Origin of the sequence: Photorhabdus sp. RM322S (genome assembly GCF_042879395.1) — a bacterium.
GTDB lineage: Bacteria > Pseudomonadota > Gammaproteobacteria > Enterobacterales > Enterobacteriaceae > Photorhabdus > Photorhabdus khanii.
Genome location: NZ_JBHFKW010000017.1, coordinates 57,672 through 107,123 on the forward strand (window position 1 = coordinate 57,672; position 49,452 = coordinate 107,123).

Genomic DNA, 49,452 nt, shown 5'->3' on the forward strand with positions numbered 1-49,452 from the left:
AGCACCCTACATTGGTTAATTATGGTTGGGATCTTACTTGCAAGCCTAATACTCATTTTGCTTTTTGTTCGCCATACACTAAATAAAACCTCTGATGCTTTAATTCAACTTGCGCCGTTTAAGGTAAGATCTTTTACCGCGTCTATTTGGTTATTACTTCTTTCAAGTATTAGTTTTTATGGCGGCCTTTTTGCTTTACCAATTATGTTTATACATGGCTTCCAACAAAGTGAATTACTTGCCAGCATTTGGATAGGCGCTCACGGAGTAGGCGCACTTCTTTCACGCTCTTACATTAAATCATTAAGCGGACGTTTTGGTGTCAGTAATACAGCTCTGATTGGAACAATAATGGCTATATTCGGCACAGTGCCGCTATTTCTGCACAATATCCCATCTCATCCAGAAATCATCATGGTAACAATGTTGCTCAGAGGTGCTGGTATAGGTTTAATTACATTATTAGCTATGTCCCATGCTTATCATGAGTTACCAGACACTCAAGTTCCGGACGCAAGCGTAATTACCAGAATCGGAACCTTATTTGGTGCATCGCTAGGTACAGCGACTGTCGCTGTGCTTTACAGCATTGCTCCAAGTCGTGAGGACTTTTCCCTAATTTTACTTGGGCTGCTATTTATTACTTTCTGTTGTACAATTCCAGCACTCAAACTACGGCGTTAATCCCAGTATAATACGGGTACATAATTCTGTACCCGATTTTTAGACGGACTACCTGATACACTGACACCTTGATGTTCAATGCATATGACGCCGTTATGAAAAATTGCACTTATTAGGGGTTGTTTACCTTTCGGGTACCTAATTTATTCAGCCCACATAGGCAACCAGATAATGATAAAACCCAGAGCCAGCATACTGGCGTAATTACGCTCCAACTTATCGTATCTTGTTGCTATTGCACGAAAATGTTTAATTCTGGCAAACGCATTTTCCACCAAGTGGCGGTAACGATATAAACATTTATCAATACGCTTATCGGCTTTTCGACGGTTTTTCTTATAGGGAATGACCGGCGTTGCACCTTGTTGTTTCACGGCAAGCCTGAAGGCTTCGCTATCGTAACCTTTATCCGCAATCACAAAATCCGATGGCGGTGACTGTGACACCAGACTTTCTGCATGAACTATGTCGTGTGTTTGACCCCCAGAAAGCTCAAAATGCACAGGTAAACCGTCACTGTCCACGGCCAAATGGATCTTGGTTGACCGTCCACCCCGACTTTTTCCTCTCGATTCATTTTCTTTAGAGGCTGCGCCTGCACTGTGTTGATGAGCCTGCACAATACTGCCATCAATGAACAGCCACTCCGTATCAGAATATTCAGATAAGAATTTGAATATTAAATTAAAAATATCTTTCTTTGCCCATTCATTAAAACGTCGAAAGACGGTATTCCATTTCCCAAATTCAGGCGGTAAATCCCGCCAGGGACAACCGGTTCTCATGCGGTAAAGGATACCCTCAAAGGTCAGGTGATGTTCTTCTTTGTGATAAATCAGTCCACTTTGTTGCATGAATACAGCTAGCGTATCCCATAGGGGTTTTGATAACATGGTTCTCGGCATGATGGTAAGGCATGGTTGGTTTTTGGCGAAAGCAATTATACCCAATCATCATGCTGTTCAATAAGCCCTCTCAAAACGTCAACAGCCCCTAGTCGAATCTGCCTCATATATCGACAAACAGATAGGCTCCAAACTGCGGTTATCCCGGATTACGCTTCCGATCAACGGCCATACCATAATCAGGCATAGCCATTGAAAAATGTAACCAGATGAACATACCCACAACAATTAAATATTTTTCAAATACCCACCAGATTCTTCAATTCTTCTGATTTTTTCGTAATCTTGTTTAATTACATCCTTATCATGATGAATTAAATAAACCGTTCCGGGTTGGCTAAAAACATCTTTAGTTATTTCAATTTCATCACCTTCATCAACATAAAAAACAACCTCATAGAAAGAAGGTAATTTCTTTAATTCCTCTATAAAAGAATTTGCGGTAAATATACCAAGACGATGGTTAATCAAACATACATTATAGGAATGATTAATCAGGGTATAATCTTCTGCTTGTATAGCCTTATTAAAATTTTCCGGTTCGGCGATAGACATAGCAGAAGCACTAATTTGCCCTAAACCTGTTGTTAATTTGGCGATCGCAGGTCGCAATATTCCGTCCATTCTCGCCGCAATTTCAACCAATTTGGGGCCATCAGGTGTTAACATTACCTCAGCATGGCTGGGACCATTGAATATACCTAAAGCAAGTACAACTCTTTTGGTATATTCAACTAAAACATCATACTCTGGATGGGAGGAATCAATAATGTCATCGATATCATAGATTATGCTACCCGTGTCAAGCCTGCGCTTTTTATATTTTACCACTTCCGTAACTAATTGATTGCTATTAAAAGACACCATATTAACGACATATTCAGTCCCTTTCAGAAACTCCTGTATTAAGACATGGTTATTACAGAGATTAAGTTTATTCGATTTCCCCAATATTTTATAAAAAGCCTCCTTGGCAGAACGCTCATCTTCGCAGATATAAACACCATCAGAACCCGCACTCTCTAATGGTTTAAGCACAACAGGAAAATTACCAAAAGTTCTAATCCATTGCTCCGCAGTATGCCAATCTGAAAATTTACCTTGTTCTGCCGCAGGAATTCCATATTTCTTCAGCGTGTCAATCATCTCATACTTATTGCGCCTTGCAGAGGTCTTAATAAAATTATTTTTATAATCAAATTCAAAATGATTATTAAGTTTATCTGCAAGAGAAACACCACTTTCACTCCCCGCAATAATAAATTCAACACCCTGTTCTTTAAGGAAGTTTACTGTATCAACTATATTGTAATAAACATAATGCTCTTTATAGATTGAATAATCGAAACCTTTATAATAATAACTATGTAAATCTGATTTCGAGGCTATATGCAAGAGACAACAGCCCTTTTCATAAAGCTCTTTCGCCATAAACTTACCAGAAGAAAAACCATCTACAATAGCAACCTTTTTCATTTTATACCTCACTATACCCTTTGGTCTTTTTTATCTTACTAATACCAAGAACGGTTAACAAAGAAACTATAACCAAAACTGCAATCAGACTTTCAATAGAAAAAGCTATACGCGAATCAAGATATTGAAAACAAATAACAAATACGGGTATTAGCAATAATAGTAAAGAAACATGAAGCGGTTTAATGGCATTAATTGTTTTCTGTATAAGATAGATTGGCAGTAAGTGCCCGATAATCACCAGAATAAACATCGGAAGAATCATTTCGATATTCAAACCAAAAGAAACATCGGATAGTGAAATATAACAAAACGAAAGTATAACCATTAAAATATTTCTAACAGATAATATCTCATATGTTTTCCATTTTTCCTTGAATAATTTCTTAGAAAAAATAGTGTATAATACGGTTCCCACCGCACTGAATATCACACTGATAATACCGATAATTCTATCCTGAATTGAAGTCGATGATAAACCACTATTTCCCAAAAATGAATTTACCAGCATAATGCCTACCCCAACTAAAACCAACCAGGATATGACAACTTCCAGTTTTTCCGTTTTCGCCTCATCTTTATCTATCAAAGACGAGAGAAGGATAGTTATTGCCGGACCACAAGCCACTGAAGCCACGCCAACTATAGCAGGCTCAAGAAAACGAAGTGAAATTATTAACCCTCCCCAATTTAATAAAACTGAGACATTAATAATTAACACTAACAATGTGTTATTACGGACCTTTAATATTAATTCATCAATCCCCTTGAAGATACTTATCGCCATAAACAACAAAGTCGATGACATAAAACAATAAAAAATAACAATAGCCGAGTTTATCGATTGCGTTAAATACGCAACAAACACATCAAACGCGGCACTTATGAGACAAAAAACAATCCCATATATTACGCCATTATATGAAGACATATATCACCTATTGATCTCTTTCTCCAAAAATTAAACTGTTTACTCTGAATTCCTTTTATTATTTCAAATTTATCTTTAATTACGGTTGTTTTCATATTTATTTTACTCAATAACTGTAACTTTTTCATTCTCAAGATAAATTTTCATAATCGTTTTCACTTCTATGCCGGTTTTATCTTTCACTTTTATTTTGCCATTATTCTGGATTTTCTCTACCGCACATATAACATCTTTAACCTCACCACCACTCTTTTGCACCGATTCTATAAGAGATATTACCGCGCCCCCTGTACTTAAAGTATCATCTATAATAGCAACGCGATCACCTGGCTCTATGCCATTAAGATACATTTTCCCTTCAAAATACTCGGAACTAATCTGTACAACATTATGATTAAGCTCATCCAAACAATAGGGATACCATCTAGCCATTGCCAATGGTATTCCCGTAAAGAGAGAAATAGCGGTTGCCAGCGGAGCACCTTTGTCCTCTTCTGTGACAATCTTGTCTATTTCAAGATCCATTAATTGAATTATCTTATGAGCAACTTCTATCAAAACCTCAGGTCTTAACGCAGGTAACTGGTCCGTAAATTCATTGACTGTTGTCAATGTTTTTCCAGAATTAATCACTCGCGCGTTTTTATAAATGTCTTTTAATAACATGCTCAATCTGCCTTATATTCAGGGTAAACGCCATCCCAACGACTCTTATATTTCCAAGCACTGTCAAAGAATAAAGTGATCAATACTTTATTATGTAATTTTTGCAGCATTCTCTCACACACCAATAAATTGGCACCACACGTAGGACCTATGCCAAGATCATCAGTTAATATAAATTCTTTCATTCTATTCCAAGCTTCATCCCCTTCGACTGTATGCACTTCATCAACTAACTCCGGAACCGTATTAACCGATAGCACACCCGCACCAAGCCCCATCAGATTATGATGATGATGTTCAAAATGAATACCTTTCCTCATTGCATATAGTGGGGCAGAACTGCTTACTTCAATACCAATCGTTTTTATATTGCTATATTCTCGCTTTAAAACTTCAGCAATCCCCGAAAAAGTACCGCCTGTACCTATTGAACAAATAAAATAGTCAGGAACAATATTATTCTCTTTTAATTCTTTAATGATCTCCTCTCCACAGACATTCCAGGCTTCCTTATTTAACGTTGTGCCTGACTGGTCAAGGAAAAAAACATCATCTTTATCTTTAGCATAATCTTTTGCTGCCGAAACTGCTCCATTAAGAAATAGTTCCTTAGGTGTCTCATAAATCTCTGCACCATAAAACCTTATCTGCTCTTTACGCTCATCTGTCATGCCTTCAGGCATGAATATTTTTATCTTATATCCTTTTTCTCTTCCTATCCATGCTAATGCTGCCCCGCCATTTCCTGTCGAACAGTCAATTAGTGTCATGCCTTGCTGTATTTTACCCTCCTTCTCAAGAGTATTAACAATATGTAAGAACGTTCTGTCTTTATGACTTCCTGTAGGGTTCCGATATTCACACTTCGAAAATACTCTATTACCGTTTATTTTTAACTTATCAATCTCGAGTAAAGTTGTATTACCTATATCACTTAGTTTCACATTTATATTCCATTTCATGTTTTTAGAAGAAGACATTCATACACTATTATTATGTTTTTTCAAACAAGTAATTCAATGAATGAGATATATTTCTCAGATGAACAAATTAAGCCTTATTTATCATGAAATTAACTTCATAAATGGCAATATAATAACGAATATGTTAAATACTATTGATAGTGGATAAATGTTATTTTCTTATAATGATATTATTAGATATCAAAATATCTCGATATGTTGGAATCTGATTAATAAAACCTGTGACTATAAAGCCTTATTTTACTCATTATCAACACTGACCAAATTCAGGAATTTGATGCTGTTCGGGCTATGAATGAATTTAATTATAATAACAGGGGAATTATCATTGTTGACACCTTGATGCTCAATGCATATGATGACGTTATGAACAAATCTAAAAAAATCCCAGCGACTGCTGGACGAACAGCAGTGGACTACACTGATCGAATGTATTGGAATGGCATCATTAAGATGAGCTTGTCCAAGTTTTTCATTCTCAGTGTTCTACGACAACGGCCTATGCATGGCTACGAAATTGCCCGTGAGGTTGAATGTTCAACCCAAGGCTGCTGTGCGCCCACTGAAGGTACAATTTACCCAGTGCTACGTGAATTTGAGCAAGGCGGGTATGTAACGGTGCACAACGAAACAGTTTCAGGTCGTGGACGTAAAGTCTACACATTAACAGATAAAGGGCGTGAAGCCTTTGCTGTGGCTGTAGAAGCCTGGATGGAAGTCGTTGCGCATATCAATCGTCAGCAATGACGGTTTTTTTTAACTATATACATTACCCATCTATGCATTGATCAGGAATATAAAATGAACCTAAACTCTCTTTCCGAAACACTTAAATTTTTTACCATCATAAGTACCGAGTTGATCATTCTGTTTTTGGTTGTGAGTTTCATTGTCGCAATGATGCAGGAGTACATACCAGCCAGTACAGTACAGCGTCTGCTTACCGGACGTGGTTTGCGTGGTAATCTCGTTGGCGCAGGATTAGGGGCAGTAACACCATTTTGCTCCTGCTCAACCATTCCTGTTACCGTGAGTCTGCTGAATGCAGGTGCACCATTTGGCGCCACTATGTCTTTCCTTGTCTCTTCACCAATACTCAATCCGGTTATTCTGGGTTTGCTGGTGACATTGCTTGGTTGGAAATTCACACTATTTTATGGTGTTTCTGCTTTTATTCTCTCTGTAGCGGTGGGTGCAATCTGGCAGTTCTTTGGTTTAGAACGAGACGTAAAGAAAGTACGTGTAGTCGGTAATAACAGCTCGCCTGGGCCAAACGATTTAAAATCGCGTCTCAATCGAGCCAGTCGTGCTGCCTTTAGCCTATTTAAAACTTCTTTACCTTATTTACTTATCGGTGCAGGTATAGGTTCCTTAATCTACGGTGTAGTACCGGGAGAATGGATTGCCAATATTGCTGGAGCCGATAATCCATTCGCCATTCCCGTTGCAGCAGCTGTAGGCGTCCCACTCTATATTCGTGCAGAAACATTGATCCCTATCGGTTTAGCATTGCAATCTCAGGGGATGAGTATAGGCGCTGTCACAGCACTGATTATTGCTGGCGCAGGGGCAAGCATTCCAGAAGTTATTCTGCTCAATACCATTTTCCGCCCCCGTTTAGTGGCGGTTTTTGTACTGACCATTTTCTGTGTCGCGATCGGGGTAGGGTATATCGCTAATCTATTATTTGCCTGAAAGGAGGCCGTTATGTCGGAGAAGAAAGGGTTTATTGCCCGTTTATTCAGTAAACAGGAAACTTCCGCATGTTGTGCAATGCGGATTGAAGAGGTGACTGACGAAGCTCAAGATATTTCAAAGGAAAAAAAATCTGATTGCTGTAAGAAAAATACCAAAGACGCTAAAGAAGAAAACCAAGCACCCAAAGATGTTTAGTTTAAGGAAGAAAAAGATGAACGAACAATTGCTTAAACAACGGATTGAAGACATACAACACTATTATGGCGAAACACTGTCCAACAAACAGGATCTCGCTACGAATGTATGTACTGCGGACCAAGCTCCTTCAAGCAGAATCAAAGAAATTCTTAAACTTATCCACCCTGAGGTACAAATGCGTTTTTATGGTTGTGGTGCGCCTTTCCCTCCCTTATTGGAGGGAACCACAGTTCTGGATTTAGGGTGTGGTAGTGGACGTGATTGCTTTATTCTTTCTCATCTCGTAGGTGCTGAAGGTAAAGTCATTGGCATTGATGCAACAGCAGCACAAATCAAGTTCGCTCAGAGTTTTGTCGACTACCATCGTCAGATATTTGGCTATCCATCCACCAATATTCATTTTCAACAAGGGTATATCGAGTCACTGGAGGAACTTGATTTACCGCCTGAAAGTATCGACGTTATCGTCTCAAACTGTGTCATCAATCTGTCTATGTCTAAGGCAGATGTGTTGGCTGGTATGGCTCGCTTACTCAAGCCTGGCGGAGAAATCTACTTTTCTGACATTTTTTCAGATAGAAGACTGGACCCATCATTGAAAGATGATCCGCAAGTTGTTGGTGAATGTATCGGTGATGTTTTGTACTTTGAGGATTTTATACGGCTGGCAAGAACGGTCAGTTTTAATGATGTTCGTGTAATCAATAGCAACTTGAGACCCATAAACAATAAGGAAATCGAAGCAAAACTAGGCGGTGCAAAACTGTATTCCATGACGCTAAGACTGTTCAAATTAGAACTGGAAGACCGCTGCGAAGACTATGGCCAAGTCGCAATTTATAAAGGTAATCTACCGGATGCCCCAAATCAGTTTGTTCTTGATCAAGAGCATATTTTTGAGGCAGGCAGAGCCACCCCGGTATGTGGTAATACTGCCAAGATGATGACCAAAAGCCGTTACCATACATTGTTTGATTTAATTGGCGATGGGAAAAAGCACTATGGTCTTTTCAACTGTGGAACACCGCAACAATTTGATGTTGATACTAAAGTTATGCAAACCGATGTACCAAACAACTGTGGTTGTTGAGTAAATGCTTCCGAATAGCAAAAATCCTTACAGCAATGCTGTAAGGATTTTCTAATTTCTTTAAGTTCGCGGAGCTACTTCAACATCCCCAAACTATTATCTGGTCGGCGAGAGAGGATTCGAACCTCCGACCCACTGGTCCCAAACCAGTTGCGCTACCAAGCTGCGCTACTCGCCGAAAACGAGGCGCATCTTACTGCGCTCGTTGTAGGCCGTCAATACCTTTTTAATAATCAGGGATTAGTTGCTGTTAAAAACAACGGGAATGCAGCTATATTGGATTCTCACACGTTTTGAACAGTTTATTCATCGAATAGATCGGAATGTCTTCCTGTTCGCTCAAATCTGACAACATCACCAACCACCTTCTAACGCATCAGATACCAAGTTGATCGAATAAATCATTAACATCCTTTGCTTGATGGATATCTTCACCGCGATCACTCTTAGCCAAAGTTTCGGCTGTTAATTTATTAGGCACTCGCATTTCAAACGGCAATGCTTTTTCCTTTGCAACCTTAGTTAAAGTGATGCGTACCAGATCGGATACAATTAACCCCATACCAGCCAAAACCTCAGTAGCTTCTGCTTTTAATGTCTCATCAATTCTTGCACGAACAAATGCATTTGCAGCCATATTCTTTAAAAATAAAGTGTGGCTCAACTGAGCCACAAAATCAATGTAAGGGATATTAGGTTCCAACCATTTCATTCCACAACAGCCGGAACTGGCTATTTCAGATCATTATTGCAGTAACGAAATATCCGCAACTTTCAGGAACAGATCACGCAATTCACTTAACAGGGTTAAGCGGTTCACGCGCACCTGCTGGTCTTCGTCCATCACCATGACATTGTCAAAGAAAGCATCGACAACTTCACGCAGAGAGGCCAATTCAACCAACGCTTCCTGATAGCGCCCTTCAGCAAATAAAGGTGCCAGCTTATCCTGTAAAACCACCAGATACGTTGCCAGTTTCACCTCTTCCGGCGCTTTCAGCACAGAGGCACTCACTTTCTCATTCAGTGTCTCTTCAGACTTCGCCAGAATGTTAGAAACGCGCTTATTCGCGGCTGCCAGCGCTGTCGCTTCATCCAATGTACGGAAGTGAGTCACCGCTTTAACACGGGCATCGAAATCAGCCGGTTGCGTTGGACGACGCGCCAACACGGCCTGAATGGTATCAATGCTGTAACCCTGCTCCTGATACCAAGCACGGAAACGGCCAAGCATAAACTCAACCACGTCATCAGTGACTTTGGCATTGGTCAGCTTGTTGCCATATAGACGAACCGCTTCTTCTGTCAATGCCTGCAAATCCAGTGACAGTTTTTTCTCAACGATAATACGCAAAGCACCCAGCGCAGCACGACGCAGTGCAAACGGATCTTTATCGCCTTTCGGATGCTGACCAATGCCAAAAATACCCGCCAGAGTATCCATTTTGTCCGCAATGGCTAACGCACAGGAAACACCTGTAGAAGGTAATTCATCACCGGCAAAACGCGGCTGATACTGCTCATTCAACGCCAGAGCGACATCTTCTGTTTCACCGTCATGACGGGCGTAATGCATTCCCATCACACCCTGAGTATCGGTGAACTCGAACACCATATTGGTCATCAGGTCACATTTAGACAACAAACCCGCACGAGCGGCATGATTAACGTCAGCGCCAATCTTCTCTGCAACCCAGCCAGCCAGGGCCTGAATACGATCCGTCTTATCGCGCAAAGTACCAAGCTGTTTCTGGAACAGAACCGTTGCCAGACGTGGCAGATTATTTTCCAGACGCTGTTTACGATCCGTATTAAAGAAGAATTCCGCATCAGCCAGACGCGGGCGAACCACTTTTTCATTACCGGAAATGATTTGCTGTGGATCAGAGGATTCAATGTTGGCAACAAAGATAAAATTTGCCATCAACTTGCCAGCATTGTCATAAACCGGGAAGTATTTCTGGTCGCCTTTCATGGTATAAACCAACGCTTCTGCTGGCACTTCGAGGAATTTTTCTTCAAATTTCGCTGTCAGCACAACCGGCCATTCAACCAAAGAGGTAACTTCTTCCAACAAGCTATCACTAATATCCGCAATGCCACCCAGTTGAACAGCGGCTTGTTCCACATCCTGCTTAATAAGCGCCTTACGAGTCTCATAATCCGCGATCACTTTACCGCGTTGCTGCAAAATCGCTGGATACTGTTCCGCATTGTCAATCGTGAATTCAGACTCACCCATAAAACGATGACCACGAATGACACGAGCAGATTTGATGCCCAGAATGTCACCTTCAATCAGTTCATTACCGAACAACATAGCGATGGTATGCACCGGGCGAACAAACTGAGTCTCTTTATCGCTCCAACGCATCAGTTTAGGTATCGGCAACTTACTCAGAGCCTGGCTGACCATAGCCGCCAGCAACTCTTTTACACTGCGGCCCTTAACCAGAGCACGGTACAGTAACCATTCGCCTTTATCTGTCACCAACCGTTCAGCCTGAGAAGCTGTAATACCACAACCACGAGCCCAACCTTCAGCCGCTTTTGTCGGTTTACCCTCTGCATCAAATGCCTGAGCAATTGCCGGGCCACGTTTTTCCACTTCACGGTCAGCCTGCGCTTCATCCAGATTGGCAACTTTCAGCGCCAGGCGGCGCGGGGCCGCAAACCAGCTCACTTCACCATAAGCCAGATTAGCGTTATCCAATTCTGCCGCAAAATTAGCCGCAAATGCTTCAGCCAGTGAACGAAGAGCCTTCGGCGGCAACTCTTCTGTGCCGATTTCCACCAGGAAAGTCTGTTGAGTCATGACAGCCTCTTAGTTCTGATTCTTTTTACACATAGGGAAGCCCAACGCCTCGCGGGAGGCATAGTAAGCTTCTGCAACAGCTTTGGTCAGGGTGCGAATACGCAGGATATAGCGCTGACGCTCAGTCACCGAGATAGCTTTACGGGCATCCAACAGATTGAATGTATGACCCGCTTTGAGAATACGTTCATAAGCCGGCAGAGGCAGCGGTGTTTCCAGCGCCAGCAGATCCTGAGCTTCTTTTTCATATTGCTCAAAGCAGCTAAACAGGAAATCGACATCTGCATACTCAAAGTTATAAGTAGATTGTTCTACTTCATTCTGATGATAAATATCACCATAAGTGGTTCTACCCAGTGGACCATCACACCAAACCAGATCATAAACACTGTCTACGCCCTGGATATACATCGCCAGACGCTCAAGACCGTAAGTAATCTCACCGGTTACCGGCTTACACTCAAGGCCACCTACCTGCTGGAAGTAAGTGAACTGAGTCACTTCCATGCCGTTAAGCCACACTTCCCAGCCCAAACCCCAGGCACCCAATGTCGGGTTTTCCCAGTTATCTTCAACAAAACGGATATCATGAACCGTCGGGTCCAACCCCAACTCTTTCAGAGAACCCAGATATAATTCCTGAATATTGTCTGGTGACGGCTTAATAATGACCTGAAACTGATAATAATGTTGTAAGCGATTCGGGTTTTCACCGTATCGGCCATCCGTCGGACGACGGGAAGGTTGCACATAAGCCGCAGCAATTGGCTCCGGGCCAAGTGCACGCAGGCAAGTAATTGGATGAGAAGTACCCGCGCCGACTTCCATGTCCAGTGGTTGGACAATGGTGCAGCCCTGGCGCGCCCAATAATCCTGTAATGTCAGGATCAGCCCCTGAAAGGTCTTGGTATCAAACTTTTGCATGTTGGATCCGCACGCGATACATATGAATTTGAAAGGAAGTCGGTCAGTATACCCTTTGACCTTAAGATATACAGCCCTGAATTCGCTCTCAATTCCACCCTAAAATAAAAAAATCTTAATCTGGCTATTTTACTTGTATGTATATACAGTTAAAGTACAGTCAATTATTAACCATCAACATCGGGAATAATCATCATGGAATTAACACGCTGTCATTGGGTGACCTCTGATCCTGAATATCTGACTTACCATGATAATGAATGGGGAAAACCACAAAAAGATAGCCAAAAGCTGTTTGAAATGATCTGTCTGGAAGGCCAGCAATCCGGGCTGTCATGGCTGACTATCCTGAAAAAACGCGCAGGCTATCGCCAATGTTTTCATCAGTTTGATCCGGTAAAAATTGCCGTCATGGATGAAAATGATGTGGCACGACTGATGCTCAATCCCGCAATTGTCCGCAATCGCGCCAAAATTAACGCCATTATCAACAATGCGCGGGCATATCTTAAAATGCAACAACAGGGTGAGGAATTCAGCACCTTTATCTGGCGTTTTGTTGATAACAAACCGATTATTAATCAGTGGAAAACCATCACAGAGGTGCCGGTAAAAACAGATATTTCAGATGAGTTATCACAAGCACTGAAAAAAAGAGGGTTCAAATTTATCGGCAGTACCACTTGCTATGCATTTATGCAGGCGACAGGCTTGGTCAATGACCATATAACTGACTGTTTATGTAGAAAATAAATTCAGTGAATTACAATAGCCCCAAGATTAATGCCAATAATAAAGCTGGATATTAACCAAACATTTAGCTCTTTATTTTAAATGTTAAATTAAATGCCATATTAAATAATTAATAGTCATAATTTTCTAGATTGCACCCCGATAATGCGAAGGGTATGGTGTTATTTCTTCTAATTTGAATAACACACCGACAACGAACACGGCTATGATTTTTTCTCAATTCGGTAACAAGTTTACACAAGACGCAGGTATAACCCGCCTGATGAATGACCTTAATCAAGGGTTGAGGACACCCGGTGCAATTATGCTGGGCGGTGGTAATCCGGCACATATCCCGGAAATGGATGACTATTTTCAGCAATTACTGACTGAGATGGCCGCAAGCGGTCAACTCACGGAAACACTATGCAACTATGATGGCCCTCAGGGTAAAGATACGCTAATTCGAGCATTGGCAGAGATGCTGCGCGAAAAACTTGGCTGGGAAATTGGTACACAAAATATTGCCCTGACCAATGGCAGCCAGAGCGCATTTTTCTATCTGTTTAACCTGTTAGCCGGGCGCAGTGAAGATGGTTCTACCCGTAAGGTGCTATTCCCACTGGCACCAGAATATATTGGCTATTCCGACTCAGGGCTGGATGAAGGCTTATTTGTTGCCAATAAACCCAATATTGAATTATTGCCGGCAGGTCAGTTCAAATACCGTGTTGATTTTGACCATCTAAATATTACCGACGATATTGGTCTGATCTGTGTTTCTCGCCCAACTAACCCAACCGGTAACGTTATCACTGATGAAGAGTTACAACGGCTGGATCATCTGGCTCAACAACATCAAATCCCACTGCTAATTGATAATGCTTATGGCGTCCCCTTCCCTGGTATTATTTTCAGCGAAGCGACGCCATTGTGGAATCCCAATATTATTCTGTGCATGAGTTTATCCAAATTAGGGCTGCCCGGCTCCCGCTGCGGGATTATTATCGCTAACGATAAAATCATCAACGCCGTCAGTAATATGAACGGCATTATCAGCCTTGCACCGGGCGGCGTTGGCCCAGCAATGGCATTGGAAATGATCCGACGCAATGATCTTCTCCGCCTGTCACAGGATGTTATCCGCCCGTTCTATCAACAACGGGTTCAGGACGTCATTCATATTATTCGTCGTTACCTGCCGGAGGAACTTTGTCTGATCCATAAACCAGAAGGTGCCATTTTTCTGTGGCTGTGGTTTAAAAACCTGCCGATAACAACAGAAACGCTTTACCACAGGCTGAAAAAGCGCGGTGTGCTGATGGTTCCAGGCCACTATTTCTTCCCAGGGCTCGAGCAAAACTGGCCACATGCTCACGAATGTATGCGCATGAACTATGTTCCTGATCCGGAAAGTATCGAAAAAGGGATTGCGATTCTGGCGGAAGAGATTGAACTGGCACATCAGAAAGTCGCCTGAAACCAGTAATAAAAAAGCTCCTGCATGAGAATGCGGGAGCCAAATGACAACGAGGACTTTTACATGATTATTATCAGAATTTGTAGAGTGCTTGGTGCAAAGAAGAGAAAGAAACATTCCTTGTCTGCACCCTCTCCTTCAGCAGTATCTATTTAATCAAAAAATTCTCAATCTAATAGCTTGAATAGCCCGGTTTTTGTGCGTTTACTGATAGCTAATGTAAGAGTGCATTATGCATTAATGAGACTTTCAGCCGATTTCTTAACAAGCGGAACCTACCAGAAAACCGCTCACTCCATATTACTATATTTGGGCTTTAATCCCATGGTGCATGCTGACGGTGGTACGGCAATACTGTCACATCACCCGCATCCTTTACCAAAAAGGGATTATTGTCATAGCAAGAAAGACGATTTCTTTTAAAAAACCATGACGGATAGACAAAAAGCCAAATCACCTTAGCCAGCCTTATTAAGATTAAAGATTGTTTGAATAAATAGGCTACACAAATCATTACGATGACTTAATTCGTTTCTTATTCATCAGAAGAATAAAAAAATAAGTGTGACATAAAAAATTCACTATTCTCAGGTATTAATGCTATGGTCAATGTTGCATATCGTGATTATAGTAACTGATATCGAATCCCTTAACTAAGATCCTAATATCCGACAGGCTAACAGAGTCACTTAGTAAAAGCGGAATATTCCGGCTGTTTGTTTGACCATACGAGATCAATAGAACCGATGAAAAGTAATAAATTAATTCTATTTTGCGTCACATTAGGATGCCTGCTAATCAGCGGATGTACCAGCATCATGACGCATTCAGGACCTATCCGTGGTTATTATTCCGGTGCTCAGACAAATATTGAAATGCTAAAAGATGATGACACTGGCTGGGTGATGAAACCGCTGCTAGCGATTGATCTGCCTTTTTCTGCACTATTAGATACCCTTTTATTACCTTATGACTATATAAAATCCGATGAGGATCAGTCAGCAAGTTCACCAAAAGAGCGAATTGAGGAAATAGACAAAGCGCAAAATCAAAATCAGACTAAAGCTAACTAAGCATTCGTTTTGGTTTATTTATTGCCACCAGTGGATAACCAACTGGTAGCAAATGTATTTATTTTATCCCGGTTTCCACCAGGAAAATTTGCATATAACCATCTACTGCACGCATAAAGGCAATATGATGACTATCCGGTGAAATCACAACCGCATCCCCAGAAGGTGCTTTCTCTGTACGCTTTGTCAAGCGCTGTATCTGCCCATTTTGCACATCACACAGCATCACACTGTTATCACAAATAAAAGCAACATACTGACCGCTCCGATCCCAACTAAAAGCAGATTGAATACCACAATGATTCTGCGTTATTTGACGGGGCTCGCCACCATTTGGCGATATTGTCCACAATTGCACAATGCCATTATCATCTTTCATCAGAAAAGCAATCTGTTCACCATCCGGTGAAACACGCAGCCAGTGACGCGGATTATTCACCACCCCCGGGCAACGTTTGTGGCTAGTAAATGTCAGACGACGCTGCATTACACCGGCAGGCGGCGCCGGTAATGTTGTTTCCGTGCCTTGAAGCGGTTTTTCCCCTGCTATTGCATAATCAACATCCTGTTCAGGCAGATCAACAACATAGACTTCCGGTACTTTTCCCCCTGTTGCAGAAAGGGTATCGCCAATAAATGCCAGTGCCCAACGCTGCCGGTTGCCATCAGCTCTACGATACCCAGCCTGACCTATCCAACACTCTTCATAGGCGCGATTAATATCATCACTACCCGGCTCCGGATGAGGAGTTGTACGACTGACTAAAACGGAGAAATGGCTGCCATCATATTCACGGGGATGCTGTTTAGGGGATTCAACCGATTTTAAGGGCACAGCAACTGCGATATTCCGCAAATCAAGTGCTGGATCAAGCTCATGCATAACATGGTCGTTATAAGTAAAACTCAGGCGGCTACTATCCGGGCTAAATACATGAACGTGACTTCCTCCACGCAACGCTCCCGGCGTATAAGGGGCGGTAATATCCATGGCATCCAGTGTGACAGCCTTTCCGGGTGACTCTTCACTGACAATCACCCCACGCCGGTGATGAAAGTCATAATGCCATTGCTCATCCGGGCATTCTGGCCCGTGAATAAAAGCATACCGGACAGGTTCTGTGGGGCTGACTGTCACTACGCCAACATGAGCCCCCTCTTTTGCTTGATAGATAATATCTGTTTTGCCACTCTTCACATGAATTTTTTCTATCGTTAAACCGGTAAACGAAGCGCCATGAGGACGAACATCATAAACTAACCATTGGCTGTCTGGCGTCCAAATATTAGTATTGGCAAGCTGGTAGTTGCGATTGCCAAACGTGATTTGTCGTTCCTGAAAGAACACTTTATTATCCTTATGTCAGTTTTATTCGAATAACTATTACTAATCCAAAATGGATATAGAGAAAAAATTTCAGTCGAGACTTTACCATTTCGACATTACCCTTACCTTTTTATGCTGCCCACATCGAATAATCTATGTTACTAAGTGTTCTTTATATTATTGGGATTACCGCTGAAGCTATGACTGGCGCTTTAGCCGCAGGCCGCCGTAAGATGGATATGTTTGGCGTGATCATTATTGCTTCCGTCACGGCCATTGGCGGGGGTTCCGTTCGGGACATACTTCTGGGACATTACCCTCTTGGTTGGGTCAAACACCCTGAATATATCGTGACCGTCGCCTGCGCCGCCGTGATAACCACCTGGGCTGCCCCCATGATGAAGCATTTACGCCGTCTATTTCTTATCCTTGATGCCATTGGTCTGATTGTCTTCTCCATTATTGGTGCGCAGATTGCGCTGGACATGAACTATGGCCCAATAATCGCCTCTATTGCTGCGGTTATCACCGGGGTTTTCGGTGGCGTGTTACGCGATATGCTGTGTAACACCATTCCGTTGGTTTTCCAGAAAGAGATCTATGCCGGTGTCTCTTTTACCGCCGCTTGGTTATACATTGGCTTACAGCACACACCGTTGCCACAAGACGGCATTGTTCTGATTACCCTGATCGCAGGTTTGACAGCAAGACTGATTGCTATCCGCTACCGTCTTGGATTACCGGTCTTTAATTATGAGCACTCCGATCACTGAGCCCTATCAGCGGGGCTAGCTACAGCCCCATTTTTCCTGTCAAAACCCTTTATCCCTGCCTCTGATAATTGCCCGGCAATCTCTTGAATCTGCGTGTCATTGATAAAATCAGCCAATTTTTTCAATTGTCCGGTAGTGAGCCGCTGTTCTAACTGTGCTTCGGATAATTCCTGCTCCAGTTGCTGCCAGTGATCAACATCGTCAGATAACTTATCCATATAAGGCACCCCAATACCTTTCATCCAATAGGAAAAAGGCTGATTTTTTGCCTTGCTGAACTGTGAATAAATAGCCTGTGCCCGTTTATCGCCTATTCCTGGTAAAGCTGCAATGTCTTGAACTGAAAGTGTTAACCAACCGGTTAAATCAGTAACTAACTTCTGTTCGGTCAGCATTGCCCAACTACCGCTACTGACACCTGTCATTTGCAGATTTTCACCAAGCCATTTCAGCCGAGCATTAAACTGTTGTCCACAACCCGCCGTTAACGTCAGACAACTCAGTGCATGATAACGCTGCTTATCTGGTGGCTGAATATATTGACGCTCTTTTATCCGCCACACCACTTTATCTAATTTCGGGATACCATGACCCGCCAACGTGAGAGCTACCCGATCCCCCGGTAACACATCCAGCTGTTGCCAACGACGAACGGAACCAATATTGACTCGGCTGACTTGTCGGTCATCCAGTTTTACCTTATCCAGCCCAAGAACTACTGAGATTTTGCCGGTTCTGCCAATGGTAAAATTCACCTCCCTGACTTGCGTGACCTGATGACGTAAAGGGTGCTTCCAGGCTACAGCCCAACTGTTAGATCCAGACCGCCACTGGTTTCCTTTAGGTTCAATTTCCTGTTTCAGCACGATGCCATCCGTAGCAAAAGGTATGGGTTGTTCAAAATAGTACATTCGCAATTTCTGTATCTGCTCTGGTATCTCTATTTTATGGCTATAGCGAAGCGCCAATGGAAACCCCATATCTGCCAGTTTCTGCAATTTACTGTCCATCTCCGCAGGGCCATCCGGCCAGCTCCAGATAAACACACCGACTTGCTGTAATTCTGACGAATGTTCCTTACGCATCATCAAACCGGCGACACGACTACGAGCCCCATCACTGCCAGATGATTGTTGTATATGCCCATCCTTATGCAGAAAAAGCTCCCCTTGCAATATCATATAAGACGGTGCATTTTCTATCTCTTGGGGAATATCCGGAATATGTTGGCTTTTTGCTGTCCAGTTTATTCCTTCGGAGCCATTGCCCCGGCTGATTAATGAAACCAATTTCCCCTGCTGGTAAACCAATGTTACCGCCACACCATCAATCTTTGGCTGTAACCAGACAGGTAATCTGCTACGCAACCATCGGTTAATTTCTTGCTCGTCTTTCAGTTTACTTAATCCGGTATGAGCAACCGGATGACCAAGTTTATTATCGTTGGCAACTTCTACCGGAAAACGTGAATAAGGTATTTGTTTCAAGCAGAGCTGCCAATGCGTCAGCTCCGTCATTAATTGATCATAAACTTCATCATCGATCTCACTGATCCCTTTCTGACGATAGAGCTGATCCCAATGCACCATCTGCCGTGCCAGACTTTCTGTTTCACGCTGTAACTTATCCTGCGGCCATTCAGGGCAATCTTTCTCTGTATCTGAAACAAATACTTCAGCCGCAACTATCGGTGTACTGAAAACAATAAACAGAATCAATATTAATAAATTAAGCATCCGTGCTCCCTAGCTATCCATGCAATAACGGCAAAATAGAAGATAAAGAAATACTATCCAAGGCAGAGATAATAACTTTGCGAAGCGGTTCGAAGAATAAATGCCTAAAATCCCCAAATAACGAATTATCTCTATTCAACTACCAGATAACCCTCAGCAATTCGAAATACAATGTTAACCTTTATGATTGCTTTTTATTTATCAATTACGATTTTTTTAATTTCTGTGCAGAAATGATTTCGTTACTGGCTACACGCCTAAACCATTCAGGTAAATAACTAGCTAATTGCTTCACTCTGTCGCGATCTCTAGCCAATAATAGCTGTCTGCGCTTATTGCTGTTATCAAAAACCCAGACCCTATCTGATATATTCATAGCTAACGGCAGGTTAGTTATATACCCGTTATCTTTCAAGTTGCCTCTTTGTTGGCTGCACTCGCTCACCCCGGTCACATAGTTTGCTATGCTCCCGGGGATTCGCTCCCTTGCCGTCGCGAGGCATCTTGAAATCTATAGGGTATAGAACGATCATAGCGCCTGAATATATCGACAACGGGCACATTATGCCCTCCCGTTCTTACACGAAGTGCCACTCGTGCGGCAGACAAACCCACATCATGAACACCGATGAAAATAAAATTAACCTTGTAACCGGCATTAACGGCCAGCTCCATCAGCTTAATTTCGCCTTTACCCGTGAGAGTCGTCTCAACAGCAAACGAGCGGCATTCTTGAAGAAAAGCCGCTCGTTGTTTAATAGCTAACCGACCCGCATCCGCATTTTTCAGTGATGGGTTATGCGGACTGAGTTCTCTTGCTATATCATCGGGATTAATTACGGGAACCTTACCGGTTAGATGACGTCGAACCAATGTCGATTTTCCCGCTCCATTAGGTCCCGCAATAACCCAGAGCTGAGGCCGATGTATCATGCTTCCAGAACCTCAACTACCTGCTCTGTACCACTCATAAAACTAACCAGTTCCCTACGGCCACCTGGGTATTCCTTAATAACCATTCCTGCTGGAGTGTCAAACTCTGCATAATAAATTGGTTCACCCGCATTGAGGTGAGCACGCGCCTCTGAACCATCGTCATTTGCCAGTTGAGCATCAAAGATAGCCATAAAAGCGCGCTCTTGCGCCGGTGACATTTCATCTAAATTTTGCAGTTCAAGCCTCATCACTGTAACCCCTATAATTTGCACCACAAACTTATAACAGAATAAAACTGACTAATAATATCAAGGCAATAACTGTCGATAAATTATACACCATAGCATGCAGTGTAAATCCCATCCTTACCCCGGGCAACCCTTATCAATAAATTAAGCATCCGTGCTCCCTAGCTATCCATGCAATAACGGCAAGATAGAGGATAAAGAGATTCCATCCAAGGCAGAGATAATAACTTTGCGAAGCGGTTCGAAGAATAACTATCTGCAATCCCAAGGTAACAGACTTTTTTATACACTGCACAGAGCGGATATTATGGTGAAAATCTGATGTATTAATATTTGGTTCAGGGCGGCCATCAACGATCATTTCCCGTCGGTTTTCATCGAAAACAGAGGTTTGACAATTTACAGGCTTGAAAAAGGCAATGGAAACCCAACACTTAAAACACTATTGAACTACGCCAAAGCTTGCAATTGTGAACTGCATTTTGGCTTCAAAACAACTTAATCCAAGCAGTTAATCAATCTATTAATTATTATTTCGTTATTGTGAACCATTAACCAATAGTTGAACCAAATATAATAACTCAGCCTATCGAATATTCATTCGAAATATTAGCACACCTGACATCAGTTATTACCAACATCAACTTTCTGCGAAATATAAAAAGACCATAACTTTACGAAATAGTTTGGAACATAAATCCTATAAAAACCAAAAATAACTGAATTTTTATAAACCACATAGCATTGTCATTACGATAAAAACTTAACAATTCCTTATTTCCTACTTTACAATTAATTATTAGCAAATTAAGTTACTCGTTCACGTAATAATAGTCATAAAGATGTATATTCGCTCTAAATTCTTCCGATCAAACCTCATTATTACCACTATTTTCATTTATTTGTGGAAAATAATCCAAGAACGACTACCAACAATCAGATTTAGTGTTAACCTGAAGTTATCAGCCGATAACTTTTTTCTATTATCTTTTTTAAAAAAAGATTGCTACTCTTATTTATGTCTTCATAGCAATAAAAAGTCAGCTTACACCGCAAGGGATAAGTTTTATGGCATAGGCTAGTCGGAGGAAATAACCCGATTAAGAATACTTCTACTATCTCTATACGGTAGAACAACCGCCCTATTATTGCAGCATGGCCGTGTAATCGAAGACCCAAATACCGGCGGTTTAGTGCCATCTTGGATGGTAAATCAAAAAAATCATTAGCTTAAACGCATCATGAAACACATTCGTAGCCTTGCAGACGAATGCCTGACATAGCCGCCTTGAGGCGGCAGGAATTCTGGGGAAACTAAAAAGTATGTCAAATACGATTAGTTCACCCATTAAGTACAGTCTTTTGCCAAGAGTCGCGATTAAAGCTGGCACAACAGTACATGTCTGAACGATGCCCAGCAATTACACCGGATGTAGCAATAACCAAACACAAGCGCGAGCCAATGGTTCCAAAGGCAATCTTGGATGAAAGAAACTGTGTGGTGACGATCTGCACGGGATAACCGATGCAGAAAATAATAACTGGAAATAAGGAGAATCTCTGAAAGGTAGATGTAATCTGACCGGGACGGGATTATAGCAATCAATGAAAATTTTTAGCCTAACAATCGGGGAATCATCCCCACCTGAATATTTAATGAACGCTGGCAACACATTCATCAGCGGAGTGAAACAGAATATTGGCCGGATAACGGCACATTGTCGCCGGTGGCCGATATGGGTGGGGGGAGTGGGTCTATCTGTAAGTGCGCTTTTCTCTACCCCGGTTCTTGCATATACAGCTGAAGTCATAGACTGGGTTCCCCAGCGAGCCATTACTGCCCTCGGGCTGCCGGTATTGGATGGGGAAAACAATAACGGTAAGCCAGTTCGTTATCCGCCAAAAGGGACAAAAAACTTAATAGGTGTTTTTCCACCAAAGTCCAATATTGAGTTTCCAGAAACAGAGTATCCCACCGTGTTAAAAGATCTTATGCTTTGGGTTAGAGCGCAAAACCGTCTCTTCGTTGTTCCGCACGTCGTTACAGGAAAGTACACCTGTGAGATGACGGCCTACCGCAAAGACAGGGCAGCAGGAAAGGCCAAGTCAACGCTTTTTACAGATGCAATCGTTGTAAATAAGGATATCCACTGGTTCAAAGGGGATAGTAACGTGATGGAGTCCAAACTAGTAGATCTGTATTACTCGGTATCCTGTAAGGGAACGGGTTTTTCATGGCAGCGGAAACCTGAAGAGAAAGTCAAATTCGAAAGTGACTGGAAGAATGGGGTGCCATCAATTGAAATGCAAGATAGTAAAGATCCCAAATATTATATCTATAACGTTGCTTTCTGGAGTCCACCAGATGGTTTAAATCCCAATTTTAAAGATCCAGCCATAGTGCAACCTCACGCAGAAAACAATGATAACCAGCAGAAAGTGACCCCCTAAGAGTAAAGGTAATTTACCCGGGAGGGGGTGATGGCAACAAATGGTCATCTTTAACAAGGCAACCGGGGAACAATCCCCGGTTGAATAGGGCGTGTTAGAAATTCAGCCTATAAATTCCGACGGGTAAAACCAAATAAGCGGCGATACAAAATATCCATTAGCCATCTTTCCCCAAGAAAATTTCTACGGAAATGCATCGGTAACGCGACACGTATGAGCAGGTACGTGTATACTGTTACAAGAATTTTATTCTGCTTTTATTTATACCCAATAGATTTCAAGTTGCAGCACAGCAGTATAAAGCAACAACCTGAAAGATGAAGGGTATACATTATTATCCAATCAACCAAGATATCATCATGATCCAAGGCACATTATATATTGTCTCTGCGCCAAGCGGGGCGGGTAAATCAAGTCTGATTCAGGCTTTATTAAAAACACAACCTTTGTACGATACTCAGGTTTCTGTTTCCCATACCACGCGCGCAATGCGTCCCGGTGAAAATCATGGTGAACACTATTTCTTTATCACTGAAGAAGCCTTTTGCCAAATGATCGATAATCACGAATTTCTGGAACACGCCTGTGTTTTCGGTAATTATTACGGCACATCCCAGAAAGTGATTGAAGAAACCCTTGCCAGTGGCGTTGATGTCTTTCTTGATATCGATTGGCAAGGCGCGCAGCAGATCCGCAAAAAAATGCCCTCTGCCCGCAGTATTTTTATCCTGCCACCGTCAAAAGAAGAGCTTTGCCGCCGTCTGCGCGGTCGGGGTCAGGACAGTGAAGATATTATTGAAAAACGCATGGAGCAGGCTGTTGCAGAAATGGTTCACTATAACGAGTATGATTATTTAATCGTTAATGATGCTTTCAATACTGCATTGGCCGATCTGCACACCATTATCCGTTCAGAACGCCTGCATCGGGAACGCCAGGCACAACGGCATGATGCTTTAATCAGCAAATTATTGGCAGACTGAACCCAATTTCAGTATTATGCCCAGTCATTTCTTTACCTGTGGAGTCGCACACATATGGCACGCGTAACTGTTCAAGACGCTGTAGAAAAAATTGGTAACCGTTTTGACCTGGTGTTGGTCGCTGCTCGTCGAGCACGTCAACTGCAAACAGGCGGTAAAGACCCGCTGGTTGCTGAAGAGAACGATAAAGTGACCGTTATCGCTCTGCGTGAAGTGGAAGAGGGTCTGATTAACGGTAAAATCCTGGATGTACGTGAGCGCCAGGAACAACAAGAGCAGGAAGCAGCAGAAATGCAGGCGGTTTCCGCTATCGCAGAAAGTCGTCGTTAATCTACGGTAGGTCTGCCTTGTATCTGTTCGAAAGCCTGAATCTGCTGATCCAAAAATACCTGCCTGGGAGTCAGATTGAACTCCTCAAGCAGGCTTATTCTGTTGCACGGGATGCCCATGAAGGGCAAACCCGTACCAGTGGTGAACCCTACATTACGCACCCTGTCGCGGTTGCCTGTATTCTGGCCGAGATGCGTCTCGACCATGAGACACTGATGGCCGCTTTGTTGCATGATGTTATTGAAGACACACCCGCCACCTTTCAGGATATCGCACAACCTTTTGGCCCTGTGGTCGCTGGGTTGGTTGAGGGAGTTTCCAAACTTGATAAGCTGAATTTCCGCGATAAAAAAGAGGCACAAGCGGAAAATTTCCGCAAAATGGTCATGGCAATGGTGCAGGATATCCGCGTCATTTTGATCAAACTGGCAGACCGTACCCACAATATGCGCACGCTCGGCGCGTTACGCCCAGATAAGCGCCGCCGTATCGCCCGGGAAACGTTAGAGATCTACAGTCCCTTAGCCCATCGTTTGGGTATCCATCATCTGAAAACGGAGTTAGAAGAGCTAGGGTTTGAAGCCCTTCACCCTAACCGCTACCGGGTTATCAAAGAAGTGGTAAAAGCGGCCCGAGGTAACCGTAAGGAGATGATCCAGAAAATTCTTTCTGAAATTGCAGGCCGGCTGGCCGAAGCCAGTATTGAGTGCAAAGTCAGTGGCAGGGAAAAACATCTCTATTCTATCTACCGGAAAATGCACCTCAAAGAGCAACGTTTCCATTCTATTATGGATATCTATGCATTTCGGGTCATCGTTAATAATGTTGATATCTGCTATCGGGTTTTGGGGCAGATGCACAGCCTGTATAAACCCCGCCCGGGCAGAGTAAAAGATTACATTGCCATCCCCAAGGCCAACGGCTATCAATCTTTGCACACATCCCTGATTGGCCCGCACGGCGTGCCCGTTGAAGTCCAGATCCGCACCGAAGATATGGATCAAATGGCTGAAATGGGCGTCGCAGCACACTGGGCTTACAAAGAACAAGGTGAATCCGGTACAGCCGCGCAAGTTCGTGCTCAGCGCTGGATGCAAAGTTTGTTGGAGCTACAGCAAAGTGCCGGCAGCTCTTTTGAATTTATCGAAAGCGTTAAATCTGATCTGTTTCCTGATGAGATTTACGTTTTTACCCCGAAAGGGCGCATTGTGGAATTACCCGCCGGTGCCACCCCAGTTGACTTTGCTTATGCCGTACACACCGATATTGGTCACGCCTGCGTGGGTTCGCGAGTGGATCGTCAGCCATATCCATTGTCTCAATCGCTGACCAGCGGCCAAACCGTTGAAATTATCACCGCACCGGGCGCTCGTCCAAATGCTGCCTGGCTGAACTTTGTCGTCAGTTCAAAAGCCCGCGCTAAAATCCGTCAGTTGCTGAAAAATCTTAAGCGGGAAGACTCCATTGGGCTGGGCCGCCGCCTGTTAAATCACGCGTTAGGTAATGGGAAAAAACTGCTTGATATTCCACAGGAAAATATCAATAAAGAGTTGACGAGAATGAAACTCTCAACAATAGATGATCTACTGGCTGAAATCGGGCTTGGCAATACCATGAGTATCGTCGTCGCCCGCAACCTGTTAAGCGAACAGGAAAATACCGCAAGTACCCGTAGCCATAACAGCGGAGCACGTAAATTGCCCATCAAAGGCGCTGACGGTGTGCTTATTACGTTTGCCAAATGTTGCCGACCCATCCCCGGTGACCCGATTATCGCCCATATCAGCCCCGGCAAAGGGTTGGTTATCCACCATGAATCCTGCCGTAATATTCGCGGCTATCAGAAAGAACCCGAAAAATTTATGGCCGTTGAATGGGATAAAGAGATCAATAACGATTTCACCGCCGAAATAAAAGTGGATATGTTTAACCACCAGGGGGCTTTGGCAAATCTGACTGCCGCCATTAACGCAGCCAATTCCAGTATTCAAGGTATGAATACAGAAGAGAAAGATGGTCGTGTTTACTGCGCTTTTATCCGGCTGACCACCAAAGACCGTATTCAGTTAGCGAATATTATGCGCAAAATCCGAATTATGCCGGATGTGATGCGAGTCAGCCGTAACAGAAACTAAACCGGATAGCCCGTACAAATCAGCAGGTGAACAGCCAACAGCGCTATTCACCGCCGACCCACAAGACACTACCGGCAATGACGGCACCAGCAGCACGTCATCCCGGTTATCAAAGAACAGACCAATCAATGCTGAATCAACCTCATCCAGTATGCGGTCTAACCAACCCTCTTCACCCACACCAAACATCAATACTAACCCGATAGCGATAAACAACAGTGGCAAGATCCATGTTCGGCACCAATACGCTAACAGCATACGGGGATACAGCGAGTAGCGAATTTTGTTGCCCAATAAGAACCCACAGACAGTCAGCAATGCAATACTGATAACCAGTACCACCCGGCTTATCAGCATCCCATAAGGCATCACACACAGAATCGATAAAAACTCATCTTCCATCATGACCCACCAGACAGCCACATGTGTGATACGACTCAGGAGATAAACGGACCACAAGCCCGCTGCAAAAACCAAGTGCGTATGTGATTAGCTTGTGATGATGTCCGGGAGCGCGTCGACTTCACCGTTTTCGTTACCGGTGCCTGACCCTTCTGGGGCATAGGTTCAACGACTGCCGTAACAATCAGCATCAGCCGGCGACTTCCCTGCTTCTCACGGAAGAAGACTTTTTCACAGGCAATCACATCACGTCTCTCATTGTAGATATAATTCATCACATCTGTTGCCCGGCGTTCTGTCACTCGGAACACCTGGCTGATTTCACTTTTGGTAAATCCGCGCCCCTTCAATAATCCCCAATACGCGACCGCCATGTACAACGGTGTATCATTCAAATGAGACAAGCAGGCAGGCAGACGAAAATCCCCATGATTACTTTGTTTACCCGTAATAGTCTTCTGACTTCCAAGCAAATCGGTCTGGCTACCGCTTATCTGAAGCAGCATTGAATCATTAACATTGATTGTCATTTTACTCTCCCCCGGTGACTAACTGGTCTACCTGTTACCACATGAGAAATGAAATACTGTGATTTATCTGAAATGAAATACCTATAGGCTAATCCGCCCACCCTATTTAATGATTTGTGTAAAAATAACGTTCGCCGCAGGCGCGCTATGGCCTTACCAACGTCATGTCAAAACTCGTCTGGAAATAACCATAATTCGAAGGCTCCAATTTCTGGATTTGCCAGAGGCTTCCAGTGAAATGGAGGTAAAACTTCGTACTCTGTTGTTTAGGTTTTTCAGATGGTGTAGTCGAAAAAGAAGGGTTATCCACTTGAAGGCACACAAAACCACCAGTGTCTGCATCACTGCTACCGTTGGCAAATGTTATTTGCTTATTCATTGACTTAGTTGTTTTATTTTTACCCACAACAACATTATCCCCCGTACAACTAAATTTAGGATCAATATCAGCACTGAAACTAACCGGAGTACTCTCAAAAGGTCCTTCGACGTTTACGCTAGACAGCTCAAGCTTTACCCCCAACGCTTTATGATCAGTCTCTTTACTATCAGCCTCTGTATTATGTATCACCTGCAACATTTGATTCTGAGTACCTGGCATTATATTCTGGGAAGATGCCACCACAATTACAGTGCCACCTGTATTTTCTTCTTCGGTGACAAGGCAGATAACTTGCATAGAAAAGTTCATGTCCTTGAGTTTGCGCTGACTGCCTTTCTGGTATCCGTCTATTTGCAGAACCTCACCAAAGCTAAATTTTCTGCCATAAGCAATCGGAATATAACAATTTGGAGGCTGCAATATTATTGTAGGGTCTTTGATCTCAGGGAGACTACCTAGTGGTCGTTGCCAAACCACAAAATCGTTCTCACTTGAGGTCTTAACCTGAAATCCTATAAGATCACCATTAGGGCTCGTGTCGAATTTGATCTTCTGGTCGGGATGTCGCTGCCATGAAAAGTTGTCCCCACTACAAGAAACATCGAATTTGAAATCTTGCAGTGCCGCATTTTTTACATCTTCATCAACCTTGGTATCGCCATTGTTTACCTCAAGAGATTCGTATTCAGTTTGATTAAGACCCGCATTATTCATCATATCCAGCGAAAAGCGCTTTTCCGCTGTTCCCGGACGATTATCCTTAAAGCTAGCTTTAATTTTACAGTTGTATGTACCCGAGCTAACTTGCAAAGCGTCAAAGATTTTCCCCTTAGATACGAGCCGAAACTTAGCGTTTTCCATCGTCATTTTGGGGTCATCTCCCTGCCACAACATTGATGATACATTGGGAAACACAATATTTGCGCCCAAGTTTGCTTTCCCCGCTGCTGGATAGGTGATGACAGAACGATTCCACGGCACTGCTTGCCTAGGCCCAAGCGCATCACTGACTGCCGCTGCGTTCCAATATTCTACTTGTGTAGCAAGTACCGAGGAGGAAGAAAAGATACCCGCAGATAGGCATATCACTCCTGCCCATGTCGGCCACTGGCAACAATAAGCTACCATCCGACCAATAGCCTGCATCATCCTGTTAATAAACATTTTATTCATATTCATGCGATACCCAACCAAGGATTACTCCCCAATTGTCCTGTTAGAACTTCTCATTCGTTGCCATCACCCCGTCTCAGCCGGAATACATCCACCTCTCAGGGATCCCTCTTCTTTTGGTTATTATGTTCTGCATTGGATTGCCCGTACAGATTGTCACCATACAGCATCCCTTTTTAACGACAGGTTTCGTTCAGTTGCCTCATTGGACTCCAGCTCTTATCGCCTTTCTTCTTTACCGGAGGTGCTCCCAGGTTAAATGTCACCTCGCACTGGCTATCCGGTGTATTACTCCACTTCACTTTCAGTACCCCCTTAGACGGCATACCACTCAGGTACACTTGCCCACCATCTCCCACTATCGCCGCCAGATTTGTATCTGCCTCCCCTTTCAGCCCCGCCATTGCCCCAAACGGTACAGGTTTACCGTGATAGGTTAGATTCATCAGCAATTGCTGCCCAATACGTACGGGGTAATCCACGACCACAACAGCCCCCTTCGTCGGGAATACGTTCTTGCTGCCTTGCTCCATATTCGCCCCTTCAGGCAGCGATGACGGGTCTAAGCTGATACTGTTACGGCTGTACGTCCTGACATATGGCATAACCGCATACCCCCAGCGATCAGTAGTAACCGAGTCGGAGTTCATCACACTCACACCTTCAACCCCCGCTGTTCGCACTAACACAGCAGCATCGCCAATACGCGATGCCAAGGTGACACCATGCTGATGAGCAATCAGTCCTCCGTTAAACCCATAGTTCACACTACGCCCCCCCTGTGAATCGTAGTTGTATCCCAAGTTCGCCTGCCCGAAAGAGCCATTGTATCCCATCGACACGGATCCACTGTTTCCCTGCCCTTGATTAGCCTGGCTTTGTGATACGCTCCAGGACAGACTATTGTCATTCAGTACTGAACCACCCAACCCTAGCTGGCTATTGCTACGTCCGGAACTATCACGGAAAAAATTATAATTAGCATACGCATTATTCAGAGCCGCATAGGAGCCAAACAAGCTCAGAGGAACGTTCACGTTCAACGAAATTTGCCGGTTCTCAGGCCAATCACCATTACCTCGCATGCGATCAATGCTGTAATTAAGCCCCCAACCCACACGGTAGAAAGAACCATTCAACCCCATCGACAGTGTGGTATTGGTTTTAGAGCTGCCCCAGTAGTTATCCCGCCGACCACTGAGCCACAAGGAATAATTACCGGGCAATGATTGGCTTAGTCTCGTTTGCCAACTGCTACGCCGCCGTTCAGACATCCAAGAGGGGAGTTCTCCCCAAACACTGTAGCCTTGGGTATTCGCATCCGAAAAACTCAAATAATTACGGGTGGAATAGCGGTACGCGGTTAAATCCACTGTCGTGCCAGTGGTCAACATACTTTTCGAATATTTAGCACGGTAAGATTCCCCGCGCAGGAAGTTAGTCGCATTTTGCAACCGGGTTCGAGCCGTCGTGACATCCGCAGATAACGCCCCCATCATACCAAGGGAAAACCCAGCCCCCAGCGCCGCAGACTGGTACGATTGCGCCACCAAACCACCACCGTATAGTGTGACGTCGCCAGGCAGACCGTAAATCATCGAGGCCATGCCAAACACCGGCTTACGATTGTTGTATCCCCCCGAATGATAGCGCCCGGCCGCCACTTCATACTTAAATTGCCCCTGCCGCAGCATCATAGGCAAACTAGAATAAGCTTGACTGAACCCATGATGAGTACCATCTGCCTCGGTTATCGTTACCTGTAAATCGCCGCTGGTACTGCTACCCACCAGATCGGTAATACGAAATGGGCCTGGCGCGACGTTGGTTTGGTAAATCACGCTGCCATTTTGTGTCACCGTAATCTGTGCATTGGATTTAGCTATCCCGCTGATAATCGGTGCAAAACCACTCTGCCTACCGGGCATCATGGAGTCACTGGTGGCAAGTCCAATACCCCGATAAGGAAAACCATCAAATACCTGACTCGCCACGTTGCCAGTCGAGGTATCCCCTATCGTCAAATCACTGCGTAACGCGACTACATCACGCTGCAAATAGGTTTGTAAGAAGTTCCACCTTTGCTGGGATTGAGTCGTTTTCTTCACTGCACCATTAAATGAGTCATACCAATTATAAGTCTGAGAACTATAAGAATAGGTGGCAGAATTACGAAGACGCCAGGCTCCCAAATTCAACCCAGAATTAAAGCTACCGAACAGACTCTGATTCGTCTGTTTATTGCCAGATTGTGAGCGTCGGTTCTGATTGCCATTAATATTGTAATTCAATAAAAAAGCCGGAATCCCCTCTTGCCACAACTTTGGATCAACCAGACCATTCTCCAAAGGTTTCATCGCTATCTGGGGAACACTCAAGCCCAACGTCATCTGAGAAAAATCCAGATGAGCCGTGGCCTGAGGAATGAATTTGCTTAATGGACTACCCATTGGCTTATCCGCCGGCAACGCTTTTAATGCCGGTATACTACTGACATTGACACCCGCCGCCTCCAATAAATTCGGGGTAAGTACGGGAACCAGCTCGTTACTACCAGTACCATTATGCTGGAACGTAACATCACGTGAATCAAAGAAAGTACCATTAATGTAGATGTCAACTCGGTAAGTTCCCGGTGCCTGACCACCAGCAGTTTCAAACTGTGATAAATCCACCGCTTGCCCTGAACTTTGACCAAACTCCAATAAAGCAGGATCAAAATAGTCACGCGCTGTTACCTGAGTATGCCAACCCGCCAACAATACCAGCATCATCCGGCAAAAAACCGGAGAAAGGCACGATCCTATTCCGCATTTTGACAAGGACATAGCGGTGGAAATACCTGGATTTATACGACAAATAGACGGACGTTCTGAACGACGGCTTATTGCCGGAATTAATACTTTCATTCTTAATTGCCATCTCTATATTTAATAATAGATCCATTGTTCACATATCTTCTGTTGATATCTGCAACGCCACTTACTATTAGCTAGTTGCTGCCAGAGACAACAACGGATCTGCTCTCTTCACCAGTATTTAAACCAAATTCATCGATAGCTCGCCACAATACGGTGACATGACTACCCGGTAGTGCTTTACCCGATGGCAGCGGCCAGCTCTGCTGACTCAATGGTGGCACCATACTGAACAAACGCCCAGCAGGCACAGCAAACGAATTCACCTTCAAAGTCTGCAACGTTATCCAGAACGGCGACGGATTCGTTAGAGTCACAGTATCTTCCTTGACCGATACCTGTAACTGCTTCACTGCACCAGCAACCCCCTCTTTTGGTAATCCTTTCGGGCGATAGAACAACTTCACCGCCAGAGTCATGACCACTTTCATCTGAACAAGGTTATTTGGCGCAGAATGTTCCTTCTCGGAAGGCAACAGACGCACATTCAGGAAGAACACCGACTCACGATCTTTTGGAAAGTCCCCACCCGTGCGAAGGATTTTCAGTACTTGACTACCGTGCGCATTCACCCTGCCCAAAGGAGGAATAACGATAAACGGTGCATTAACCGCTGTCGGTAAACCGCTCTTTGGGTCCATTTCCCGTACCATTGACTGAATAAGGTAGTTGTCGTCACTGTTATTACTGAAAGTCGACATGGCACCGTTGCTGGATGACCCAAGGTAGATCACACGCGGATCATCTATAAACATCCCCTGCGGCTCGGCCTTCAGTTGCGATACAGGCAAGATCATTAACAAAGTACACAACACAGCTGTATATATCTGTTTCATTGAAATATCCCATTCATGCCATGTAGTATTTCTTCATCCCAAAAATATTACTCGGTCCAAAACATTGCTTAGTGGCTCTGCAATACACCGTTCTGCGGCTTACTTTCTCCCCCGAAATCGGTCATCACCGCCCACGTCACCTTACCAGCCGTTTTACCTGCCAAGCCTGTCAGGGAATAAGTCACCTGACCAAAAGGCGCTAACATGGATGGCGCTTTATTCAAGTTTATGCTTTCACCAGCCAGGTTCAGCCAGGAAAACGTTTGGTAATACGGCGTCGGATTAACCACCACGACGGTATTGCTGGTTCGCGTAAACGTCAGCCGGGAATACGCCTGTTCCGGTGTCATCGGTAGATTATCTGGCCGGTAAATAAATTTAATGTTCATACCTAGCGAGATAGACAAGGATGCATCAACCTTATCCTGTTGCCCATCAGGCTCACGGGGAGCTACCCCCGCAGGAATCGCATTGATGCGAAGACGAAACAGTGACTCACGATCCGCCGGGAAATCACCACCGGTACGGATAACACGCATCACATTCGTACTGTTACCCTCTAAACGAAATAAGGGGGGCAGCACAGTAAACGCCGATGACCGAGTCTTGGTATCATCCCATGAGGTCACTGCCGCTTGTATCAGATACGCTCCATCACCCGAATTCTGCAACGAGATACTTTGTACTTTGTTACTTTGATGATAAACCAGCCGTGTCTGTCCTAGCATCAGACCGGCATGAGCGGGTAACGCCATCATTGCCCATAACCCCAATAATCCCATTATCCACGCTTTTATATTCACCGTTTTTATATCCATACTTTCCACTTCACTTCTGGCAACATTTATCAGGCGTACCTGAATTTAGTTATCACGAATACTCAAACTCAAAATGGATAGAGGCAGTTAGTGATCCTCCGATCATTCTATGTCCTTTATCACCGGCCATAACCACCGAAAATGTCATGGATTGACCATCGTTCTTAGCAAGGTTTGGTTCAAAGTTGAAGCGTACCGGGTCCTCTACAGACTTCACCTCTACTAATCCCGGGTTAACTCCCCCCTCTTTTTTCAGCAAAAATCCCACCCACTTAGCGCTAGAAATTTCATCCCAGAAAAGGTAAGGATTGTTACTATCAGTGTCCTTACCACCCCATACGAACAGAGTCGGTTGCTTTCTAATTTGAGAACCGTCCTCTTTAACAACCGAATTACAACCCGACAGAGTGAATTTTAACGTTCTTCTCGTTTCTTCCAGAGATATACCATCCTTGAGCTGACTGGCCTTGTAAGGTTTTTCGTAGTTTATAGAATATCTGCCACCGGACATGCCATTCACTGACAGCATACAAGTTGGGGACAACACAAAACCGTCCAATGCAAAATGAGCAGTTTTGTCTTGAGGTTGAGGGACAGCTTGCACCGGCAGAACCAGATTGACACTCAACCCGACCATCATCATGGCGAGTAACAAATACTTTGTCCCATTGCGATATCCTATGAAACAACTGTTCATAAGTTTTTTATTATTCATTTTCATCCAACTCCTCTTATCACTCGTTTCCCACTTTGTATCCTCCATGACAAATCGCCTTCACCCTCACCGATAGGTAAATGTAAAAGTGACACTCGCATGTAATTGACCAGGTCGAATAACATCACCATCACCCTGCCGCTTCCTAGCGATCGCTACCACTATAGGAACTTCCGCCTGCTGGTCTTCAATTTCAATCTCAAGATCGTCTAGCGATGTAGACTTTTTAGTGGATATTAAGTTATCCCAATCAATCTCGTCTCCACCACCACCCGACAAGGCTGAATACATGAGAACAAATCCAAATCCCTCAGAACTATCAGAACCATCAGAATCACGGAACATGTTGTGTTCGCTGTTGATGGTAGTACCTTCCACCGCTATATCGGGATTATTCTCAGCATCGGGATTCGGATAGCCACAATTAGTCAACTTCAATTGAAGCTTATGAGGGCTTAATATATCCCCTGGCTTTGCAAAGCTCGCTGCCGACAACGAACCAAAATCCAGCGTACCTCCGCCGCTTATCTCCATATCACAAGGCTCTGGAATAACCCAAGCATTAAGCTCCAGATTCACTCCACTCGTGTCTGTGGGATAATGTCCCTCAGCCGCCCCACTGCCCGCCAGAAACAATAGAACCAATATAGAACAGCAAAAGTAGCGCATTACCGCATATCTGCCCTTGGTCAGACAGGCCAACCGATCATTCAGCCTATTTTTTTCTTGTCCTGTCACTGTCCCAAACATCGTACTTGCCTCAAATTAATTCTATGACTCTTCTGTTAACGGATATCGCACTGCAATGCCCGATAACATCAGCGATAATCAAACGTGAATGTCATCGTTGCGCTGATTTTGCCTGTCTTTTTGCAATCAGCTACCGGTTTACCGGCGACTTGAACACACATCAGTGAAAACTTGACCGGCACAGAAACAGAAGGAGCACGGTCATTTATGATTGTGCCTTTATTAGCCAAGTGAAATGGGGCACCGTTCTTCAAATCCGGGGACCACTCCCCACCATTGAGCGTCTTCAATTGCACAGTAACGCCCATTGCCGCTATGTTTTCTTTATCACGATTACGAAACAGTGTTTCATCCGTATCAACGTGATCGCCAGTAACGGTAATCGTGGGAGTAATACTGTCTTTATTGACCACCGCAGTGCAATTTTCCAGCATCAGATGGGCTTCCTTGTTGATTTTGCCTGATACTATGTCTTTAAATTGCACTGTACCTAGTTCGATATTACTGTCGCTCACAGAGATATCACACGTCCCTTGGGTAATTGTGGCCTTAAACTTGGCATTGACAGAATTCTTCGCCCACAAAGGACCAGAAAAAAGCCACAAAACCCCCGCCATACCGATGTAACTCAGGTACCTGCGTACATACAGGACCATTGAGATACCGGTTTTATTGGATTGTGCCATTGAAGTTATCTCCTCCACCGAGATCGTTGATCACCGCCCATTCCACTTTCTTTTTATTCTGACTATTCTGAGCGGGATAAACGTGGGTACTGAAAGGTGCCAGCATTTGTGGATGATTCGCGGAAAACGTCACGGGAATCCCATCAACTTTGATCTGCGTAAAACTGATGTGATAAGGCGAATTGTTGCTGACTTGAACGCCCCCGGGAGCATGGGTAAAGCGCAGCGCTTTGTATGCCAGCGCTGGTGTACCCACCAATCCCGTTGGCCGATAAAATAATTTGATGGTATTGCCGATGGCATAGACCAGCCCACCCGAAATCTTAGCGCTTTCAAAGCGCTGGCCCGGAGCATTACTACCGGGAATGGCAGAAGCATTAAAATAAAAGACACTCTCCCGGTCAGTCTGCAACTGGCGGGTATCACCCAGGATGCGCAACGTATTGGTCCCTTGAGGGTCCAGACGGAATAAAGGAGGCGAGACATAAAATGGTGTTTTACCCTTACCATCAACGGTGGAGCTGATTTTAGCCGTCACCAAGTAAGGGATATTAATTGTCGTATTACGCACCGAGACTGTTGCTTCAGCTTTATCCTGTAAAAAAATAATGCGTGTAGCATTGATGCCAAATCCGCCTTCAGCCTGACTCTGTGACGCGAACAAAAACGCGGCAAATACAAGACTTTTTACTATGATGTTAGGAAGTCGGAGTTTACTGATCATCTTTTGTTTCTCATATCTTGGCTCAACCAGCCAGTAGTTGCCTAATAAAAGGCATCATCAATCATCTAAGATTCTTTATCGAAAGAGCCTGAGGAAGCATCCCTCAGGCTGAAACAACATAAACTTAGTTATATGCATAGGAGAAGGTAATAGGTGCGTTAATAGCCTGACCTGATCCTGGCTTAAGGACTGTTGATGCCATATACGCAGAGAATGTTACAGAATAACCATCAAAGTCTTTACCTTTGGCACCTGTACCAGCCGCAGTATCGCCTTTCAGAGGGACATAGCCATTGTTTGGGACAACTTCCTTTTTAGTGCCATTCTCATAAGTTAGTATTGCACCTACATTCTTACCTTTTTCACTGTCATTAAAGATGGTGTTATTCGATCCATCCAATGTTTTTCCTGATACCCGCAGTTGAATTTTGTTTGCATCAGTATTCTGATCATCACAGTTAATAAGAGAGACAGTAATTAATCTAGGAGCCGTACCAACATACGATGCGATGCTTGTTTGATCGTTAAAAGTGCCAGCTTCAAATGCACCTGCCGAAGCGTTCCCCAAATCCACTTTCCCGTTTGCATTGGGGCTAGTTACATCACACGTCGCAGCCACGACCGAACCTGTAATCGTTACCTCGGTATTCTTCTTCACCTGCCCCTCTGCCGAAGCAGACGAAACTACCCCTAAAACCAACGCCGCCACGACGCTTATCTTTAATATCTTTCTCATTTCATTAATCTCGCTTAACTATAGATCAAAAATCAGACTTAACTTTACATACTATTTGCTGATAAACAGCAACACTTAGCTGTACATAAATTTGTCACTTAGGACCATTTTGACAATTGAGATAAACTTTGGTATTTTAGGATGAAAATACAGCATTACCGAAACAACTTAACGACAATCATCAAAATTTAAGGATATTTTATTGTTGAGTCCGAAAAATAAGATCAACAATTTCAAGCAAGGGGCCTGAGAGATTGGGAGTTTCGTGTGTTAAAAGTAGACAAATTGAGTTATTTTTGTTCGGCCGAGGTAGATACATAATGCTTTACAAAGATATACAATTCTGTATCTTTTTTTATTAGAAAATTTTCAGTATAGTTCTATGGCAAGTCTATCTTGATTGTCAAAATGGTCCTAAATGTAACGATCAACGCTTACCTTTCACATCCCAAACTCCTTGAAAACGTTCAGCATTACTCGCTGTATAACGCACAGTGTGACGAATGTTTTTATGTCCAAGGTAATCTTGTATCAGCCGGGTATCCACTCCCCGGTCTGCAAGGGCAAAACCACAGGCATGGCGCAACATATGCGGATGCGAAACGACAGCAATATTCGCCAATTGCCCTAATCGACTAATAATCTGGTAAATCCGCTGACGCGTAAGCGGCTTCCCAGAACGTGACAAGAACAACCAATCACTCTCTGCCCCCAAGAAAGTTTTGCGCACTTTGAGCCATGCCTTAATCGCCCGAACTTCACGGAGCAACAGAGGATGGTTAGTGCAAAATCCTCCTTTTAGCCGCCGGATATACAGGCATCGCTCTTTCAATTCCATATCAGATAACCGTAGATGTCTGGCTTCGCTGACGCGAAAGCCGTGGATAAAACTCATGTACACCAAACAGTAGTTCCGCTCTGGATTAGCGCCGACTTTCGCCATTTCCAACAGGCTTTCCACTTCTGACTGCGTCAGATATTTTCTTTGGCCCATGATTATTTCTCCCAAATATATTGATAGCACAACCCAGCTATTATCCCCTGACAAACCCGCCCTCAATTCCGAGACACAAACCAAGAACAGACAAAACCCGGGGATAAAATACACACCATTAATTTGCCCAAATGGCATGTTGTTCACTGGGGCTACAGAGGGTTATACAGATGAGAGGTAGAATTTAAACACCTTTTTTTGATTATTTTTTTATCACTATGAGATCACGCTGTTGAATTTAGTTGATATATAAGAGTATGTGATCTTGACTGTTACAGGAGGTTAGCGCGGTGTATCAGTATAATTTTCAACCCGTTATTAGGGGGAAGATTACGTTGATTACGTTAAACCCGTCTGTATTATTATGGGTGATAAACCATGCCCGATCCTGCCCGGTAAAACATGATGGACTGCCACACAATCAATGGAGAAAAAAATCGTATGAAAGGCCAACTGCTTGATGCCATCCCTTTGACTTCCCTGCATGGCGTCGGGGCAAGTCAGGCAGCTAAACTGGCAAAAATGGGGCTGATTAGTTTGCAGGATCTGCTGCTGCACTTCCCTCTTCGTTATGAAGACCAAACCCGCCTTTATACGATTAATGATCTTTTACCGGGTATCCATGCCACAGTCACCGGCGAAATCCTCCATACCAATGTTATTTTTGGCCGCCGCCGGATGATGACCTGCCAAATTAGTGATGGTACCGGTGTGCTCACACTGCGTTTTTTTAACTTCACCGCCGCAATGAAAAGCAATCTGGCAAAAGGGAAACAGGTTGTTGCTTACGGTGAAATCAAAAAAGGTATTCATGGCGCGGAAATTATCCATCCTGAGTATAAGATTCAGAATTATGCCGGGAATGTGCATCTCCAAGAGACATTAACCCCTATTTACCCGACAACAGAAGGTGTTCGTCAGGCGACGCTGCGTAAACTGATTGAGCAGGCACTGGCATTGCTTGATACCTGTGCGATTAACGAACTCCTGCCGGAAGAGCTAAGCCGTTCCATGATCAGCCTGCCACAAGCCTTGCATACTCTGCACCGCCCACCACCAGATATTGCGCTGGCAGAGTTGGAAACAGGTAAACATCCGGCGCATCGCCGTCTCATTCTGGAAGAACTTCTCGCTCACCATTTGAGTATGTTAGAAGTCAGAGCTGGCGCACAACGCCATCACGCTCAGTCGCTACCGGCTGAAAACGAGTTAAAACAGCAATTCTTTAATCGTCTGCCATTTACGCCAACTAACGCGCAGCAACGGGTTGTAGCGGAAATTGAGCAAGATCTGGCAAAAGATGTTCCGATGATGCGATTAATTCAGGGAGATGTTGGTTCGGGAAAAACGCTGGTTGCCGCGCTGGCTGCGTTGCGGGTCATTGCGCATGGCAAACAGGTTGCCCTAATGGCACCGACTGAATTGCTGGCAGAGCAGCATGCAAATACATTCCGGCAATGGCTGGAACCTTTGGGTATTCAGATCGGCTGGCTGGCGGGTAAGCAAAAGGGGAAAGCACGTCAGAAACAACAAGAAGCCATTGCCAGCGGGCAGGTCGCCATGATTGTTGGTACGCATGCCATGTTTCAGGAACAGGTGAAGTTTTCCGGTCTGGCACTGGTGATTATTGATGAGCAACATCGGTTTGGTGTGCATCAACGTCTGGCTTTGTGGGAAAAAGGGCGTGAGCAGGGTTTTCATCCACATCAATTGATTATGACCGCAACACCTATCCCCCGAACCTTAGCGATGACTGCTTATGCCGATCTCGATACTTCTATTATTGATGAGCTGCCACCGGGGAGAACGCCGGTCACAACGGTTGCTATCCCGGATACACGCCGTGAAGAGGTGATCAAACGGATCAGAAATGCCTGTCTTGATGAAAACAGACAAGCCTATTGGGTCTGTACGCTGATTGAAGATTCTGATGTGCTGGAAGCTCAGGCTGCGCAAGTCACCAGTGAAGAGCTCACTCTTGCTTTACCGGAATTAAAAGTTGGGTTGGTACATGGCCGAATGAAAGCCGCAGAAAAGCTGGAAGTGATGGAGGCTTTCAAACGTGGAGAGCTACAGCTTCTGGTTGCCACGACGGTTATCGAAGTTGGTGTGGATGTGCCGAATGCCAGTTTGATGGTTATTGATAATCCAGAACGACTTGGATTGGCGCAACTTCATCAATTACGTGGACGAGTTGGCCGTGGGGCTATCGCTTCTCATTGTGTTTTACTTTACAAAACTCCCTTAAGCAGTACCGCCAGAATACGTCTGCAAGTGTTAAGAGATAGCAATGATGGTTTTGTTATCGCGCAGAAAGATCTGGAAATTCGTGGTCCCGGGGAGCTATTAGGAACGCGCCAAACGGGGAATGCCGAATTTGAGGTTGCTGATTTGTTGCGAGATCAGGGAATGTTGCCGGAAGTTCAGCGCATTGCCCGACATATTCACCAACACTATCCAGAACATGCTCGTGCCCTGATTGAACGCTGGTTACCGGAACGGACACATTATAGTAATGCGTGATTGAGAACATGTCAGAGCGGGCTTTTCGCTTCTCAACACTGCCAAAAATACGGATATCTGGTTTTATCCCATAATTAAGATGCTCTGCTACAGAGCTTTCTTTTAATTATTCCGTTTAATTGGCAATGTATTATTTCCAAAGGAATACAAAATATAATTACAATTATTCCTAAATTAACACCAGCGTTAAAAAACATCCCCAGAAAATATAAATGGTTGGTAGATTCACATAATAAGCAACTTTTTATCAAATTCAGTTGATGGTGTGTGCGATATTAGCGCAACGTTATGCTCGAAGGTTAAAACGGGGATAGATATAAATCTACGATAGGAAATTTTCATTAATATATTAATGAAAATTATTATCTTTACATCAATGCAATATTGAATTACTAAGTTTAAATAGTAAATGTTTCTATTAACTCAATGAATGTAATTTTAAATATTTTCTTTTCGAAGTATAAAACCTTGATGGAGGTCACGCAAATAATAGTAGTTTTGTTGGTTTTTTTATCTATACTTATATTTCATTATGGTACATATTAGGGTGTTTTTAAATTAGAGCTAAATAAATCTACGTTGATATAATGGAGAGTTTAATATGATTTATGTCAAAAATCTTTCAGAGAAAGTGGTTAAAGTTGCAATTAGTAAATGGAGTAGTGAAGAAGGTAATGACGAATATATTGAAATTAATACAGGAGAGGTGGCTCAATGGGATAGATCAGATGGGCGCGGTTTTTTAATGGCAGTAGCACACAAAGATAGTGTTACATTTTTATATTCAATAAGATCAAATGGCTACGTGATTATTTCTGATAACGGGGTTTACAATAACGGCGGCCGGATAGATTCTTTATATTCGATACCATCTGTCTAAAAAACTTTATTATCGCACTAGTTTTTTTAATTTAATTTTTTTTCGTATTCCATTGAATTAAATGCAAATATTCATTATTGATATAGTGGAGGATTTATGATTTATGTTAAAAATCTCTCAACTGAACCGGTTAAAGTTTCGGTTAATAAATGTGGAGAGGAAGGTAGAGAGGAATATTTAGATCTTGATTTTGAAGATGTAAAGGTGTGGGATCTATCCGATACGCATGGTTTTATATTTTCAGTAATACAGCGAGGTATTGAAAAATCATATTCTGCTTCGCAGAACAGTTTTATTATTATTTTTGATGATCATGTACAAGATAGCGGCACTAATATATCTCATTTAGATAAATAAATGAGAGTTTGTCATCTGATTTAATTGAGTGTTAGACCCTATTAAATCACCATCATCAGGAATGGAATCTCCATTCCTGTACTATTTGTATTCAACGGTTTGCTACTTTCTCCCCTAATGCTTGTTTTTCTGCTTCACTGATAAAGATATTTCCAGCCTCTTTATAATTAATCAGTTGCTTTATCAACTTCCGCTGCCAGTGTTTACAGAATAGGTGTTTAGCCCCAACATTTGATGAATAATATAATAGAAAAAAGTTATCGGCTGATAACTTTAGGTTAATGCTAAATTGATTTTTTGGTAGTTGATTTCAGATTATTTTTATCGATAAAGAGTAAAAATTAAAATTATAAGGTTTGAACCACAGAATTTAGGGGGGATGTACATCTTTATTGCTACTTTTATTAATACGTAAGCATGTAACTTAATCTACTAAGTATTAACTGTAAAGCAAAAAATCAAAATCACCAAAGTGTTTACTGTGATATCTGTTCTATTCTGTTTATAAAAAAGTGAACCATTTTAGTTTTTTTAGGATTCACATTCCAAATTATTTCATAAATTCATTGTCTTTTAATATTTATTTGAAAAGTGGTTTTAGTAATAACAGAGAGCGGGAGAGCTAATATTTCAAATTGAATAAACAATAGGCTGAACCGAGGTATTATGGCTCAGCCTTGGTTTTAGTGTTTTTTAGTAATTCATGATGACAATGGATTAATCATCATATTCACTGTGTACTGTATTTATATCCTGATCCCAATAATCCCAAGCTAATCTTTGACCATTAGCCCGTAAGACTGCGAATGCATTTCTTGATGCACTTAGGCTGATTATATCTTGTAGTCGGGCTATTCCAGGTGGGACTTGCAAATTAAAACCTCTGAGTCCCCAAGAAACTACACTACCATTCGCTCGCAGAGCTGCGAAACCGAGATAAGATGCTGCACTCAAGCTAACAATATCCTTTAATTTAGCAATCTCGGGTGGGACACTGATATTACCCCAGGAGACTATGCTGCGATCTGCCCGTAGGGCTATAATCGTACTTCCTGTTGAATATAGGCTGACGATATCTTTTAATGCGGCAATTTCTGGTGGAATTACATTCCCCCCAGAACTATTCCCCCAGGAGATTACGCTGCGATCTGCCCGCAAGACCACGAAAGCATTAGATATTTTAACTAGTCTGACAATATCCCGTAATGTGGCAATTTCTGGTGGGACTTGGCCGCCATTGTCCCGATTACCCCAGGCTACCACGCTACGGTCTGCCCGAAGGGCTGCGAAAGCACCAGTTGTTTTACTCAAGCTGACAATATCTTGCAATCTTGCAATTTCAGGGGGTATAGAAGGTCCACTTTCCCAGGTGACTATGCGGAGGTTTGCCCGCCGGGCGATGAAAGTACCATCTATTGAACTCAGGCTGATAATATCCTTTAATTTAGCAATGTCTGGCGGGACTGTAGTGTTTCCCCAAGAGAACACGCTACCGTTCGCCCGAAGGGCTGCGAATGTATAATATGTTGCGCTCAAACTGACAATATCCTGTAAGGATGAGAAGCCACTACCAGTAGGGCCCCTATCTCCCCAAGAGACCACGCTACCGTCCGCTCGCAGGGCTGCGAATGCAGAATATGTTGCGCTCAGGCTGACAATATCCCGTAATGTGGCAATTTCTGGTGGGACTTTGCCGCCATAGTCCCTATCATGCCAATTATCTCCCATCCAAGCTACCACGCTACAGTCTGCCCTCAGGGCAGCGAATGCATGCTCTGTTGAACTCAGGCTGACGATATCCCGTAATTTGGCAATTTCTGGCGGTACAAGGCTTGCCCCCCAGCCGATCACCCTGCCATTTTGCAATAACATGGCGGTTGCGGTGACAGTAGAGGTGATGGAGATCTTGTTGTCAGAGTTACTATGTATTCCAATCCCAGATTGCTGGAATAGGTTGCTTGGTGAGAACTCGTTATTTTGGTTCATATTATTCTCCTAATAAGGTTATATCGGATTTACCTTACTCACAGGGAGTCTGTACCGTAAAACCTTCGCTCAATGGATTAATTAATTGTCATATTCATTATGCAATTTATTATCATCAGCCGAGCCCCAGCCCACTCTCTGACCATCGGCTCTTAATACTGTGAATGAGTTTCTTGATGCACTTAGGCTAACGATATCTTGTAATCGAGCTATCCCGGGTGGGACTTGATTGCCTTGGTTGCCGTGATCATTGTCTGAATAATCGCCATATCCCCAAGCGACTACGCTACCGTCCATCCGCAGAGCTGCAAATGCGGTTTCTGTTGCACTTATACTGACAATATCCTGCAATGCGGCAACTTCTGGTGGGGTTGTGATATCATTACCTCCCCAAACGACCACACTGCGGTTTGCCCGTAGGGCTGCAAAAGCCCCCGATGTTGTACACAGACTGACAATATCTTGTAATTGGGCAATTTCCGGCGGAATACTGCTACCCGAAGATGGGTTACCCCAAGCGACCACACTGTAATTTGCCCGTAGGGCAGCAAAAGCAAAATTTGTTGCACTTAGACTGACAATATCCCGCAATTGAGCAATTTCTGGTGGGATTTGAGTACCTGAGTTCTTGAACCCCCAGGCGACGACACTGCGGTCCGATCGTAGGGCTGCGAAAGCAGAAACTATTGCACTGATACTGACAATATCTTGCAATTTAGCTATTTCTGGCGGGACCTGACCACCCCAATCTTTAATTCCCCAAGCGACCACGCTGCGATTTGCCCGTAGGGCAGTAAATGCGTGTATTGTTGAACTCAGGCTGGTAATATCCTGCAATTGGGCAATTTCATCAGGTATTTTACCGCCATAAAATTCATCTCCCCAGGCAACTATGCTACCGTTTGTCCTCAGGGCTACGAAAGCAGAGCTTGTTGCCTTCAGGCTGACAATATCCGTCAATTGGGCAATTTCATCAGGTATTTGACCACCATTACCTTCGTTTTCATTTCCCCAGGCGACCACACTACGGTTTTTCCGCAGAGCGGCGAAAGCATCATCTGTTGCACTTAGGCTAACGATATCTTGTAATTGGGCAATATCGGTTGGGATTTGACTACTAGGGTCATTTCCCCAAGCTATCGCTCTGCCATTTGGTAATAACATGGCAGTTGCCCCTTTGGTAGAGGCGATAGAAGTATTATCATCAGAATGACTACCTCTGTCCGGTTGCCAATATTGCTTGATAGGATTACCTACGGTATCCATGTTTGGTGAGGAATCGTTATTTTGATTCATATTATTCTCCTAATGATGGTTATATCGGATTGACCTTTTTACCCACACGGGAGTCTATGCCATAAAATCTATCCCTTGCGGGTTAAACTGAATTTCTACTGCAATTTAATACTAACTATTCTTTTATGAATAAGATAATAGAAAAAAGTTATCGGCTGATAACTTTAGGTTAATGCTAAATTGATTTTTTGGTAGTTGATTTCAGATTATTTTTATCGATAAAGAGTAAAAATTAAAATTATGAGGCTTGAACCACAGAATTTAGGGGGGATGTACATCTTTATGGCTACTCTTATTAATACATGAATATGTAACTTAATCTACTAAGTATTAAATGTAAAGCAAAGAATAAAAATCACTAAGGGTGGCGTAATATATTTTCTGTTTATAAAAAAGTGAGTTATTTTTTTAGGATTTACATTCAAAACTATTTCGTAGAAAGCGGGAGTGATGAGATTCCAAATGAATAATCGATAGGTTGAATTATTATATTTTTCTCAACCATTGGTTAATGGCCTGAAATAACAAAATAATACTTAATAGATTAACTAATCATATTCACCGTACGCTTTAGTCCTGAATGACGAGGTTTCTCGGAGACTAATTGATAATCATTGCGGAACCGAATAGCGCGGGTAAACTGTCGCGCCGTATTTTTTTAGGTCATCTTAGTCAATAAGTAAGAACGAAATCGATAAGTTGGCTTTAGCCGTTTGAGAGGGGAAACTTATCCCAAACAGGCCAGGCGCTGTGATCGCTAATTTCGTGTATTCACCATACGAATTTGCTCTGCTTCTGGGTGACAATCCACAAGGAATATCATCATCTCAGTAGCATCTTTGCTCAGGTAGAAGCGCACCATCTTTTCGTTGAACTCATGTATTTTCGCCGCAGGCACGCTGATAGCATCTATGCCATTTGACATCAAAATACCGTTCATCATGAAACGGGAAGTACGTTTATTACCGTCAAAGAAGAATTGCTGTAGCGCACCGAAAAGGAAGAATGCGGCCCCCTTTTCGAAAGGCTGACACTCATCCAGTAAGGCAACACCTTCTTGAAAAATACGGTTCAATTCTGGCGCGCCGGGTACAGTAGGTAACGGAGTATGCCGACCATACTCACCCAAACTGACATCTGGAGTGTAATTCTCCTCTTGCCCTTCTCCACGGAACTGCCCCCATTCCAAGGCTTCGTTGCGGGCAACTATGCTATGAAGTTCAGTAAATGTAGCTTTGGTCAACTCAAATTGACCTTTTTTCACCATAAATAACAGTCGCTTGGAACTTTCTGCGAGATTCAGGACTTGTTCCTGGTCGGAAACCTTCCTACCACCGACGGTTACACCATCCAATAATGTCTTCACTTCTGGGAAAGTAAAAGGATTACCTTCAAGCACACTGGCATCCCAAACGAATTCTGCTAGCATCCGGTGAAAACGGAAACATACCCGCTCAATAGAATGAATCGGAACAATAAGAGGAACCGCAGACCGGTCCCAACGAAACCCCAGAGCGTTGAAAAGCTTCATCGTTGCTCATCCTATTTCACAATCTTGAATGTAAAGAACTCTAAAGTTGCTCCACTCTAGAGTTAACATGATAAAATCCACCACTTGAAAGACGTAATCACAGATTAAATAAGTCTCTGTGTCAATCCGGCAAACCCAGATACTCGTTAACAACTTACACTTTTATCCAAATTCTCATTAAGTGTCGTTAATGATCTATAAAACTACTGCGATAGTGTAATAATTCATGGTTATTCACAAAGATCGCACTGTCTTCCTCAACCTGCATTTCTATGTGGTTCTCAGGCTTATCAACATGCCTTAAGAATTCACAAATAACCTCTGGATTCCATTCTTAACAATGAATTACTCCATTAGAATTTACAACCACTTATCTACGTACCTTGAAGGCCATATCTCGGCGGGATCACACTCTAAAGCAGCAGCAATAAGTTTCTGACCTTTGGGCCAGCGGCGTTGCAGGGTATTAGCAAGAGTAGATGATGCTAATCCAGCCTCTCTTGAAACTGCCGCTAATGATGTTCCCCGTTTTTTCAATGCTGCGATGATGTCCGCTGGATGCCAATCTTGATCTTTCACTTTAATACTCCTTATTACAAATAATTTTAATATGAAGAGATAAGTCGAAGTAATCGCATAGTTTATTGAATAAAATGAAATCAATGATGGGAACAATCTATATGAGATCATTTAAAATCGGAAAGTCTAATATTCAATCACGGTGATAGCCAAAACGTAAGAATAAGGGTGAAACCGAGAACAAGATAAATTTACTCTCAAGCCAGAATAATCAAAGGAGTTAGGCGTTGGAACTTAAGCAATTACGTTATTTTGTCGCTGTAGCGGAAACTTTGAATTTTCGACGTGCAGCGGAACGCTTGCATATCACGCAACCCCCTCTCAGCCAAAGTATTAAATCCCTTGAATCGTCTTTGAATGTGAAACTTTTTCACCGCAATACTCATGGTGTCCAATTAACAAAAGCAGGTGAAGTTTTTTTAGATGAAGCTCTGGATGTTTTGGCCGCCGCCCAACGTAGTATCAATAGAGCCAAACAAGCAAAAGTTGGAGAAATTGGTGTCTTGCGTGTCGGATATTCTGCCAGTTCAATCTTTTCATCTGTTTTAACCTCTGCTTTATCTGTTTTGCTGAAGGAACGTCCCAAGCTTGAATTGCAACTCTGCGAGGGTAATGCATTTACACATTTAACTGCTTTACGCTCAAGGCGTCTTGATGCAGCAATACTTAGAGCTGATTTAAGTAATGAATCGGTTAAAGGGTTAAGGATTCTTTATTTAGGAATGGAACCACTTTATGTGCTACTACCTGAGGGGCACTTTCTAGCCTCTGCAAAAGGAATTAAACTTCATGAACTACAAGAAGAACGATTGCTTTTACAACCAGCCAGTCACGGAACTTTTTTACGACGCCAAATAGAGTCATTATCAGAAAAGACTGGCTTTTCACTGTCACACTTTCTTGAAGTGCCCAATATTGCCAATATGATTTGCTTTGTTTCCGCTAACCTTGGTGTAGCAATCCTACCTGCCAGTGTAGCGAAAATTGCTCACGGCCTAGTAGCGATTCCTCTTCTGGAAACAGGAGCCACACAATCCTTAATGCTCGTTAGTGTACAGGGGAATTCTTTGGCAGAACATCTGGACAAAACACTCCGAAAATTGGCGATAAATGCCAAATAATACTTTTAATAAAGTTAAAGATTCTGCAAAAATATTTCCCTTACTATCATCATAGTTATCGCCTTAATTACATTTAGTAACAAAATTGAGCGGTGGTAGAAGATTTGAATTATGAATTACAGCAGAACACAATCACAATACTGCACCAAATAAATAGCTGGTGCAGTACTCTAATTTACCCCTGCACTGCCGGGAATATTGGCAACAGTAAATAAAGTTTAATCACAATCGCGTTAACGATATCGATAAAGAACGCACCTACCATCGATTAAGTAATAACCCCTTCATATATATGTCTAAATATTAGATATGAGACAAATGGGGTTTAAATAACGGGGTCAATTTAGAAATATCAACCGTCTTTTCTGCTTTATCAAGGCTATAAGATTCTTGCAGTTTCAACCACAACCGTGGAGAGCTACCAAGTACTTTAGATAACTTTACCGCCATTTCTGGCGTGACTGCCACTTTACACGAAACTAAACGTTGAGCCGTAGACGGAGCAACATTTAATGCCCGCGCAAGATCACGAATTCCCAAGCCTAGCTCTTCCAAAGAATCAGCAATAATTTCGCCTGGATGAGGGGGGTTGAACATTTTCATTAGTGATGCTCCTCATAGTTAACGATATACGCATCACCGTCGATAAATTCGAATGTAATACGCCAGTTCCCTGAAACAGTCATTGCCCACTGCCCTCTCCTATCTCCCGTCAAAGGAGTAAGTTATATCCGGGAAGATTGATTTCTCCTACATCCTCTGCATCCTCTGCATCGTAGTTTTTACCCATCACACGGACACCGTTATTTTTAACAAGGTTTGTCAACAGTCTGACTATTTACCATGTAAATGGTGTTCCATATACTGTCAATTATTCATTGTTTCACAAACATAACTTCGCAGAAAAATGAAACACGCATTGAGCGCAGGCAAAAACGAAG

At 43.2% G+C, this 49,452-nt stretch carries 46 protein-coding genes, 1 tRNA gene and 1 pseudogene (1 of these 48 cut by a window edge); 17 read left to right on the forward strand and 31 right to left on the reverse strand.

Features of this window, described 5'->3' with window-relative positions; all coding sequences use genetic code 11:
- A protein-coding gene (locus ACGF63_RS11980; protein ID WP_152963310.1) for a DHA2 family efflux MFS transporter permease subunit crosses the window boundary here: on the forward strand, window positions 1-684 show its final stretch. It extends 699 nt beyond the left edge of the window; the window shows 684 of its 1,383 coding nt (coding positions 700-1,383); its start codon lies beyond the left edge, outside the window; it ends in the stop codon at window positions 682-684.
- Window positions 685-827: 143 nt separating this feature from the next.
- Here the strand turns inward: ACGF63_RS11980 and ACGF63_RS11985 are convergent, their stop codons facing one another.
- The 5 genes from ACGF63_RS11985 to ACGF63_RS12005 form a co-directional block, all read right to left on the reverse strand.
- Complete coding sequence (locus ACGF63_RS11985; RefSeq protein ID WP_387631006.1) at window positions 828-1,589, reverse strand: IS5 family transposase; 762 nt, start codon at window positions 1,587-1,589, stop codon at window positions 828-830.
- 228 nt (window positions 1,590-1,817) lie between these two features.
- Window positions 1,818-3,065, reverse strand: a complete 1,248-nt coding sequence (locus ACGF63_RS11990; protein ID WP_387631008.1) for an ATP-grasp domain-containing protein — start codon at window positions 3,063-3,065, stop codon at window positions 1,818-1,820.
- A 1-nt stretch (window position 3,066) separates the two neighbouring features.
- Window positions 3,067-3,996, reverse strand: coding sequence for an EamA family transporter (locus ACGF63_RS11995; RefSeq protein ID WP_152963307.1), 930 nt, complete (start codon window positions 3,994-3,996; stop codon window positions 3,067-3,069).
- A gap of 102 nt (window positions 3,997-4,098) precedes the next feature.
- On the reverse strand, window positions 4,099-4,662 hold the full coding sequence (locus ACGF63_RS12000) for a phosphoribosyltransferase family protein (protein WP_036846133.1): 564 nt from the start codon (window positions 4,660-4,662) through the stop codon (window positions 4,099-4,101).
- 2 nt (window positions 4,663-4,664) lie between these two features.
- A complete protein-coding gene (locus ACGF63_RS12005; protein ID WP_387631012.1) occupies window positions 4,665-5,606 on the reverse strand; it encodes a cysteine synthase family protein in 942 nt (313 codons plus the stop codon).
- A gap of 405 nt (window positions 5,607-6,011) precedes the next feature.
- Here ACGF63_RS12005 and ACGF63_RS12010 point away from each other — a divergent pair, with 405 nt between their 5' ends.
- The 4 genes from ACGF63_RS12010 to ACGF63_RS12025 are packed head-to-tail and all read left to right on the forward strand — an operon-like array spanning window position 6,012 to window position 8,631.
- Window positions 6,012-6,392: a PadR family transcriptional regulator gene (locus tag ACGF63_RS12010; RefSeq protein ID WP_110742889.1), complete on the forward strand. Its 381-nt coding sequence runs from the start codon at window positions 6,012-6,014 to the stop codon at window positions 6,390-6,392.
- A 54-nt stretch (window positions 6,393-6,446) separates the two neighbouring features.
- A complete protein-coding gene (locus ACGF63_RS12015) occupies window positions 6,447-7,340 on the forward strand; it encodes a permease (RefSeq protein WP_152963306.1) in 894 nt (297 codons plus the stop codon).
- A 12-nt stretch (window positions 7,341-7,352) separates the two neighbouring features.
- On the forward strand, window positions 7,353-7,538 hold the full coding sequence (locus tag ACGF63_RS12020; RefSeq protein WP_036846136.1) for a hypothetical protein: 186 nt from the start codon (window positions 7,353-7,355) through the stop codon (window positions 7,536-7,538).
- 16 nt (window positions 7,539-7,554) lie between these two features.
- Complete coding sequence (locus tag ACGF63_RS12025; protein ID WP_152963305.1) at window positions 7,555-8,631, forward strand: methyltransferase domain-containing protein; 1,077 nt, start codon at window positions 7,555-7,557, stop codon at window positions 8,629-8,631.
- Window positions 8,632-8,732: 101 nt separating this feature from the next.
- On the opposite strand, the gene ACGF63_RS12030 is transcribed toward ACGF63_RS12025, so the two are convergent.
- The 4 genes from ACGF63_RS12030 to glyQ form a co-directional block, all read right to left on the reverse strand.
- A tRNA-Pro gene (locus ACGF63_RS12030) sits at window positions 8,733-8,809 on the reverse strand.
- Between the two features lie 198 nt (window positions 8,810-9,007).
- Complete coding sequence (locus tag ACGF63_RS12035) at window positions 9,008-9,268, reverse strand: type II toxin-antitoxin system RelB/DinJ family antitoxin (protein ID WP_387631083.1); 261 nt, start codon at window positions 9,266-9,268, stop codon at window positions 9,008-9,010.
- 108 nt (window positions 9,269-9,376) lie between these two features.
- Window positions 9,377-11,446, reverse strand: coding sequence for a glycine--tRNA ligase subunit beta (gene glyS / locus ACGF63_RS12040; RefSeq protein WP_387631017.1), 2,070 nt, complete (start codon window positions 11,444-11,446; stop codon window positions 9,377-9,379).
- Window positions 11,447-11,455: 9 nt separating this feature from the next.
- Complete coding sequence (gene glyQ, locus ACGF63_RS12045) at window positions 11,456-12,370, reverse strand: glycine--tRNA ligase subunit alpha (protein ID WP_132355195.1); 915 nt, start codon at window positions 12,368-12,370, stop codon at window positions 11,456-11,458.
- Between the two features lie 195 nt (window positions 12,371-12,565).
- Here glyQ and ACGF63_RS12050 point away from each other — a divergent pair, with 195 nt between their 5' ends.
- From ACGF63_RS12050 to ACGF63_RS12060, 3 genes are all read left to right on the forward strand, one after another.
- The gene (locus ACGF63_RS12050; protein ID WP_036846146.1) at window positions 12,566-13,123 is read left to right on the forward strand and encodes a DNA-3-methyladenine glycosylase I; all 558 of its coding nucleotides are present in this window, start codon (window positions 12,566-12,568) and stop codon (window positions 13,121-13,123) included.
- 205 nt (window positions 13,124-13,328) lie between these two features.
- Window positions 13,329-14,582 (forward strand): valine--pyruvate transaminase, encoded by a 1,254-nt coding sequence (locus ACGF63_RS12055; RefSeq protein WP_387631021.1) that lies wholly within the window; start codon window positions 13,329-13,331, stop codon window positions 14,580-14,582.
- A 746-nt stretch (window positions 14,583-15,328) separates the two neighbouring features.
- Window positions 15,329-15,655: a YceK/YidQ family lipoprotein gene (locus ACGF63_RS12060; RefSeq protein WP_387631024.1), complete on the forward strand. Its 327-nt coding sequence runs from the start codon at window positions 15,329-15,331 to the stop codon at window positions 15,653-15,655.
- 58 nt (window positions 15,656-15,713) lie between these two features.
- On the opposite strand, the gene ACGF63_RS12065 is transcribed toward ACGF63_RS12060, so the two are convergent.
- Complete coding sequence (locus ACGF63_RS12065) at window positions 15,714-17,003, reverse strand: DUF3748 domain-containing protein (RefSeq protein WP_387631027.1); 1,290 nt, start codon at window positions 17,001-17,003, stop codon at window positions 15,714-15,716.
- Between the two features lie 134 nt (window positions 17,004-17,137).
- Between ACGF63_RS12065 and ACGF63_RS12070 the strand changes: the two genes are divergently transcribed.
- Window positions 17,138-17,755: a trimeric intracellular cation channel family protein gene (locus tag ACGF63_RS12070; RefSeq protein ID WP_387631030.1), complete on the forward strand. Its 618-nt coding sequence runs from the start codon at window positions 17,138-17,140 to the stop codon at window positions 17,753-17,755.
- Here ACGF63_RS12070 and ligB read toward each other — a convergent pair.
- The 3 genes from ligB to ACGF63_RS12085 all read right to left on the reverse strand — a co-directional run bounded on the left by ligB (window position 17,749) and on the right by ACGF63_RS12085 (window position 20,675).
- The gene (gene ligB / locus ACGF63_RS12075; protein WP_152963301.1) at window positions 17,749-19,491 is read right to left on the reverse strand and encodes an NAD-dependent DNA ligase LigB; all 1,743 of its coding nucleotides are present in this window, start codon (window positions 19,489-19,491) and stop codon (window positions 17,749-17,751) included. The genes ACGF63_RS12070 and ligB overlap by 7 nt on opposite strands.
- A 462-nt stretch (window positions 19,492-19,953) precedes the next feature.
- Window positions 19,954-20,424 (reverse strand): zeta toxin family protein, encoded by a 471-nt coding sequence (locus ACGF63_RS12080; RefSeq protein ID WP_387631034.1) that lies wholly within the window; start codon window positions 20,422-20,424, stop codon window positions 19,954-19,956.
- A complete protein-coding gene (locus tag ACGF63_RS12085; RefSeq protein WP_118985231.1) occupies window positions 20,421-20,675 on the reverse strand; it encodes a hypothetical protein in 255 nt (84 codons plus the stop codon). The genes ACGF63_RS12080 and ACGF63_RS12085 overlap by 4 nt, the downstream gene beginning before the upstream one ends.
- Before the next feature lie 1,605 nt (window positions 20,676-22,280).
- On the opposite strand from ACGF63_RS12085, the gene ACGF63_RS12090 reads away from it, so the two are divergent.
- The 4 genes from ACGF63_RS12090 (at window position 22,281) to spoT (ending at window position 26,574) form a co-directional block, all read left to right on the forward strand.
- Entirely contained in the window at window positions 22,281-23,126 is an 846-nt protein-coding gene (locus tag ACGF63_RS12090; RefSeq protein ID WP_387631037.1) for a hypothetical protein, read from the forward strand.
- A gap of 359 nt (window positions 23,127-23,485) precedes the next feature.
- Window positions 23,486-24,109, forward strand: a complete 624-nt coding sequence (gene gmk, locus ACGF63_RS12095; RefSeq protein ID WP_118985291.1) for a guanylate kinase — start codon at window positions 23,486-23,488, stop codon at window positions 24,107-24,109.
- 54 nt (window positions 24,110-24,163) lie between these two features.
- Window positions 24,164-24,439, forward strand: a complete 276-nt coding sequence (gene rpoZ / locus ACGF63_RS12100; protein WP_011144672.1) for a DNA-directed RNA polymerase subunit omega — start codon at window positions 24,164-24,166, stop codon at window positions 24,437-24,439.
- Window positions 24,440-24,456: 17 nt separating this feature from the next.
- Window positions 24,457-26,574, forward strand: a complete 2,118-nt coding sequence (gene spoT, locus ACGF63_RS12105; RefSeq protein ID WP_152963293.1) for a bifunctional GTP diphosphokinase/guanosine-3',5'-bis pyrophosphate 3'-pyrophosphohydrolase — start codon at window positions 24,457-24,459, stop codon at window positions 26,572-26,574.
- On the opposite strand, the gene ACGF63_RS12110 is transcribed toward spoT, so the two are convergent.
- The 12 genes from ACGF63_RS12110 to ACGF63_RS12165 all read right to left on the reverse strand — a co-directional run bounded on the left by ACGF63_RS12110 (window position 26,506) and on the right by ACGF63_RS12165 (window position 38,238).
- Window positions 26,506-26,979, reverse strand: a complete 474-nt coding sequence (locus ACGF63_RS12110) for a hypothetical protein (protein ID WP_387631041.1) — start codon at window positions 26,977-26,979, stop codon at window positions 26,506-26,508. The genes spoT and ACGF63_RS12110 overlap by 69 nt on opposite strands.
- A 32-nt stretch (window positions 26,980-27,011) precedes the next feature.
- On the reverse strand, window positions 27,012-27,506 hold the full coding sequence (locus ACGF63_RS12115) for a CaiF/GrlA family transcriptional regulator (protein ID WP_132355511.1): 495 nt from the start codon (window positions 27,504-27,506) through the stop codon (window positions 27,012-27,014).
- A gap of 145 nt (window positions 27,507-27,651) precedes the next feature.
- A complete protein-coding gene (locus tag ACGF63_RS12120; RefSeq protein ID WP_387631045.1) occupies window positions 27,652-29,067 on the reverse strand; it encodes a hypothetical protein in 1,416 nt (471 codons plus the stop codon).
- A gap of 170 nt (window positions 29,068-29,237) precedes the next feature.
- Window positions 29,238-31,970, reverse strand: coding sequence for a fimbria/pilus outer membrane usher protein (locus ACGF63_RS12125; protein ID WP_387631048.1), 2,733 nt, complete (start codon window positions 31,968-31,970; stop codon window positions 29,238-29,240).
- A gap of 83 nt (window positions 31,971-32,053) precedes the next feature.
- Complete coding sequence (locus ACGF63_RS12130) at window positions 32,054-32,815, reverse strand: molecular chaperone (protein ID WP_387631051.1); 762 nt, start codon at window positions 32,813-32,815, stop codon at window positions 32,054-32,056.
- A 68-nt stretch (window positions 32,816-32,883) separates the two neighbouring features.
- Entirely contained in the window at window positions 32,884-33,633 is a 750-nt protein-coding gene (locus tag ACGF63_RS12135; RefSeq protein WP_387631054.1) for a molecular chaperone, read from the reverse strand.
- A gap of 52 nt (window positions 33,634-33,685) precedes the next feature.
- Window positions 33,686-34,348, reverse strand: a complete 663-nt coding sequence (locus tag ACGF63_RS12140) for a hypothetical protein (RefSeq protein ID WP_387631057.1) — start codon at window positions 34,346-34,348, stop codon at window positions 33,686-33,688.
- Between the two features lie 66 nt (window positions 34,349-34,414).
- Window positions 34,415-35,098 carry a fimbrial protein gene (locus ACGF63_RS12145; RefSeq protein ID WP_387631060.1) on the reverse strand — a complete coding sequence of 228 codons (684 nt, stop codon included), beginning with the start codon at window positions 35,096-35,098 and terminating at the stop codon, window positions 34,415-34,417.
- 68 nt (window positions 35,099-35,166) lie between these two features.
- A complete protein-coding gene (locus ACGF63_RS12150; RefSeq protein WP_387631063.1) occupies window positions 35,167-35,784 on the reverse strand; it encodes a fimbrial protein in 618 nt (205 codons plus the stop codon).
- A complete protein-coding gene (locus tag ACGF63_RS12155; RefSeq protein WP_152963287.1) occupies window positions 35,768-36,508 on the reverse strand; it encodes a molecular chaperone in 741 nt (246 codons plus the stop codon). Before ACGF63_RS12155 ends, ACGF63_RS12150 begins: the two co-directional genes overlap by 17 nt.
- A gap of 124 nt (window positions 36,509-36,632) precedes the next feature.
- Entirely contained in the window at window positions 36,633-37,244 is a 612-nt protein-coding gene (locus ACGF63_RS12160) for a fimbrial protein (protein WP_152963286.1), read from the reverse strand.
- 427 nt (window positions 37,245-37,671) lie between these two features.
- Complete coding sequence (locus ACGF63_RS12165; protein WP_118985213.1) at window positions 37,672-38,238, reverse strand: tyrosine-type DNA invertase; 567 nt, start codon at window positions 38,236-38,238, stop codon at window positions 37,672-37,674.
- Window positions 38,239-38,679: 441 nt separating this feature from the next.
- Between ACGF63_RS12165 and recG the strand changes: the two genes are divergently transcribed.
- From recG to ACGF63_RS12180, 3 genes are all read left to right on the forward strand, one after another.
- On the forward strand, window positions 38,680-40,761 hold the full coding sequence (gene recG / locus ACGF63_RS12170; protein ID WP_036846578.1) for an ATP-dependent DNA helicase RecG: 2,082 nt from the start codon (window positions 38,680-38,682) through the stop codon (window positions 40,759-40,761).
- Window positions 40,762-41,362: 601 nt separating this feature from the next.
- Window positions 41,363-41,641, forward strand: a complete 279-nt coding sequence (locus ACGF63_RS12175; RefSeq protein ID WP_036846208.1) for a hypothetical protein — start codon at window positions 41,363-41,365, stop codon at window positions 41,639-41,641.
- Between the two features lie 96 nt (window positions 41,642-41,737).
- Window positions 41,738-41,998 carry a hypothetical protein gene (locus ACGF63_RS12180; protein ID WP_387631068.1) on the forward strand — a complete coding sequence of 87 codons (261 nt, stop codon included), beginning with the start codon at window positions 41,738-41,740 and terminating at the stop codon, window positions 41,996-41,998.
- A gap of 717 nt (window positions 41,999-42,715) precedes the next feature.
- Here ACGF63_RS12180 and ACGF63_RS12185 read toward each other — a convergent pair.
- The 4 genes from ACGF63_RS12185 to xreR2 all read right to left on the reverse strand — a co-directional run bounded on the left by ACGF63_RS12185 (window position 42,716) and on the right by xreR2 (window position 47,390).
- Window positions 42,716-43,984 carry an RCC1 domain-containing protein gene (locus ACGF63_RS12185; protein ID WP_387631071.1) on the reverse strand — a complete coding sequence of 423 codons (1,269 nt, stop codon included), beginning with the start codon at window positions 43,982-43,984 and terminating at the stop codon, window positions 42,716-42,718.
- Window positions 43,985-44,065: 81 nt separating this feature from the next.
- Window positions 44,066-45,280 (reverse strand): hypothetical protein, encoded by a 1,215-nt coding sequence (locus ACGF63_RS12190; RefSeq protein WP_387631074.1) that lies wholly within the window; start codon window positions 45,278-45,280, stop codon window positions 44,066-44,068.
- 757 nt (window positions 45,281-46,037) lie between these two features.
- Window positions 46,038-46,811 carry a Fic family protein gene (locus ACGF63_RS12195; protein ID WP_036846220.1) on the reverse strand — a complete coding sequence of 258 codons (774 nt, stop codon included), beginning with the start codon at window positions 46,809-46,811 and terminating at the stop codon, window positions 46,038-46,040.
- A 360-nt stretch (window positions 46,812-47,171) separates the two neighbouring features.
- A complete protein-coding gene (xreR2, locus tag ACGF63_RS12200) occupies window positions 47,172-47,390 on the reverse strand; it encodes a cell morphology transcriptional regulator XreR2 (protein WP_036846223.1) in 219 nt (72 codons plus the stop codon).
- A 227-nt stretch (window positions 47,391-47,617) separates the two neighbouring features.
- Between xreR2 and ACGF63_RS12205 the strand changes: the two genes are divergently transcribed.
- Complete coding sequence (locus ACGF63_RS12205; protein ID WP_036846226.1) at window positions 47,618-48,511, forward strand: LysR substrate-binding domain-containing protein; 894 nt, start codon at window positions 47,618-47,620, stop codon at window positions 48,509-48,511.
- A 303-nt stretch (window positions 48,512-48,814) separates the two neighbouring features.
- Here ACGF63_RS12205 and ACGF63_RS12210 read toward each other — a convergent pair whose 3' ends face one another.
- Window positions 48,815-49,114 carry a HigA family addiction module antitoxin gene (locus ACGF63_RS12210; RefSeq protein ID WP_036846228.1) on the reverse strand — a complete coding sequence of 100 codons (300 nt, stop codon included), beginning with the start codon at window positions 49,112-49,114 and terminating at the stop codon, window positions 48,815-48,817.
- Window positions 49,114-49,256 (reverse strand): annotated as a pseudogene (locus ACGF63_RS12215) (type II toxin-antitoxin system RelE/ParE family toxin); the annotation flags it as partial. The gene ACGF63_RS12210 and the pseudogene ACGF63_RS12215, both read right to left, overlap by 1 nt.
- Window positions 49,257-49,452: the final 196 nt, after the last annotated feature.

What these genes read in the sequence shown, in the direction of transcription:
- ACGF63_RS11985 (WP_387631006.1), bottom strand. Translation starts at nt 1,589, where the DNA reads ATGCCGAGAACCATGTTATCAAAACCCCTATGGGATACGCTAGCTGTA.
- ACGF63_RS11990 (WP_387631008.1), bottom strand. Translation starts at nt 3,065, where the DNA reads ATGAAAAAGGTTGCTATTGTAGATGGTTTTTCTTCTGGTAAGTTTATG.
- ACGF63_RS11995 (WP_152963307.1), bottom strand. Translation starts at nt 3,996, where the DNA reads ATGTCTTCATATAATGGCGTAATATATGGGATTGTTTTTTGTCTCATA.
- ACGF63_RS12000 (WP_036846133.1), bottom strand. Translation starts at nt 4,662, where the DNA reads ATGTTATTAAAAGACATTTATAAAAACGCGCGAGTGATTAATTCTGGA.
- ACGF63_RS12010 (WP_110742889.1), top strand. Translation starts at nt 6,012, where the DNA reads ATGAACAAATCTAAAAAAATCCCAGCGACTGCTGGACGAACAGCAGTG.
- ACGF63_RS12015 (WP_152963306.1), top strand. Translation starts at nt 6,447, where the DNA reads ATGAACCTAAACTCTCTTTCCGAAACACTTAAATTTTTTACCATCATA.
- ACGF63_RS12020 (WP_036846136.1), top strand. Translation starts at nt 7,353, where the DNA reads ATGTCGGAGAAGAAAGGGTTTATTGCCCGTTTATTCAGTAAACAGGAA.
- ACGF63_RS12025 (WP_152963305.1), top strand. Translation starts at nt 7,555, where the DNA reads ATGAACGAACAATTGCTTAAACAACGGATTGAAGACATACAACACTAT.
- ACGF63_RS12035 (WP_387631083.1), bottom strand. Translation starts at nt 9,268, where the DNA reads ATGGCTGCAAATGCATTTGTTCGTGCAAGAATTGATGAGACATTAAAA.
- glyS (WP_387631017.1), bottom strand. Translation starts at nt 11,446, where the DNA reads ATGACTCAACAGACTTTCCTGGTGGAAATCGGCACAGAAGAGTTGCCG.
- glyQ (WP_132355195.1), bottom strand. Translation starts at nt 12,370, where the DNA reads ATGCAAAAGTTTGATACCAAGACCTTTCAGGGGCTGATCCTGACATTA.
- ACGF63_RS12050 (WP_036846146.1), top strand. Translation starts at nt 12,566, where the DNA reads ATGGAATTAACACGCTGTCATTGGGTGACCTCTGATCCTGAATATCTG.
- ACGF63_RS12055 (WP_387631021.1), top strand. Translation starts at nt 13,329, where the DNA reads ATGATTTTTTCTCAATTCGGTAACAAGTTTACACAAGACGCAGGTATA.
- ACGF63_RS12060 (WP_387631024.1), top strand. Translation starts at nt 15,329, where the DNA reads ATGAAAAGTAATAAATTAATTCTATTTTGCGTCACATTAGGATGCCTG.
- ACGF63_RS12070 (WP_387631030.1), top strand. Translation starts at nt 17,138, where the DNA reads ATGTTACTAAGTGTTCTTTATATTATTGGGATTACCGCTGAAGCTATG.
- ligB (WP_152963301.1), bottom strand. Translation starts at nt 19,491, where the DNA reads ATGCTTAATTTATTAATATTGATTCTGTTTATTGTTTTCAGTACACCG.
- ACGF63_RS12080 (WP_387631034.1), bottom strand. Translation starts at nt 20,424, where the DNA reads ATGATACATCGGCCTCAGCTCTGGGTTATTGCGGGACCTAATGGAGCG.
- ACGF63_RS12085 (WP_118985231.1), bottom strand. Translation starts at nt 20,675, where the DNA reads ATGAGGCTTGAACTGCAAAATTTAGATGAAATGTCACCGGCGCAAGAG.
- ACGF63_RS12090 (WP_387631037.1), top strand. Translation starts at nt 22,281, where the DNA reads ATGAAAATTTTTAGCCTAACAATCGGGGAATCATCCCCACCTGAATAT.
- gmk (WP_118985291.1), top strand. Translation starts at nt 23,486, where the DNA reads ATGATCCAAGGCACATTATATATTGTCTCTGCGCCAAGCGGGGCGGGT.
- rpoZ (WP_011144672.1), top strand. Translation starts at nt 24,164, where the DNA reads ATGGCACGCGTAACTGTTCAAGACGCTGTAGAAAAAATTGGTAACCGT.
- ACGF63_RS12110 (WP_387631041.1), bottom strand. Translation starts at nt 26,979, where the DNA reads ATGATGGAAGATGAGTTTTTATCGATTCTGTGTGTGATGCCTTATGGG.
- ACGF63_RS12115 (WP_132355511.1), bottom strand. Translation starts at nt 27,506, where the DNA reads ATGACAATCAATGTTAATGATTCAATGCTGCTTCAGATAAGCGGTAGC.
- ACGF63_RS12120 (WP_387631045.1), bottom strand. Translation starts at nt 29,067, where the DNA reads ATGAATATGAATAAAATGTTTATTAACAGGATGATGCAGGCTATTGGT.
- ACGF63_RS12125 (WP_387631048.1), bottom strand. Translation starts at nt 31,970, where the DNA reads ATGAAAGTATTAATTCCGGCAATAAGCCGTCGTTCAGAACGTCCGTCT.
- ACGF63_RS12130 (WP_387631051.1), bottom strand. Translation starts at nt 32,815, where the DNA reads ATGAAACAGATATATACAGCTGTGTTGTGTACTTTGTTAATGATCTTG.
- ACGF63_RS12135 (WP_387631054.1), bottom strand. Translation starts at nt 33,633, where the DNA reads ATGGATATAAAAACGGTGAATATAAAAGCGTGGATAATGGGATTATTG.
- ACGF63_RS12140 (WP_387631057.1), bottom strand. Translation starts at nt 34,348, where the DNA reads ATGAATAATAAAAAACTTATGAACAGTTGTTTCATAGGATATCGCAAT.
- ACGF63_RS12145 (WP_387631060.1), bottom strand. Translation starts at nt 35,098, where the DNA reads ATGTTTGGGACAGTGACAGGACAAGAAAAAAATAGGCTGAATGATCGG.
- ACGF63_RS12150 (WP_387631063.1), bottom strand. Translation starts at nt 35,784, where the DNA reads ATGGCACAATCCAATAAAACCGGTATCTCAATGGTCCTGTATGTACGC.
- ACGF63_RS12155 (WP_152963287.1), bottom strand. Translation starts at nt 36,508, where the DNA reads ATGATCAGTAAACTCCGACTTCCTAACATCATAGTAAAAAGTCTTGTA.
- ACGF63_RS12160 (WP_152963286.1), bottom strand. Translation starts at nt 37,244, where the DNA reads ATGAGAAAGATATTAAAGATAAGCGTCGTGGCGGCGTTGGTTTTAGGG.
- ACGF63_RS12165 (WP_118985213.1), bottom strand. Translation starts at nt 38,238, where the DNA reads ATGGGCCAAAGAAAATATCTGACGCAGTCAGAAGTGGAAAGCCTGTTG.
- recG (WP_036846578.1), top strand. Translation starts at nt 38,680, where the DNA reads ATGAAAGGCCAACTGCTTGATGCCATCCCTTTGACTTCCCTGCATGGC.
- ACGF63_RS12175 (WP_036846208.1), top strand. Translation starts at nt 41,363, where the DNA reads ATGATTTATGTCAAAAATCTTTCAGAGAAAGTGGTTAAAGTTGCAATT.
- ACGF63_RS12180 (WP_387631068.1), top strand. Translation starts at nt 41,738, where the DNA reads ATGATTTATGTTAAAAATCTCTCAACTGAACCGGTTAAAGTTTCGGTT.
- ACGF63_RS12185 (WP_387631071.1), bottom strand. Translation starts at nt 43,984, where the DNA reads ATGAACCAAAATAACGAGTTCTCACCAAGCAACCTATTCCAGCAATCT.
- ACGF63_RS12190 (WP_387631074.1), bottom strand. Translation starts at nt 45,280, where the DNA reads ATGAATCAAAATAACGATTCCTCACCAAACATGGATACCGTAGGTAAT.
- ACGF63_RS12195 (WP_036846220.1), bottom strand. Translation starts at nt 46,811, where the DNA reads ATGAAGCTTTTCAACGCTCTGGGGTTTCGTTGGGACCGGTCTGCGGTT.
- ACGF63_RS12210 (WP_036846228.1), bottom strand. Translation starts at nt 49,114, where the DNA reads ATGAAAATGTTCAACCCCCCTCATCCAGGCGAAATTATTGCTGATTCT.